Annotated in this window: 47 protein-coding genes and 1 tRNA gene (1 of these 48 cut by a window edge); 24 read left to right on the plus strand and 24 right to left on the minus strand. The window is 61.2% G+C overall.

Annotated elements, in window-relative coordinates:
* A protein-coding gene (ybeY, locus tag U5K31_14910) for an rRNA maturation RNase YbeY (protein MDZ7774012.1) crosses the window boundary here: on the plus strand, nt 1-161 show its final stretch. It extends 304 nt beyond the left edge of the window; 161 of the gene's 465 nt are visible here — the last part of the coding sequence; its start codon lies off the left edge, out of view; it ends in the stop codon at nt 159-161.
* Nucleotides 162-193: 32 nt separating this feature from the next.
* Entirely contained in the window at nt 194-1,369 is a 1,176-nt protein-coding gene (locus tag U5K31_14915) for a DUF445 family protein (protein ID MDZ7774013.1), read from the plus strand.
* Between the two features lie 10 nt (nt 1,370-1,379).
* Here the strand turns inward: U5K31_14915 and U5K31_14920 are convergent, their stop codons facing one another.
* The 5 genes from U5K31_14920 to U5K31_14940 form a co-directional block, all read right to left on the minus strand.
* Complete coding sequence (locus tag U5K31_14920) at nt 1,380-2,195, minus strand: carbon-nitrogen hydrolase family protein (GenBank protein MDZ7774014.1); 816 nt, start codon at nt 2,193-2,195, stop codon at nt 1,380-1,382.
* A gap of 160 nt (nt 2,196-2,355) precedes the next feature.
* Nucleotides 2,356-3,690: an amidohydrolase family protein gene (locus tag U5K31_14925; protein ID MDZ7774015.1), complete on the minus strand. Its 1,335-nt coding sequence runs from the start codon at nt 3,688-3,690 to the stop codon at nt 2,356-2,358.
* A 26-nt stretch (nt 3,691-3,716) separates the two neighbouring features.
* On the minus strand, nt 3,717-5,120 hold the full coding sequence (locus U5K31_14930; GenBank protein ID MDZ7774016.1) for an amidohydrolase: 1,404 nt from the start codon (nt 5,118-5,120) through the stop codon (nt 3,717-3,719).
* 25 nt (nt 5,121-5,145) lie between these two features.
* Nucleotides 5,146-6,495, minus strand: coding sequence for a hypothetical protein (locus U5K31_14935; GenBank protein MDZ7774017.1), 1,350 nt, complete (start codon nt 6,493-6,495; stop codon nt 5,146-5,148).
* A 164-nt stretch (nt 6,496-6,659) separates the two neighbouring features.
* A complete protein-coding gene (locus U5K31_14940; GenBank protein ID MDZ7774018.1) occupies nt 6,660-8,285 on the minus strand; it encodes an acyl-CoA carboxylase subunit beta in 1,626 nt (541 codons plus the stop codon).
* Between the two features lie 166 nt (nt 8,286-8,451).
* Here U5K31_14940 and U5K31_14945 point away from each other — a divergent pair, with 166 nt between their 5' ends.
* From U5K31_14945 to queG, 5 genes are all read left to right on the plus strand, one after another.
* The gene (locus U5K31_14945; GenBank protein MDZ7774019.1) at nt 8,452-9,849 is read left to right on the plus strand and encodes a GWxTD domain-containing protein; all 1,398 of its coding nucleotides are present in this window, start codon (nt 8,452-8,454) and stop codon (nt 9,847-9,849) included.
* A 68-nt stretch (nt 9,850-9,917) separates the two neighbouring features.
* Entirely contained in the window at nt 9,918-10,925 is a 1,008-nt protein-coding gene (pdxA, locus tag U5K31_14950) for a 4-hydroxythreonine-4-phosphate dehydrogenase PdxA (GenBank protein MDZ7774020.1), read from the plus strand.
* A gap of 4 nt (nt 10,926-10,929) precedes the next feature.
* A complete protein-coding gene (locus U5K31_14955; protein MDZ7774021.1) occupies nt 10,930-11,718 on the plus strand; it encodes a class I SAM-dependent methyltransferase in 789 nt (262 codons plus the stop codon).
* Complete coding sequence (gene ftsE / locus U5K31_14960; protein ID MDZ7774022.1) at nt 11,697-12,380, plus strand: cell division ATP-binding protein FtsE; 684 nt, start codon at nt 11,697-11,699, stop codon at nt 12,378-12,380. Before U5K31_14955 ends, ftsE begins: the two co-directional genes overlap by 22 nt.
* 10 nt (nt 12,381-12,390) lie before the next feature.
* Nucleotides 12,391-13,326, plus strand: coding sequence for a tRNA epoxyqueuosine(34) reductase QueG (gene queG / locus U5K31_14965; protein ID MDZ7774023.1), 936 nt, complete (start codon nt 12,391-12,393; stop codon nt 13,324-13,326).
* 9 nt (nt 13,327-13,335) lie between these two features.
* On the opposite strand, the gene U5K31_14970 is transcribed toward queG, so the two are convergent.
* The 7 genes from U5K31_14970 to U5K31_15000 all read right to left on the minus strand — a co-directional run bounded on the left by U5K31_14970 (nt 13,336) and on the right by U5K31_15000 (nt 19,406).
* Nucleotides 13,336-13,974 carry a sigma-70 family RNA polymerase sigma factor gene (locus tag U5K31_14970; protein MDZ7774024.1) on the minus strand — a complete coding sequence of 213 codons (639 nt, stop codon included), beginning with the start codon at nt 13,972-13,974 and terminating at the stop codon, nt 13,336-13,338.
* A gap of 78 nt (nt 13,975-14,052) precedes the next feature.
* Nucleotides 14,053-14,979 (minus strand): Ppx/GppA phosphatase family protein, encoded by a 927-nt coding sequence (locus U5K31_14975; GenBank protein MDZ7774025.1) that lies wholly within the window; start codon nt 14,977-14,979, stop codon nt 14,053-14,055.
* Nucleotides 14,980-14,982: 3 nt separating this feature from the next.
* Nucleotides 14,983-15,825, minus strand: coding sequence for a 50S ribosomal protein L11 methyltransferase (gene prmA / locus U5K31_14980; GenBank protein MDZ7774026.1), 843 nt, complete (start codon nt 15,823-15,825; stop codon nt 14,983-14,985).
* 21 nt (nt 15,826-15,846) lie between these two features.
* Nucleotides 15,847-16,827: a M28 family peptidase gene (locus tag U5K31_14985; protein ID MDZ7774027.1), complete on the minus strand. Its 981-nt coding sequence runs from the start codon at nt 16,825-16,827 to the stop codon at nt 15,847-15,849.
* On the minus strand, nt 16,820-17,602 hold the full coding sequence (locus U5K31_14990; GenBank protein ID MDZ7774028.1) for an SDR family NAD(P)-dependent oxidoreductase: 783 nt from the start codon (nt 17,600-17,602) through the stop codon (nt 16,820-16,822). The genes U5K31_14985 and U5K31_14990 overlap by 8 nt, the downstream gene beginning before the upstream one ends.
* A gap of 18 nt (nt 17,603-17,620) precedes the next feature.
* The gene (locus U5K31_14995; protein ID MDZ7774029.1) at nt 17,621-19,156 is read right to left on the minus strand and encodes an amidase family protein; all 1,536 of its coding nucleotides are present in this window, start codon (nt 19,154-19,156) and stop codon (nt 17,621-17,623) included.
* A gap of 28 nt (nt 19,157-19,184) precedes the next feature.
* Nucleotides 19,185-19,406, minus strand: a complete 222-nt coding sequence (locus U5K31_15000; protein ID MDZ7774030.1) for a twin-arginine translocase TatA/TatE family subunit — start codon at nt 19,404-19,406, stop codon at nt 19,185-19,187.
* 239 nt (nt 19,407-19,645) lie between these two features.
* On the opposite strand from U5K31_15000, the gene U5K31_15005 reads away from it, so the two are divergent.
* The 6 genes from U5K31_15005 (at nt 19,646) to U5K31_15030 (ending at nt 26,098) form a co-directional block, all read left to right on the plus strand.
* Nucleotides 19,646-19,900, plus strand: coding sequence for a DUF2795 domain-containing protein (locus tag U5K31_15005; protein MDZ7774031.1), 255 nt, complete (start codon nt 19,646-19,648; stop codon nt 19,898-19,900).
* A gap of 96 nt (nt 19,901-19,996) precedes the next feature.
* Nucleotides 19,997-22,426 carry a BamA/TamA family outer membrane protein gene (locus tag U5K31_15010; protein ID MDZ7774032.1) on the plus strand — a complete coding sequence of 810 codons (2,430 nt, stop codon included), beginning with the start codon at nt 19,997-19,999 and terminating at the stop codon, nt 22,424-22,426.
* Between the two features lie 167 nt (nt 22,427-22,593).
* Complete coding sequence (locus tag U5K31_15015; GenBank protein ID MDZ7774033.1) at nt 22,594-23,133, plus strand: cyclic nucleotide-binding domain-containing protein; 540 nt, start codon at nt 22,594-22,596, stop codon at nt 23,131-23,133.
* 31 nt (nt 23,134-23,164) lie between these two features.
* The gene (gene rlmD / locus U5K31_15020) at nt 23,165-24,625 is read left to right on the plus strand and encodes a 23S rRNA (uracil(1939)-C(5))-methyltransferase RlmD (GenBank protein ID MDZ7774034.1); all 1,461 of its coding nucleotides are present in this window, start codon (nt 23,165-23,167) and stop codon (nt 24,623-24,625) included.
* Nucleotides 24,622-25,623: an FAD-dependent oxidoreductase gene (locus U5K31_15025; protein MDZ7774035.1), complete on the plus strand. Its 1,002-nt coding sequence runs from the start codon at nt 24,622-24,624 to the stop codon at nt 25,621-25,623. Before rlmD ends, U5K31_15025 begins: the two co-directional genes overlap by 4 nt.
* On the plus strand, nt 25,544-26,098 hold the full coding sequence (locus U5K31_15030) for a hypothetical protein (protein MDZ7774036.1): 555 nt from the start codon (nt 25,544-25,546) through the stop codon (nt 26,096-26,098). The genes U5K31_15025 and U5K31_15030 overlap by 80 nt, the downstream gene beginning before the upstream one ends.
* Nucleotides 26,099-26,142: 44 nt before the next feature.
* Here the strand turns inward: U5K31_15030 and U5K31_15035 are convergent, their stop codons facing one another.
* Nucleotides 26,143-26,643: a metallophosphoesterase family protein gene (locus tag U5K31_15035; GenBank protein MDZ7774037.1), complete on the minus strand. Its 501-nt coding sequence runs from the start codon at nt 26,641-26,643 to the stop codon at nt 26,143-26,145.
* 111 nt (nt 26,644-26,754) lie between these two features.
* On the opposite strand from U5K31_15035, the gene U5K31_15040 reads away from it, so the two are divergent.
* Both U5K31_15040 and U5K31_15045 read left to right on the plus strand, forming a co-directional pair.
* Nucleotides 26,755-27,792 carry a glycosyltransferase family 2 protein gene (locus U5K31_15040; protein MDZ7774038.1) on the plus strand — a complete coding sequence of 346 codons (1,038 nt, stop codon included), beginning with the start codon at nt 26,755-26,757 and terminating at the stop codon, nt 27,790-27,792.
* A 109-nt stretch (nt 27,793-27,901) separates the two neighbouring features.
* Nucleotides 27,902-28,756 carry a universal stress protein gene (locus U5K31_15045; GenBank protein MDZ7774039.1) on the plus strand — a complete coding sequence of 285 codons (855 nt, stop codon included), beginning with the start codon at nt 27,902-27,904 and terminating at the stop codon, nt 28,754-28,756.
* On the opposite strand, the gene nfo is transcribed toward U5K31_15045, so the two are convergent.
* Nucleotides 28,738-29,580 (minus strand): deoxyribonuclease IV, encoded by an 843-nt coding sequence (gene nfo, locus U5K31_15050; protein MDZ7774040.1) that lies wholly within the window; start codon nt 29,578-29,580, stop codon nt 28,738-28,740. The two genes, U5K31_15045 and nfo, sit on opposite strands and share 19 nt — an antisense overlap.
* 175 nt (nt 29,581-29,755) lie before the next feature.
* Between nfo and U5K31_15055 the strand changes: the two genes are divergently transcribed.
* From U5K31_15055 to U5K31_15065, 3 genes are read left to right on the plus strand one after another with little or no spacing between them, the layout of a single operon-like run.
* Entirely contained in the window at nt 29,756-30,430 is a 675-nt protein-coding gene (locus tag U5K31_15055; protein MDZ7774041.1) for a hypothetical protein, read from the plus strand.
* A complete protein-coding gene (locus tag U5K31_15060; GenBank protein ID MDZ7774042.1) occupies nt 30,427-31,506 on the plus strand; it encodes a histidine kinase in 1,080 nt (359 codons plus the stop codon). The genes U5K31_15055 and U5K31_15060 overlap by 4 nt, the downstream gene beginning before the upstream one ends.
* On the plus strand, nt 31,503-32,189 hold the full coding sequence (locus U5K31_15065; protein ID MDZ7774043.1) for a LytTR family DNA-binding domain-containing protein: 687 nt from the start codon (nt 31,503-31,505) through the stop codon (nt 32,187-32,189). Before U5K31_15060 ends, U5K31_15065 begins: the two co-directional genes overlap by 4 nt.
* Nucleotides 32,190-32,240: 51 nt before the next feature.
* Here the strand turns inward: U5K31_15065 and U5K31_15070 are convergent, their stop codons facing one another.
* On the minus strand, nt 32,241-32,627 hold the full coding sequence (locus U5K31_15070) for a DUF302 domain-containing protein (protein ID MDZ7774044.1): 387 nt from the start codon (nt 32,625-32,627) through the stop codon (nt 32,241-32,243).
* Nucleotides 32,628-32,701: 74 nt separating this feature from the next.
* Complete coding sequence (locus U5K31_15075; GenBank protein MDZ7774045.1) at nt 32,702-33,103, minus strand: hypothetical protein; 402 nt, start codon at nt 33,101-33,103, stop codon at nt 32,702-32,704.
* On the opposite strand from U5K31_15075, the gene U5K31_15080 reads away from it, so the two are divergent.
* Nucleotides 33,102-33,458, plus strand: coding sequence for a hypothetical protein (locus U5K31_15080; protein MDZ7774046.1), 357 nt, complete (start codon nt 33,102-33,104; stop codon nt 33,456-33,458). The two genes, U5K31_15075 and U5K31_15080, sit on opposite strands and share 2 nt — an antisense overlap.
* A 41-nt stretch (nt 33,459-33,499) precedes the next feature.
* On the opposite strand, the gene U5K31_15085 is transcribed toward U5K31_15080, so the two are convergent.
* From U5K31_15085 to U5K31_15105, 5 genes are all read right to left on the minus strand, one after another.
* Complete coding sequence (locus tag U5K31_15085) at nt 33,500-34,459, minus strand: ABC transporter ATP-binding protein (protein MDZ7774047.1); 960 nt, start codon at nt 34,457-34,459, stop codon at nt 33,500-33,502.
* Nucleotide 34,460: 1 nt separating this feature from the next.
* Nucleotides 34,461-34,988 carry a TlpA disulfide reductase family protein gene (locus tag U5K31_15090; protein ID MDZ7774048.1) on the minus strand — a complete coding sequence of 176 codons (528 nt, stop codon included), beginning with the start codon at nt 34,986-34,988 and terminating at the stop codon, nt 34,461-34,463.
* Between the two features lie 139 nt (nt 34,989-35,127).
* Nucleotides 35,128-36,381 (minus strand): 6-bladed beta-propeller, encoded by a 1,254-nt coding sequence (locus U5K31_15095; GenBank protein ID MDZ7774049.1) that lies wholly within the window; start codon nt 36,379-36,381, stop codon nt 35,128-35,130.
* Between the two features lie 350 nt (nt 36,382-36,731).
* On the minus strand, nt 36,732-37,673 hold the full coding sequence (locus U5K31_15100; protein ID MDZ7774050.1) for a hypothetical protein: 942 nt from the start codon (nt 37,671-37,673) through the stop codon (nt 36,732-36,734).
* Between the two features lie 543 nt (nt 37,674-38,216).
* Nucleotides 38,217-38,639, minus strand: coding sequence for a DUF1761 domain-containing protein (locus U5K31_15105; GenBank protein MDZ7774051.1), 423 nt, complete (start codon nt 38,637-38,639; stop codon nt 38,217-38,219).
* A gap of 166 nt (nt 38,640-38,805) precedes the next feature.
* Between U5K31_15105 and deoC the strand changes: the two genes are divergently transcribed.
* Genes deoC through U5K31_15125 form a run of 4 tightly spaced genes read left to right on the plus strand, consistent with a single transcriptional unit; the run spans nt 38,806 to nt 42,792 of the window.
* Nucleotides 38,806-39,723, plus strand: coding sequence for a deoxyribose-phosphate aldolase (gene deoC / locus U5K31_15110; GenBank protein ID MDZ7774052.1), 918 nt, complete (start codon nt 38,806-38,808; stop codon nt 39,721-39,723).
* Between the two features lie 11 nt (nt 39,724-39,734).
* Nucleotides 39,735-41,267: an aldehyde dehydrogenase family protein gene (locus tag U5K31_15115; protein MDZ7774053.1), complete on the plus strand. Its 1,533-nt coding sequence runs from the start codon at nt 39,735-39,737 to the stop codon at nt 41,265-41,267.
* 34 nt (nt 41,268-41,301) lie between these two features.
* A complete protein-coding gene (locus U5K31_15120) occupies nt 41,302-42,171 on the plus strand; it encodes an aldehyde dehydrogenase family protein (protein ID MDZ7774054.1) in 870 nt (289 codons plus the stop codon).
* Between the two features lie 18 nt (nt 42,172-42,189).
* The gene (locus tag U5K31_15125; protein ID MDZ7774055.1) at nt 42,190-42,792 is read left to right on the plus strand and encodes a hypothetical protein; all 603 of its coding nucleotides are present in this window, start codon (nt 42,190-42,192) and stop codon (nt 42,790-42,792) included.
* A 31-nt stretch (nt 42,793-42,823) separates the two neighbouring features.
* Here the strand turns inward: U5K31_15125 and ychF are convergent, their stop codons facing one another.
* From ychF to nusB, 3 genes are read right to left on the minus strand one after another with little or no spacing between them, the layout of a single operon-like run.
* Nucleotides 42,824-43,918 (minus strand): redox-regulated ATPase YchF, encoded by a 1,095-nt coding sequence (gene ychF / locus U5K31_15130; protein MDZ7774056.1) that lies wholly within the window; start codon nt 43,916-43,918, stop codon nt 42,824-42,826.
* Between the two features lie 49 nt (nt 43,919-43,967).
* On the minus strand, nt 43,968-44,642 hold the full coding sequence (locus U5K31_15135; GenBank protein MDZ7774057.1) for a metallophosphoesterase family protein: 675 nt from the start codon (nt 44,640-44,642) through the stop codon (nt 43,968-43,970).
* Between the two features lie 9 nt (nt 44,643-44,651).
* Complete coding sequence (nusB, locus tag U5K31_15140; protein ID MDZ7774058.1) at nt 44,652-45,116, minus strand: transcription antitermination factor NusB; 465 nt, start codon at nt 45,114-45,116, stop codon at nt 44,652-44,654.
* A 130-nt stretch (nt 45,117-45,246) separates the two neighbouring features.
* Between nusB and U5K31_15145 the strand changes: the two genes are divergently transcribed.
* A tRNA-Val gene (locus U5K31_15145) sits at nt 45,247-45,321 on the plus strand.
* Nucleotides 45,322-45,427: the final 106 nt, after the last annotated feature.

A 45,427-nucleotide genomic window follows, 5' to 3' on the forward strand; every position in this document is an offset into this window, starting at 1 on the left:
AGCAGGCCGCCGATTACGGGGAGGGCGAGGGACGGGAATTCCGCCGCATACTGCTTCACGGACTGCTGCACCTGGCGGGCTACGGCGACGACACTCCCGCCCGCAAAAAGGAGATGACCCGCCGGGAGGAGCACTACCTGAGCATGCTGGACGACCGCTAAACCCAGGCGGCCCGATTTCGTAGTACAAGCCTATGGACAGCGACAATAACATGATACACGAGGAGGATTCCGGCGAGACAGCCCTGGCCTCGGCCCGGGAGAAAACCCGGTTCTACGCAGGCCGGCTCTGGGAGATCATCCGCCGGCACAGCCGCATCGAAGAGCTGGGCGAACAGGCGACTCCCGGCGCAAGTCCCCTGGAGCGCTACCGTCACCACCGTCCCGGCCTGCTGACCGTGCTTTCGGCCGTACCCTGGCTCCTGGCCGGGTTCTTTGCATGTTCCTTCTTCTGGGATTTTCCCGGGATGAGCTGGACGGTATGGGGCTATACCCTCACCTTCTCCGGCCTGCTCAAAATCGTCAGCGTCAGCGGACTCATCGGCTACCTCACCAACTGGCTGGCCATCACCATGCTCTTCAAGCCCGCTGAAAAGCGTCCCCTGCTTGGACACGGGCTGGTCCCCGCCCAGAAGGACCGCATCGCCTACCGGCTGGCGCAGGCGGTATCGGAAGACCTGATCAACCCCGAGATTATCAAACGGCGCATTCACGAGTCGGGGGTCATCACCCGCTACCGCGAGCAGTCCACCGAATACATCCGCGGGGTCATCGACAAGCCCGCCTTCCGCGCGGAGCTCAAGGAGTGGGTGGTGGCCTACGTAGACGAAATGATTGCCGACCCGGAGATCCGTACCGCCATGGCCCGTAAAATCATTCGCGAGATGGAGGATGCACTGGAGGGGAAGGCCATCGAGAAGGTAGCTCTCAGGGCCTACTCCTTTATTAAGGGACAGGAGATGCAGGAAATTGTCGAGGAGGCGCTGGTACGGCTTCCGGACTCCATCGAGGGCGCCCTCAACAAGACCGACGAGCTGCTCGACCGCCTCCCGGAAAAAATCGACGAGCACAGTGAGGCCATTGAAAACGTGGTTACTTCCCTGCTCTACAAGCTCATCAACCAACTGGACGTACATGCCCTGGTGGAGGATAACCTGAGAAGGTACGACGACCGGGAGATCTCCCGTATCATCCGCGGGGCTACCAACGAGCAGCTTCGCTACATCCAGTACCTGGGCGCCGTACTGGGCATGGTGGGCGGATTCGTGATCTGGGAGCCGCTGCTGAGTGTGGCGGCCCTGTTGGCGCTGGGCGGACTGGTCCTGGGCGCCGACGCCCTGCTCTACCGATACGGAAAACGTAACCCGTAGCCGGTCCTTCCTACAGCCTGCGGTGTTTCAGCGAGGGAAGGGCGCGGCGCACCTCTTCCAGGCGGACCGGGTCCAGCTCCGCGACGGCCATGCCTGTCCCCTCGGGTTTTTCGGCCGATATCTCCCCCCAGGGGTCCGCTATCAGGGCGTGTCCGAAAGTATGCCGGTTATCCCCGTGCCGCCCGTGCTGGGCGGCGGCCACCACCCAGCAGGTGTTCTCGATGGCGCGGGCGCGCAGCAGCGGGTGCCAGTGCGCCTGACCGGTGGTGCGGGTAAAGGCCGAGGGCACCAGCAGCATCTGGGCCCCGCGGTCCGAGAGCGCGCGGTAGAGCTCGGGAAAACGCAGGTCGTAGCAGACCGAAAGGCCCACAGCGCCCGTTTCGGGATCTTCCGACACCGTCGGTCCCCCCTGCCCCGGCGCGATGAAGTCCGATTCCCGGTAGGACTCTCCACCGGGCAGATCCACGTCAAACAGGTGCATCTTGTCGTAGGAGGCGCGCAGCTCCCCGTCGGGTCCCACCAGCTCCGAGCGTGCGAAGATCAGTCCCCCGGGCGCCCCATCCGGCTCGGGATAGGTGCCTCCGGCAATCCAGATATCAAATTCCGCGGATGTTTCCCGCAGGAAGGCGCGGCTGCGCGAGGCAATCTCCGCCGCCCGCCCGGCGCGTTCCTCCGGGCGCGCCATCCAGGAGAAGTTTTCGGGGAGGCAGGCCATGCGGCAGCCCTCGAAGGCGGCCTGGCGCACCAGCCGGTAGGCCTGGTCCAGGTTGTAGTCCAGGTCGGGCTGGCTGTTCATCTGCAGGGCGGCAACCTTCAAAGTCTTCAAAGTCGGAAAGTCTTAAAGTCAGAAAGTCTTGAAGTCGGAAAGTCGGGGAGTCGGTAAGTCCAGAAGTCCTAGAAGTCCTAAAGTAAGAAAGGCCGTCCCGAGAGTCACGGGACGGCCTTATATCTTTTATTCCTGTTGCGCCATGGCGCAGGCGGACGCGTCAGTTGCGCTCGCCGGCCACTCCGCGGTCCAGAAACTGCTCGTAAAGTTTCATATGGCGGTCGGTCATCGGAATCTTGAATCCCTCGATCCAGACCTGCTCCACCTGAGAAAGCGGCTCGAAGGGATCGCCGTTCACGATGAAGAGGTTCGCCTGTTTGCCCTCCTCGATGCTTCCGAGGCGGTCGCCCACGCCGAAGATCTCGGCGGGGTTAATGGTTACGGCTTTCAGCGCCTCCTCAATGCCCATGCCGTAGGTGGCGGCGTAGCCGGCGTTGAAAGGCAGGTTGCGCGTGTTCTCCACGTCACCGGCTGTGATGGCTACTTTCACGCCCGCTTCGGCCAGCTTGCCGGCGTTCTGGTAGGCGGTCTGGTAGTTGAACCAGCCGTGGCTGGGGGTACTCAGTACCGGTCCCACAACGGCGGGCAGGCCTGATTCGGCAATCTCGTCGGCCACCAGCCAGCCCTCGTCCACACCCGCCAGTATGAAGCGAATGCCGCGCTCCTCCATGGCGGTGGTCCATTCGATCACCTCCAGGATGTCGCGGGAGTCGTTCACCGCGATGGCTACAGGGATCTCCCCGTTAATAACAGGGCGCATGGCCTCCAGATCGGGCACCTTGTCGGGCTGCTCCTTGCCGGCGGGACTCTGCTCCCAGGCGTTCATCATCTCATTGTAGGCGAAGGCACGGTCCCAGTAGTCCTGTATATCCTGCACATTCTCCTCGTACTGCTCCCGTATCTGCTGCTCGGAGCGGTTGTCCCACCAGCCACCCCCCGTGGATGAGGGCCAGTCGTGCACCAGCGCCGCGCGCTGCAGCACAGCCATGGAGTCGGGTGAGTTGCCGTAAAGGTCGATGAGGGTGGCCATGCCTGGAATGGTGCCGCCGCCCGGGGGCGAAATCACCGTAGTGATGCCGTTGGTGCGCGTCACCGGGATGGCGGCGCTGTGGGGATTGATGGCGGTAAAGGCCATCACATGGGGCTTGAACTCGCCGATTTCGTTGGCGTCCACCGTTACCGGCACGGCGCTGACCTCAATCAGGCCCAGTCCCCCGGTGCCTGCGTCGATGAATCCGGGATAGATCCTTTTGCCGGCCGCATCGATGCGCTGGTAGCCGGCAGGCACGGTGACGTTCTGTCCCACCGCGGTTATGGTCTTGCCGTCGATAAGCACGGTACCGCCCTCGATCACGCCGTCGGTGACGGTGTAGATATCGGCGCCCGTGATGGCGAACTGCCCGAACTCGGGCTTCTCGGGAATCTGGGCGATGGCGGCGCCCGCCGTGAGGCAGATGGCCATCAGTGTAAGCGTTAGCTGTTTGAATGCCTTCATAGTAATGCGTCCTTTAAATTTAATTCTTACTTGGAGGAGGATTCCCCGAAGAGGTAGAACACTTCGGTGTCCCTCATGCAGGAGTCGAAGTGGCGTCCGCCGGAAATCAGCGCATTCCTGCCGGGCTCGAAGCCGGTGTGCTCATTTTCGGTGGTCGGGCTGATCTCGATGCGCATATCGTCGGGATCCTCTTCCCGGTCGAAGTATTTGACTCCGTCCACAAAGGTCTTCTCATTGATGCTGTAGATGCTCAGCGGGTGGCCGCTCCAGATGGAAACGTCGCCGTGCTTGCCCTCCTCCAGACTGCCCACCTTGTCGTCCACGCCCAACTGGTGTGCCGGGTTGATGGTGATCATGCGCAGAGCGTCGTTTTCGGAGGTGCTTCCGTAGCGTACGGTCTTGGCCGCCTCATGGTTGAGGTGGCGGATAAGCTCACCGCTGTCGGAGTTGATGCTCACATTCACATCGTTGGCATTCAGGATGGAAGCGTTGTAGGCGGTCGAGTAGTAGACCTCGAATTTGTAGGCCCACCAGTCGGCGAAGACCGAGGCGTGAGCACCATTTTTGCGCAGTTCAGTGGCCACCTTGAAGGCCTCGTTGCCATGAGTAAAGGTGTAGTTCTCCACGCCGTAGTCGTTGAAGACGCGCATGATCATGAGGATTTCATCGGCCCGATAGGAGTGAATGTGCACCAGGATTTCCCCGTTAAGGATATCTGCAACCGTCTCAAGCTGCACGTTGCGGGGCACCGGTTTGGGAGCGGGTCCGTTGCCGTTTTCGTAGGCCTCGCGTGCCGCCAGGTACTCCTCGCGGTTGCGCTCATGATCCAGGGCTTCGTCGAACTTCATGCGGATGATCTGCTCAACGCCCATCCGCGTGCGGGGCATGATGCCGCGTCCCTGTCCGTGTACACGGGTGGGATTTTCCCCCAGGGCGAACTTGATGGTGCGCGGTGCGTCCTGGAACTTGAGTCCCTCCTGGTCCTGCCCATAGCGAAGCTTGAGGGTCTCCGACTCGCCGCCGATTACGTTGGCCGAGCCGTGCAGCAGGTGGATGGAAGTCACGCCCCCGGCCAGTGCCCGGTAGATGCTGACATCGTTGGGGTCGATGGAGTCGCCCATTTTCACCTGTGCGGTGACAGGGCTGGAGGCGTCGTTGATGTCCACGCCGGCAATGTGCGAGTGCGCATCGAGGATGCCGGGCATGACGTATTTGCCGGTGGCGTCCACTACGGCCACGCCGCTGGGCGTGCTCAGGTTCTGCCCGATTTGGGTGATGATGCCGTCCTCGATCAGAACGTCGGTGTTCTCCATCACACCGTCAGTAATGGTAAGTACAGTTCCTCCCTTGATGTGGACCGAGCCGGTGGGCTGGCCGAATCCGACCGCCGTGAGGCAGGCCAGGAGGAGAGTAAGCATTAGTTTCTTCATGGCTCTGTTCATCCTTGAATGGTCATTAATCGTTGTGCTCGATGAGCGATCCGTCGGAGACGGTGTAGAGGGCCTCGGCGTCCTCGGACGTAAAGGCGTCGCTCATAACGCTGAAGCTTGCCACGCGTCCGGTGGTAAGATCACCCAGGGCCCCGGAGGCGTTCAGAATCTCCGCGGTATGTACGGTGAGCAGCTGAAGCAGCTCATCTTCGCCCATCTGCCCGTGCTCCAGCAGGGTGGCCATATGGCCCTTGAGGTCGCCCAGTCCGGTGCCCGCCGTGGCGAATCCGACCTCAACGCCGGCGTCCATCAGCGTGCGGATATTTCGCACCGCCTCGAGGTAGGCATTCCACTGTTTGTCGCGGAACTCCTGGTCGGCGTCGGTGAGCTCTTCGCCGGAGTCGCCTTCCTCCTCGTCAGAGTGCCATTCGGGCTCGTCGGGGAAGTCGACAGAGGCCAGCACGGGAATGCCGCGCCGGTTCAGCTCGTCAGCCACTTTCCAGGCGCCCAGGCCGGAGACGATGACCGCCTCGAAGCCCAGCTCATCCTGCAGCTTAAAGACGCGCTCGATATTCTCCTTGGAGTCCACCTTGAAAAAGACGCGTTGTTCGCCGTCCATGACCGGGACCATGGCCTCCAGCTGAGGCTCGTGATCGGGCGGGGAGAGCTGCGAGGCGTTGGAAGCGTAGTAGGTCTGCCAGTCGCGGTGCGCCTCGGCATCGTACCAGAGCTGATGCATCCGGGAGACCACCCCCATGGTCGTGCCGGGGAAGACGCCGTCGGAGTCCTCGAACTGCATCTGCATGCCCGTGCCCCCCATAAAGAGATCTCCGGTTTCCAGCTGCGTTTTAAGTAAGAACAGGTCGGTCTGTCCGGGGACCATATAACCTCGGGCGGCCATATTGCCAGAGGTGATTCCGTGCTGCAAGGCCGAAGCGAGGTTGTCGGAATCCATCGTAAGAACCTCGCGGGCCCGGCGGTCCGGCCGGATGCCTGCGCGCACCATGGTGGGAGAGCCGCGATAGCGCGGGGTCTCGTCGAAGTCGATGGCTTCGGGGCTGCTCCATTCGGCGTAGCCGTCCAGGAAGCCCGGATAGACGTGCAGGGAGTCACCCCCGTCGGTCACCAGGGCGTCGAAGGGAATGGTTACGTTGCTGCCCATGGCTTCGACCACCCCGCCCCGCCAGACGATGGTTCCACTCTCGACGGTGCTGCCGTCGGCGAGATGGATAGTTACGTTGTCGAAGGCCCGGGCTGGCAGACCGGAGTTGTCGTTGTCAGGTGCCTGTGACTGGGGCGGAAACTGGGCCTGGGCGGCGGCAGCCAGTCCGACCATCACAAGCAGTACAGGTAGCATGCTGAGTACTCGCTTCATGTGCACCGGTGTGGTTGGTTCAGGTTTAAAAACCAAGTACGTACTTTTCACGGACTAATGAAAAGAGCTAAACAATAAAATATGTAAACGGACCCCATCCATGGCACAGAATCGTTGATTTATCGGCCCCTTGAGAAGCAAGAGCGGGGCCTGGCGCCCACCGCTCATACCTGCATCACGCCGGTCTTGAATTCGGGGATGTCGGGGTTGTGGTTGGCGCAGGCGATAGCCTCGGAGACGCGTTCCCGGGTTTCCACGGGATTAATAATCTCATCCACCCACATGCGGGCGGCGGCGTAGCGCACGTCGGTCTGCTCTTCGTATCGCTCGCGTATCTCCCGCATGATCTGCTGCTCTTCCTCCTCCGTAATCTCTTCGCCTTTTTTCTTGAGGGAGGAGACGCGGATCTGCGTCAATACCTTGGCCGCCTGGGTGCCCCCCATGACGGCGATCTGCGCCGACGGCCAGGCGTAGATAAAACGCGGATCGTAGGCGCGTCCGCACATGGCATAGTTGCCCGCCCCGTAGCTGTTGCCGACAATGACGGTGATTTTGGGCACGGTGCTGTTGGCCACGGCGTTGACCATTTTGGCCCCGTCCTTGATGATGCCGCCGTGCTCGCTGCGCTTGCCGATCATAAAACCGGAGACATCCTGCAGGAAAAGAATGGGGATTTTCTTCTGGTTGCAATTCATGACAAAACGGGCCGCCTTGTCGGCCGAGTCGGAGTAGATCACCCCGCCGATCTGCATCTCGCCCTGCTTGTTGCGTACCACTTTGCGCTGGTTGGCCACCACGCCCACGCTCCAGCCGTCGATGCGGGCGAAGCCGGTCACAAGAGTCTGCCCGTAACCCTTTTTGAATTCGGTAAAGCTGCCGGCGTCGATAATCCCTTTGAGTAAGTCGTGCACATCATACGGTTTGGTACGGTCGTCGGGCAGGATGTCGAGCAGTTCGACGGGGTCGGTCTCGGGCTCACTGGGCTCGGCCCGGTTGAAGCCCGCCGTGTCGAAGGGCCCCAGCTTGCCGACCAGGTCGCGCACGGTGGACAGGCACTCCTCGTCGTCTTCCATCTTGTAGTCGGTCACCCCGCTGATCTCTGTATGGGTGGTGGCCCCGCCGAGGGTTTCGTTGTCCACCTCCTCGCCTATGGCGGCTTTCACCAGGTAGCTGCCTGCCAGAAAGACGCTGCCCGTGCCATCCACGATCAGCGCCTCGTCGCTCATGATGGGCAGGTAGGCCCCGCCCGCCACGCAGCTGCCCATGATGGCGGCGATCTGTGGGATGCCGCGGGCGCTGAGCACGGCGTTGTTGCGGAAAATGCGGCCAAAGTGCTCCTTGTCCGGAAAAATCTCGTCCTGCATGGGCAGGTAAACCCCGGCCGAGTCGACCAGGTAGAGGATGGGCAGGTGGTTTTCAAGGGCGATCTCCTGGGCACGCAGGTTCTTCTTGGCGGTGATGGGGAACCATGCGCCCGCCTTGACTGTGGCGTCGTTGGCCACGACGATGCAGCGACGTCCGCTCACCTTGCCAACGCCCATGATCACCCCGCCGGCCGGGCAACCTCCCTCCTCCTCGTACATTCCGTGGCCGGCCCAAATTCCCAGCTCGTAGAACCTGGCGTCCTCATCCACCAGCCGTTCCACGCGCTCCCTGGCGGTCATCTTGCCTTTGTTATGTTGTTTGGCCACACGTTTATCGCCCCCTCCCCTGCGTATTTCCTGCTGGGTCTCGTTAATCTGCTTTATCATCTCCTGGAGGGAAGGCATCTGGGAGGCGTTGGAGCTCATGGCGGGGTGAATTTTGAAGGGTAATAGTTTTGTTTTAAAAGCGTTTCCAAAATAACGAATTTTGACACAGCTCAAAGAACAGGCGACCGCCTGTGCCGGAAGACCTCCGGCGGACCGGGGCCCGTCCCCGCTCTCGTACAGCCATCACCCTGACAAAATGCTACCCATGCCCAGCTTTCCCGCCCGTCTCATCGCCGCTCCCCGTCGCCTCGCCCTCCTCACGCTCGTCCTGCTGCTGGCCGCCGGATGGCAGCCGGCGGAGGCGCAGCGCCCCATGCAGTACCGGAGCCTGCTCATGCAGAGCCAGATGCAGCCTCTGTACTTCGACTATTTCACGCTGCCTGCCGATTCCGGCGCACCCCTGACGTTTCATGCCATCTTCAAGCTGCCCTACAGCACCCTCCCCTTCCGCAAAGCGGCCGAGGGCGACAGCACCGCATCCTTCTTCAGTACGGCGCAGCTAAGCATCGAAATCTTCCACGGCACCGCAGAGGACCTGCACGAGCCGCGAGAGGTGGAGGTAGACGGGCGTGAGGCTGTCGGCCGGGCCGCATGGACCGATACCGCCCGTGTCACAACCTATGAGCGCACGCAGTCACGCGACCATTTCCTTGAGGGCAGCCTCACCGTAGGTCTCGAGCCCGGCGTCTACGTCTACGTGGTACAGCTGAGCCGGGGGGGTGATACCGAGGGGATCACCTCGCGTGCGCGCGCCGTGCAGGTACGGCCCTACGACGATCAGCGGCACGGCGATATACTCTTCGGAAAGCGTGTAAACGGAGAGTCCCTCAGGCTGTTGAACATAGGTAACAGTGTGCCCTACGCGGAGGATTTTGACGCCCTGGTGCACCTGCCCGGACACGGAGAGGGCGACCGTTACGCCGTGCACGTGCAGAGACTGCGGGTGCAGGACGAAGACACCACCGCTGAGGCCACCGTATGGGAATCCAATCTGGACGCCTCGCAGCTGGCGGACGACCGGAATCCGGTCTTCGATTCCGAAGCGATTTCCGTCCGGCTGGCGCCGGGCGGGGGTACCTACGCCCTGCTGGGCGTGCCCAACAGCCGCTTTCCGAACGACTGGTACCGCATGACGGTAACCCGCGGTGAGGACGGTCCGGTGGTGGCCCGCCGCACCTACCGCTCCCTCTGGCGCAACATGCCCGCAGCCCTCTACAACCTGGAGATAGCGGTGGACATGCTGCGCTTCATCGCCGACGAGAGCACCGTCCGGGATATCCGACGCGGCTCGCAAGCCGAAATTGAACGCAAGTTCCGCAACTTCTGGGAAGAGCGCGATCCCACTCCCGACACCGAATTCAATGAGCTGATGGCCGAATACTACCGGCGTGTGGACCATGCCTTCCGAGAGTTTACCACTGAGGAGACGCCCGGCTATGAGACCGACCAGGGCCGCATCTACATACAGTACGGGGAACCCCGGAAGGTGGAGCGAACCTACCCCGCCGGCGAGCCCACCACGGAGATCTGGATTTACGAGCAGCGCCGCTTTGTCTTCCAGGCTACCAGCGGTTACGGCGATTTTCAGCTGGTGAACGGCTGACCCTGCTTCTTGGCCCGAATATTGCTATTTTTTACGGGCACGAAGCCAGCAACCGGAACCCCGTACCCATGTCCATGCGCCTCGCCATCAGCCTGGGAGATTATAACGGCATAGGACCCGAGGTGGTCCTCAAGGCTCTCTCGGAGCGGAGCGCCGGCGGACCCACCCCGGTGCTGCTGGGCAGCGAGGCCGTGCTGCGCTTTTACGCCTCCCGCATGCAGCGCCCCCCCTCCTGGCGTATGGCTTCCGGACCCGGCGACCTGGCCGAAGGCGAACTGAATCTGCTGCCGGCCTACGGCACGGAGGACGAGCCCAATCCCGGCGTCCTCTCCGAAGCTGCGGGTCTGGCCGCCATGAAGGCCGTCGAGACGGGCGTGGACCTCTGTCTGCAGGGCCATGTGCACGGACTGGTGACGGCCCCCATCTCGAAGGAGGCGGTGAACCGAGCCGGCTACCGCATCCCCGGCCACACCGAATTCCTGGCCGAACGCACCGGAGCGTCGTCGGTGCTGATGGTGATGGTACGCGATAACCTGCGCGTAGCCCTGCTCACCGGACACCTGCCCCTGGCGGAAGTGGCCGGACAGCTGGACGGAGAGGCGCTGGACCGCAGCCTCAAGATGCTGAACCGCTCCCTGCAGGATGATTTCGGGGTGGAGGAGCCCCGCATTGCGGTTCTGGGACTCAACCCGCATGCCGGCGATGGGGGCGTGATCGGCGAGGAGGAGCTGCGCATCATAGGCCCGCGGCTGGACCGGGCGCGGCAGACGGGCCTGCGTGTGAGCGGTCCCCACCCGGCCGACGCTTTCTTCGGCAACCGAAGCTACGAGTCGCACGACGCCGTGCTGGCCATGTACCATGACCAGGGCCTCATCCCTTTCAAGACCCTCTCCTTCGGGCGGGGGGTGAACGTTACCGCGGGCCTGCCCATCGTACGCACCTCGCCCGACCACGGCACGGCCTTCGATATTGCCGGTACGAACAGCGCCCGTCCCACCTCTTTCGCGGCGGCCTGGGAGCTGGCCGGGCGACTGGCCCGCAACCGGTCAGACGGGGAAAAAATGCAGGAGACGTAATCCCGTGAACGACGACACCCGCCCCGAATACAGCAAGCTGGCGGAGGTCTACGACGCCCTTATGGAGGACGTGGACTACGCCTACTGGGCCGATTTCATCGACGCCCTCATGCAACAGCACCATCCGGATCCCCGCCACGTGCTGGAGGTTGCCTGCGGCACGGGCTCCCTGGCTATCTCTCTGGACGAACTGGACTGCTACGAGATCACCGCCACCGACAAATCGCCCGACATGATCCGCCAGGCCCGCCGCAAGGGTCGCGAGGCGGGCTCGGAGGTGGATTTCCGCGTGATGGACTTTCTGGATATCGACCTGGATCAGCGCTACGATGTGGTCTTTTCGGTCTTCGACAGCGTCAACTACCTCCACAGCACCCGTCAGGTGGATGCCATGCTGCAGGAGACACGCAGGGTGCTGCGTCCCGGGGGACTGCTTATCTTCGATTTTACCACGCCCCGCAACTCCATCCAGGCCATCCGGTACCTGAACAACGAGGAGGGCTACGCGGAGGGCGGCTACCGCTATTTCCGTAAAAGCCGATACGACCCTGAGGAAAAAATTCACTATAATGACTTCCGCATAGAAAAGCTCGCCGACGACCGGGAAACGGTGCTCCGCGAGTTCCGCGAGCTGCACCGGCAGCGCATCTACACGCTGACCGAGATGCGGGAGGTCGTCGCGGCCACCGACTACCGCCTGGCCGCCGCCTACAAAGGTTTTGAAATGGAGGAGGCCGACAACAGGAGCCTCCGCATAACCATGGTACTGCGATGTCCGATCGATCGGTCATAGAATTTGAACAGGTATGCGTAAGCTACGACCACCGCATGGTGCTCGACCACGTGGACTTCAGCCTGGGCAACGGCGAATTCGCCTACCTGATCGGCCAGACCGGGGCCGGAAAGAGCTCCTTCCTGAAACTCATATACCGCGACATCCTGCCCGACGCCGGCAGGGTGCGGGTGGCCGACATGGATATATGCAGTATGTCCCACAGCCAGGTGCCCCACCTGCGCCGCCGCCTCGGCATCGTCTTCCAGGATTTCCAGCTTCTTCCCGACCGCACGGTCTACGATAACGTGGCATTCGCCCTGCAGGTGACCGGCGAGAAGAAGAGCCGCATCAAACAGCGGGTGGTCGAGGTGCTGGGTATGGTGGGACTCAGCCACAAGCGCAAGAGTATGCCGGGCGACCTTTCGGGAGGCGAGCAGCAGCGGGTGGTCATTGCCCGCGCCCTGGCCAACGAGCCGCGCATCCTGCTGGCCGACGAGCCCACGGGCAATCTGGATCCGGAGGCCTCCCAAGCCATCATGGAACTCCTGCAGCAGATCAACAACCGGGGCATGGCCGTGCTGATGGTTACCCACGACTACGATACGGTCAAGGAGTATCCCTTCCGCACGGTCAGGCTCCGGAACGGCACGCTCCGAGAAATCAGCGCCGAACAGCTCTGAACCTCACGTCATGGACCTTCGTGAACGTACGCAGCGCGTCCGGGAAGAGGCCCACAGGCTGGGTTTCGACGCCTGCGGCTTCGCCCGGGCCAGGCGCCTGGAGGCCGAGGAGCGGCGACTGGAGGAGTGGCTCGGCCAGGGGCGCCACGGTGAGATGAGCTGGATGGAAAACCACTTCGACAAGCGCGTGGACCCCACCCGTCTGGTGCCCGGTTCCCGCTCGGTGGTCTCGGTCATCGGCAGCTACTGGCACCCCGACCACGAGCGCATGCGCCGTGAGGGCGAGGCCCCCAAAATCGCCAAATACGCCCAGGGGCGCGACTACCACCGGGTCTACAAAAAGAAGCTCAAGAAGCTCTTCGCCTTCACCGAGGAGTTGGTGGGGGAACTTCGGGGGCGGGTTTTCGTCGATTCTGCGCCGGTGCTTGACAAGGCCTGGGCCGCGCGCAGCGGACTGGGCTGGATCGGCAAGAACTCGAACCTGCTCAACCGCGACATCGGCTCCTTCTTCTTCATCGGGGAGATGATCGTGGACGCCGATTTCGTCTACAGCGCGGCGGTGACCGACCACTGCGGCAGCTGCACCCGCTGCATCGACGCCTGTCCCACCGACGCCATCTACGAGCCCTACCGCGTGGACGCCACGCGCTGCATATCCTACCTCACCATCGAGCTCAAGGAGCAGGTGCCCGAAGAACACCGCAAAAGCCTGGGCGACTGGGTCTTCGGCTGCGACATCTGCCAGGACGTCTGTCCCTGGAACAACGACCCGGAGTTCGGCCGCATGGAGGATCTGCACCCGCGCGAGAAGGTCACCCGCCGCGACCTGGAATTCTGGGAACACCTGCAGCTGGAGGAGTACGACGAGATTTTCGAGGGTAGCGCGGTGAGAAGGGCAAAATTCGACAAATTCAAAAACAACCTGGAGCTGGTGCTGGAAGGCTGAGCGAAAAACTCAGAACTTGTCCTTCTTGTCCTTCAGCTCCTTGTAGAGCAGTTCGCGCGCCCGGAAGATGTGCGCCTTCACCGTGCCCAGCGGCAGGTCGAGCACGTCGGCGATCTCCTGGTAGCTTTTCTCCTCCATGTGGCGCATCTCGATCACCTTCCTGTATTTTTCGGGGAGATCCTGGATGGCCTCCTGCACCATGCGCTGGCGCTGTTTGCGCAGGATACGCCGGTCGGCCCCGGCGTCTTCGTCGGGCAACTGCATCTGCATCTCTCCGTCCCGCGTCTTCATGGGCTCGTCGATCGACAGGGTCTGCAGCTTCTTCTTTCGCAGGTAGTCGATGGTGTGGTTGGTGGCGATGCGGTAGAGCCAGGTGGAGAAAGCGTAGCTGTTGCTGTAGGTATTCAGGTTGTTGAAGGCCTTGACGAAGGCCTCCTGGACCAGGTCCTCCACCTGCTCGCGGTCCTTGATCATCTTGAGGACGTGGAAGTAGAGCGCCCGCTCGTACTTGTCCACCAGCTTGCCGTAAGCCTGCTCGTCGCCTCCGATGGCGGCCTCGACCAGCACGTCGTCCTCCCGGCTGCTCGAGGAGGCGTTCTCCCGGGGGGCGTCGTCTTCGCTATGTCCCGATCCGTTATTCTCTGACATCTTCAGGTGGCGCTGGGCTTGCTTCCTTGAAAGCCCTTAACATACAGAATGATTCGCTTTATTCCCATTGCAGGACCCTCAAATACCGGCCATCTCCCGCACCGCACCGTGGCGCAGTCCGCCGCAGGAAACGGTCACCGCGTCGAAGCCCAGCACCTCCATACAGGCCTCCAGAATGAGCAGTCCCGCCGGCAGGATGTCGGCCCGGCCAGCCAGAAATCCCGGCCAGCGCTGTGCGCGCTCATCGGCGCTCATTTCAAGCAGCAGTCGGCTCCAGGCCGCCGTCTCCTCCAGGCTCACGCGCCGCCCGTTCAACCGGTAGGGATCGTAGACTTCCAGTCCCGCATCCAGCATGCCCAGGGAGGTGACGGTGCCTGCCACGCCCACCAGTCTGCCGCCGAAAGGCCCTTCCGGGAGCTCCCTCCGCAGGTAGTCGCGCGCGGCCTCCCGGCAGGCTTCGGCCTGCCCGGGCGAGGGCGGGTCGCCCGACAGGAAGCGCTCGGTGTAGCGCACGCAGCCCATGTCGAGGGACCAGCGATCGCGCAGCCGTCGCGTGCCCCGCGCAATCTCCGTGCTGCCACCCCCGATGTCCACCACCGTCGTGCGAGTTCCCTCCTCCCCGACCAGCACGGCGGTGGCCCCGGCATAGGTGAGAGCCGCCTCCCCGGGGCCCGACAGCAGGCGCACCTCAAAGCCGGTCTCCCGCCGAACGCGCGACAGGAATTCCTCCCGGTTGCCCGCGTCGCGCACGGCCGAGGTAGCCGTCACGGCCACCTCCCGCAGGTCCGGATACTCCTCCTTCAGCAGATACCGGTAGTCGGCCAGCGCCTCCAGGGTGCGCGCCACCGGCTCCCCGCCCAGATTGCCGCTGCGGTCCACCCCGCGACCCAGCCGCGGCATGCGCTGCTCTTCATGCAGGGTCTCCAGCAGGGGGGCGCCGGTGGAGGAGGGACGGGCCACCAGCAGCAGAACGGTATTGCTCCCTATGTCGATGGCGGCGTACACGGATCAGGAGCCCGTACGCCGGGCAGTCAGCGCGATCCAGTCGTTCTCGCGGCTTTCGCCGGTGAGCTGCAGTCCGGCGGGCAGGGCCTCCTCCACCGCCCCGCGGTCGCTGCTCAGCAGCCCCGACAGCAGAAGGCGTCCACCGGGAGCCAGGCGCGCGGCCATGGGCTCCAGCAGCTCCACGATGGTGTTGCGCTCGATGTTGGCCATCGCCAGCTCAAAACGCTCCTCCTCGTCCACCGCCTCGAGGGAACCGAGGCGCACCTCCACGCACGCCTTCACCCCGTTCAGCAGCACGTTCTCCCTCGCATTGGTTACGCTCCAACGGTCGATGTCCACCGACAGCGCCCGGGAGGCCCCCAGCTTGCAGGCGGCGATAGCCAGGATGCCGGTGCCCGTTCCCGCGTCCAGCACCCGGTCGCCCTCGTCCAGCAGACCCGGGAGCGCGCGCAGCATGAGGCGGGTGGTTTCGTGGTAGCCGGTGCCGAAGGACATCTTGGGGTCGATCTCAAGCACCACGGCCTCGCCTGTGGCTGCTTCACGGGACCAGGTGGGACGCACCAGAAAGGGGCCGATGCGCTGGGGACGGATGGTCCGCTCCCACTGCTCGTTCCAGTTCCTGTCGGCGATGACCTTCTCCGATTCGACGCGCCCCTCGCCGGGACAGTCCGCCAGGATACCCTCAATGCGTTCGCGGTCGCCCGCCGACAGGCGCCCCCGTGGCACGTAGGTGATGATACGCTCCTCCTGCTGCTCGAAGCCGTTGAACTCCATCTCCATCAGCTCGGCGATGAGGGATTCCTGGTAGCGGCCGGCGACCGAGATGACCAGTTTGAGGTAGTTCATGGGCAAGGGTGGTGCGGGCGGTCAGCGCACCCGGTTATAGACCAGTTCTGCCACCACGCCGCCCACGGCGTCCATCACCGAGCGGTCGATGATATCCAGGTCGTCCCGCTGGGTGTGCCAGTAGGGCGGGAACTGCACGCCCCCGCCTTCGGCGTTGCGGTAGTGGATGATGTCGATGGTGGGAATTCCCAGCACGCGGTTGATCACCACATGGTCGTCCGAGACCGGCGCCCCCTCGGTCTGCACGAAAAGGTCGCCGTGCCCCTGCTCGCCGGCGATGGACCAGATCTCGTTGACAAGCGCCGGGGCGTACTGCAGGGAGTTGCCCTCGCGCGGAAAGTGGGCGTTCTGCCCGCCCACCATGTCGAGCAGGATGCCGAAGCGCGGGCTGTATTCGGGCACCGGCGGGTTGGCGGACCAGTAGCGGGATCCCAGGAAATAGTTCTCCAGGCTGCCCTCCCGCCCGTAGTCCTCCCCGTCGAAAAGCACGATGTCCACCCCGATGGGCGGCGGATGGTCGCGGAACATGCGCGCCAGCTCCAGCAGCACGGCCGTGCCGCTGCCCCCGTCGTCCGCCCCGGGAATGGGCTGATCGGGATGCAGGGAGTCGCGCTCGGCGCGCGGGCGGGTATCCCAGTGCGCGCAGAGCAGGATGCGGTCGGGACTGGAGGTGTTGAAGGCGGCGATGATGTTCGAAAGCTCCAGGGTGTCGCTGTCAATCACGCGCGTAAAGTCCTGCGCGTAGACCGCATGCTCGCCGGCGTAGGCGCCCAGCTTGTCGATAAGCCAGCTGCGGGTGCGCCGGTGACCCTCGCTGCCGGGGTTGCGGGGACCGAAGGAGAGCTGGGTCTCCACGTGGGCGTAGGCGCTGTCGGCCGAAAAGGCGGGCACCTCCCTGCCCTGCTGCTGAAAATTGAGCCGCGAACGGTCGCTGCCCGTGCAGCCGGCCAGCAGCAGGATTCCCACGACCAGGCTCGCTATGACGGAAGCGCCTCTATGCACGGGCGTCCTCCCCTTCTCGCCACACCATGGAGGAGGAAGACTGGGCCACCGGAAAGACCACCGTGTCCATGATGTTCACATGCGGCGGGCGCCCCGCCACGAATACGACGATCTCGGCGATGTCCTCCGCCACCAGGGGTTGCATATTCTCATAGACCGATTCGGCCCTCTCGCGGTCGCCGCGGTAGCGCACCATGCTGAACTCGGTCTCCACCAGGCCCGGCGACACCATGCTTACGCGTACCGGGGTGCCGTGAAGGTCTTTCTTGGTGGCCTCGGTGATGGCCTTGACGGCGTGCTTCGTGGCGCAGTAGACCGCCCCGCCGGCGTAGCTTTCGTGTCCGGCGATGGAGCCGATGTTGATAATGTGTCCCTCTTCGCGCTCGCGCATGGAGGGACTCACCAGCCGCGTCATGGTCAGCAGGGCCTTCACGTTGGTGTCGATCATGGCATCCCAGTCGTCGAAGTCCGCCTCATACACCGCATCGGTGCCGTAGGCCAGCCCGGCGTTGTTCACCAGGATGTCCACCGGTCCCGGCAGGCCCTCCAGGAAATCGCGGCAGTCGCCGCGGTCGCGCAGGTCGAATGCGCCGGTGTGCACGGGCACATCGCATACCTCCTCGATCTCCTCGCGCAACTCCTGCAGGCGCTCCTCCCGCCGTCCGGTGACAGCCACCTCGCAGCCGGCCTCCGCCAGCAGCCGCGCCGTCGCGCGTCCGATGCCGGCCGTGGCTCCCGTTACCAGTGCGCGTTTACCCTCGATGCGTCGGTTCATGGCCTGTGGATTCTGGATTCAGCCCTGCCGTTCGACCAGCCGGGCGGCGTTGAAAAGCTCGGGTTCACGGAAGGCGCCAGCCATCAGCTGCAGCCCGTAGGGCAGGCCGTCGGAGTGGGTGCCGGCCGGGACGCTCACAGCGCAGATGCCCGCCAGGTTGGCGGAGATGGTATAAATGTCGTTCAGGTACATCTGCAGGGGGTCGTCGGTCTTCTCGCCCAGCGGGAAGGCGGTGGTGGGGGCTGTCGGGGAGGCGATCACATCCACCTCCTCGAAGGCCTTTTCGAAATCCTCCTTGATCAGCCGCCGCACTTTCTGTCCCCTGGCGTAGTAGGCGTCGTAGTATCCGGCGCTCAGCACGTAGGTGCCCAGCAGGATGCGGCGCTTCACCTCTTCCCCGAAACCTTCGGTGCGGCTCTTCTTGTAGAGGCGCACCAGGGAGCTGTCGGCCTCCTCCAGCCGGGCCGCCGCCTTCTCCTTCGCGGCGGCGCCTTCGGCCCGGCGCAGCTCCTCTTCCAGGGCCGCGCGCTCCTCCTTCAGCTCCTCCTGCACCTCTTTGATATCGGCGCGGTGCCCGTAGCGTATACCGTCGTAGCGCGCCAGGTTGCTGGAAGCCTCCGCAGTGGCCAGGATATAGTAGGCGGCCACAGCGTACTTCATGTGGGGGAGGCTGACGGGCACCAGCTCGGCGCCCCCGGCCTCCAGGTCGGCCAGGCGCTGCCGCACGCCCTCCCGAATCTCTTCGTCCAGCCCCTCTCCGAAATACTCCTCGGGCACGCCGATGCGGATGCCGGGATTTGGGCGCTCCAGCGGACCGAGATAGTCGGGCACCGCGCGGCTGGAAGAAGTGTTGTCGTGTTCGTCAAAGCCGGCGATCACCTCCAGCAAGCGCGCGGCGTCCTCCACGCTGCGGGTCAGCGGACCGATGCAGTCGAAGGAGGAGGCGAAGGCCACCAGTCCGTGTCGCGAGATGCGCCCGTAGGTGGGCTTGAGCCCCACCACCCCGCAGAAAGAGGCCGGCTGCCGCACGGAGCCCCCGGTGTCGGAGCCCAGGGCCGCCGTACAGAAATCGGCCGCCACCGCCGCGGCGCTCCCCCCCGAGGAGCCTCCCGGCACGCGTGTGGGGTCATGGGGATTGCAGGCGGGTCCAAAGGCCGAATTCTCGTTGGAGGAGCCCATGGCGAACTCGTCCATGTTGGTCCGACCCAGCAGAATGGCGTCCTCCTCGCGCAACCGCCGCACTGCCGTGGCGTCGTAGACGCTTTCAAAATCTTCCAGGATGCGCGAGCCGCAGGTGGCGGGCTTGCCTTTTTCGCAGATAAGGTCCTTTACGGCGATCACCGCGCCCGCCAGCGCGCCCGCCTCCCCATTTTCAACCTTCCGCTGCACCTCGCGGGCTCTGCGGAGGGCCTCCTCCCCGTCGTAGTGAAGAAGGGCGTTCAGATGGTCGTTGGTGTCCTGTATGGAGGAGAGGTAGCCGTGGACAATTTCCGGGAGCGAAGTCTCCCGGTTGTTCAGGGCCTCCCGGATGTCGGAGATGGTACGATGCTGCAACGCGGGCGGTGCTTGTGGTTTCCGGGTTCTATTCGGTAGGTTCGGTGGTCTTCTTCTTCTTGGATCCGGAGGTATATCCCTCCTTCTCGCCCTCCTCAATCTCCTTCTTGATCTGGTCGGAGGCCTTGCGGAACTCGTTGATGCCCTGGCCTATGCCGCGGGCGAGTTCGGGAATACGCTTGGCCCCGAAGAAGAGCAGAAATACGAGGGCGACGATAAGAAACTCGGGCACGCCAATACCGTTAAACATAAAATAAACCTCGCTTTATTGAGTTTGAGAATGAAGGATGAACAAGATACAAATTATTTGGGCAATCTTTCAGTTGTATGATTGGGACAGAAGAGGGACCTTCCGGTCGGAAGCTCCCCCGGGCGCCCCAGCAGAGGACGATTTCCTGTTTTTGCAAAAAGACTTGAATTTTAGGAAACAATACCTTTTATAACGGGCTAAGAATTTAAAAAAGAACAGCAAAGAACCGCTACGCATTTATGATTTGGACTGTCGAACTGGCTGCCGCACTTGACGACGCGCCGTTCCCGGCCACACGGGAGGAACTGATCGAATGGGCCGAACGCAACGGGCTCAAACAACAGATCATTGACAACCTGTACGAACTGGACGAGATTGAGGAGGGAGAGGACATGGTCTACGAAGGCATCGAGGACATCTGGCCCGACTACATCCGCAAGGAGGATTTTTTTCACAACGAGGAGGACGAAGGCTTCGACTACGACGACGTTTAGGTCCTGCACCTTTCACAGCGTCTCCCTACCTTCCAAGCGGTTGCAACGGGACCCCCTTGCAACCGTTTTGTATGAACGGCACCGAACGCCCCCGATTTGAACAAGGCACTCTCCATCCTGCTCCTTCTTGCGGCCCTGGCGGCGAGTCTGCCTTCCGACGCCCGCGCCCAGGACGGGGAGGCCGTGCAGGCCGACAGCACCCGCGAGGTGGTGCGTATCATCCGCTTTGCCGGCAACAACCATGTGGCCGACCGCACGCTGGAGGACCTGATCCGCACGCATACCAACCGGGAGTTTCTGGGCATCCCCCGCTTCACCCCCTGGTATTTCCTCCACCGGCTGACCGGCCGCTTCGGGGAGCCCCCCGCCCTTCTCGACCGCGCCACCGTGGCCACCGACATGGAGCGCATCGCCCGATACTACCAGACCCTGGGCTTCCTGGACGCTGCGGTGGATACCAACATCGTCGAGTTCAAGTCCAACCGCGTGGAGGTTTCCTTCCTGATTCGGGAAGGCCCCCGCTCCACCATAAGCACCCTCGCCTACACGGGCATGCCCGCCCTTCCAGATGAGGTGGAGGGCAACCTGCAGGCGTTCTACCGCAACTCTCCCCTGACCCGCGAGCAGGTGGACGATACCACCTTCCGGGTCGATCGCCCCTACTCGCAGAACGACCTGCGCAACGAGCAGACGCGCATCATCAATTTCCTGAAAAACAGGGGCTTCGCCTCCATCCGCAACGACTCGGTGAACGTGCTCGTGCGGCGCGATTCGGCGGACGCCTCCACCCTCGACCTGCTCTTTACCGTGCGGCCCGGCAGCCTTTATACGTTCGGCGACCTCCACATCAGCCTGCAGGGACCCGACAGACAGGTCGAATACGACCAGCACGACACCCTCTCCGGTCCCCCGCAAACCACCGGCGGGACACGCATTCTCATGGAGAAGGAGTCCGAAGCCCAGACCCGTTTCAGCCTGCTGACCGACCAGATACTGTTCCAGCCCGGGGAGGTCTTCAACAACGAGCGCTACATACGCTCCATCAACGAATTCCAGAACCTGGGCATGCTCAACATCCGCCAGTTCGGGCTGAGCGAGGACGGCTCGCTGCCCGATTTCAGCCGGCCTGAGATCCCCGTGATGTTCTCCCTGCAGACCCTGCCCAGGCACGCCCTCAACTTCAACCTCTTCGGCATGCGGCGCTACGGTTTCGGCTCGGGGGCCGGGGTGACCTACACCAACAACAACCTCTTCGGAAAGGCCGAAAATCTTCGGCTGAGCATGAACGGAAGCTTTGAGTATGTCCGCAGCGAAACCATTCGTGAGATCGCTGCTGATTCCGCCGGACAGGGCTTTAGCGGCAGCCTCTTCCGCAGCTTTGAGGTGCGCTCCGAGTACACCCTGCCCCGGCTCATCTTTCCCTTCGCCTCCCTCGACGACCGGCTTTTCTTCTCCAACGCGCGCACCCGCTATTCGCTGGCCTTCACGCGCTCCAACCAGCTGCTCTTCGACATCAACTCCGACGTGCGCTTCAACCTGCGCTACGAGATCCAGCACAACCCGCGGCACTCCAGCTTTCTGGACCTGGTGGAACTGGATGTGCTTGACACCGATCCCTCCCCCGAGTTCCGCCAGTCGCTGCAGCAGGAGTACGGGGAGGACTCCTTCGAGTACCAGCGTATTCTGGAGGACTTCCGCCCGCAGGTCTCCTCCATCCTGCGCTACACCTTCCGCAGCCAGCGTACCGACCTAATCAAGCGGAACTACGGCTATTTCAGCGAGTATTCCATCTCCATGGGCGGGAACGTACCCTGGCTGGTGGACCGCCTGATTGTCACACCTGACACCCTGGAGGGCAACCTCCCTTCGCCCATCCGCACCAGCGACAACAGCCTCACCTACAGCCGCTTTCTGAAGGCCACGGCCGATTACCGCCGCTACATTCCCCTTACCAACGACGCGGTCTTCGCCTACCGCGGTTTCATCGGTCTGGCCTATCCCTACGGAAAAAGCACCACCATTCCGCTGAACCAGCGATTCTACGCCGGCGGCAGCAACGACATCCGGGGCTGGGACTTCTACAGCCTGGGACCGGGCTCCATTCCCCTGGACGAGGTGGCCATCAACGGGGGTGACATCAAGCTGCTGGCCCAGACCGAACTGCGGCAGCAGCTCATCCCGAACCTGATCGGGGCCAACTGGATCGGCGCCTGGTTCGCCGACGCCGGCAACATCTGGTACGGTCCCCGCACGGAATTTCCCGGTCCCGGAGCCTCCCGGCCGGCCCCGGACGATTCGGGCGTCTTCAGTGTCGACGGCGGCAGCCGGCCCGCACCCGAGGAGGGCAAATTCCGCTTCGACCGCTTCTACAAGCAGATCGCCGTGGGTTCGGGACTGGGCATTCGCATCGACTGGGACTATGTGGTGGCGCGCTTCGACTTTGCCTTCCGGGTGCACGATCTGCAGGATGGCTGGCTGCAGAACCGCAAGCTCTACTTCAGTTTCGGCATCGGGCACTCTTTTTAAAGTCAGAAAGTCTGACAAGTCAAAAAGTCTTAAAGTCGGAAAGTCTTGAAGTCGGGGAGTCGGGAAGTCGAAAAGTCTGGAAGTCTTGAAGTCGGGGGTGGGCTTCGGACTTCGCGCATAAACTTCTATATTGATGCATTGAAACCCGAAGCCCCAGCTATTTCGCCATGTTTGGCTCCGACAAGCTCAAGACCTTTAAAAAGCAGACGGGAATAATCGCCCGCTCGCGCTTCCTGAAAAGCCTGACCGCCATGGAGCGGTACGAATTTCTGCAGCTCTGCCACAGCCGGAGCTACAAGGAGGACGAGTACATCTACTACCAGGGCGACCCGGGCACGGGCATGTATTTCATCGAGGAGGGGCGCGTGCAGCTCGTCGTGGAGTCCTCCGAAGCCTCCGATGACGACCTGACCTACGACCTGGAGGCGCCCGAGGATTTCGGCTCCCTCTCCATTGGCTACGAGCTGCGGCGCATGTCCTCCGTGCGCTGCCTCACCGACTGCACCCTCCTGGGCTTTTTCAAGCCTGATTTCGAGACGCTCAAGAAGCGGCACCCTCTCATAGCCGTAAAGTTTATGGAGACCCTGGCCAAGATCGCCATGCGCCAGCTCGAAATGTTCACCGACGAGGTGAACCACTCCAGCGGCGTCTCTAAAGCGTTCGCCCTCCGTTTCGAATCGTATTACCACAACCAGCTCGAGGCCTGACGCCTCGCAACCCCACACCGCATCACGCAGCATGATCCCCAAGAAAGGAGACGAAGTTGAGCTCTCTATAGAAACGGCGGCCTACAAGGGCAAGGGCCTGGGCAAAATCGACGGCATGGCCGTCTTCGTGCCCAACACCGCCCCCGGCGACACTGTCAAGACGCGCATTGTCAGGCGCAAGAAGAGCTACCTGGAGGGCAAGCTGCTGGAGGTGATCGAGGGCGGACCCGACCGCATCGAGCCGCGCTGCCGCCATGCGCAGACCTGCGGAGGCTGCAACTGGCAGCACGTGAACTACGAAAAGCAGCTCGACTTCAAGCGCGACCAGGTGGAGGACCACATGCACCGCATCGGAAAGCTGACCCACCTGGAGGTCAAGCCCACCATCGGCTGCGAGCAGACCTTTCACTACCGCAACAAGATGGAGTATTCCGTCGGCCACCGGCGCTGGCTGAGCCGCGAGGAGATCGACGCCGAGGAGTTTGTCAGCGACCGCGGCTTTGCCGCCGGGCTGCACGCCCCGGGACGCTTCGACAAGATTCTCGACCTGCAGGAGTGTCATCTGCAGGACCCGGTCTCCTACGAGATCCTCGATTTCGTGCGCAGCTGGTGCGTGGAGCACGAGGTGCCGCCCTACAATACCATCGACAACGAGGGCTTCATGCGCAACGTGGTGATCCGCACCTCCCACCACACCGACGATCTCATGGTGAACCTGGTGACCTACCGGGACGCCCCGGAGCTTATGCAGGATATGTGCGAGGCCCTGCTGGAGGCTTTTCCCCGGATTACCACCGTGGTCAACAACGTGAACGACCAAAACAACCCCACAGCCATCGGACGCTACGAGCACGTGCTGCACGGGCCGGGCACCATCGTGGACAAGATCGGCCCTTACGCTTTCACCATCGACGCCAACGCCTTCTTCCAGACCAACACCCGCCAGGCCGAACGGCTTTACGAGGTGGCCCGCGACTACGCCGCCATCCAGCCCGGCGACACGGTCTACGACCTCTACTGCGGCGTGGGCACCCTCACCCTCTTCATGAGCAAACAGGCCGAAAAGGTGGTGGGCATCGAGGTGGTGAATGTGGCCGTTGAAAACGCCCGCAAGAACGCCCGCGAAAACGGCGTGGACAACGTGCACTTCGTGAAAGGCGACATGCGCGAGGAGTTCAACGACAAGATCGTCGAAAAGCACGGGCGGCCCGACTGCATCATCACCGATCCCCCGCGCGCCGGCATGCACGACGACGTGGTGGAGCAGCTCTGCCGGCTGAAGGCCCCGCGGCTGGTCTACGTGAGCTGCAACAGCTCCACCATGGCCCGCGACCTGAAGAAACTCAACGAGGTGTACGAGATCCACGACGTGCAGCCAGTGGATATGTTTCCGCAGACCTACCACATCGAGACGGTGGCCCGCCTGGAGCTGCGGGAGGGTGAGCAGCCCGATAAACAGGAGCAAGCCAACGCCGACGACGACGCCTCATGAAAACCGGTATCATCGGCGCGGGGCTCGGGGGACTCGCCTCAGCTTGCCTGCTGGCCCGCCGCGGCCACGAGGTCACCGTCTACGAGCGCAACCGCCGCCCCGGCGGCAAAGTCGGCCAGGTGGAGACCGGCAGCTACCGTTTCGATACCGGACCCTCCCTGCTTACCATCCCCTGGGTGGTCGACCGCCTCTTCGAGGAATGCGGGGAGCGGCTGCAGGACCACCTGGAGATCGTGCCGGTAGACCCGATCTGCCGCTACTGGTTCGCCGACGGCACCCGCTTCGACTGCATGCGCGACCACAACCGAAACCGGGCGGTCATACGCGAATGGAGCGAGGCTGACGCCGAGGCCTACATGGAATTTATGGACTACTCGCGGGAGCTCTACCGGCGCACGCGCGACGCCTACCTCTTCAATCCCCTCTACAGCCTGGGCGACCTGGGCGAGATGAATCCGCTGGATCTGCTGCGCATCGACGCCTTCCGGACCATGTCCCAGCGCATCGACCGCCGCTTCGAGACGCCCTACATGCGGCAGTTCTTCAAGCGCTTCGCCACCTACAACGGCTCCTCGCCCTACCAGGCCCCCGCCACCCTCAACGTCATCCCCCATGTGGAGCTCACCATGGGAGGCTTCTACCTCCGGGGCGGCATGTACGCCCTGGTGCGCGCCCTCTACAAGCTGGCCGACCAGCTGGGCGTGCGTTTTCACTTCGACTGGGAGGTGGCCCGCATCGAGGTGAAGGAGGGCCGCGCCTGCGGACTTCGTAGCGCCGGCGGACTGGAGGCGAAGTGCGAGCTGGTGCTGGCCAACAGCGACTCCTATGAGACCTACCTGGAGCTGCTGCCCGAGGAGCAGCTCTCCGGGCTGAAACGGCGCTCGATGAAACGCCTGGAACCCTCCTGCTCCGGCTTTCGTGCTGCTGCTGGGGGCCGATCGCAGGTGGGACGCCCTCTCCCACCACACCCTTTTCTTTTCAGGCGACTACCGCCGTGAATTCCAGGACATTTTCCAGCGGAAGGTGATGCCTGACGACCCCACCATCTACGTGGCCAACACCTCCCACACCAACCCCACGCACGCCCCGGTGGGCGGATCCAACCTCTTCGTGCTGGTCAACGCGCCCTACCTGAGTGCGGAATGGGACTGGGAGGAGCACGCAGGGTCCTACGAGGAGCACATTATCCGGCAGCTGGAAGAGCGGGGATTGGAAAGGCTGGGTGAATCTATCGAATACCGCGAGCGGATCACCCCGCTGGACTTCTACCGCCGTTTCCGTTCGCGCCGCGGCAGCATCTACGGCACCTCCTCCAACTCGCGCCGCGCCGCCTTCATGCGTCCCCGCAACAAGTCCCGTCATGTGGAGGGCCTCTACCTGGCGGGCGGCAGCACCCATCCCGGCGGGGGCATACCCCTGGTGCTGCAGTCAGCCTTCAACGCCACAGAGCTGATCCGCCGCTACGAAGAATAAGACATCCGACTTTAAGACTTTCCGACTTTATGACTTATGAGACTTTAAGACTTTATACCGAGATTGATCACCTCAACGTCATGCAAGGTACCCTCCGCCACCGTAAACCGCACCACCGTGCGGTAGACCTGAAAGCCCTGGCGGCCGGCCGCGCCCGGATTTACAAATAGCATGCCGCCCTTCTCCTGGTCGCGGCCGATCTTGAGAATGTGCGAGTGACCGCAGATGAACAGGTCGGGCGGATTGGCCTCCATCTCCTCGCGGATGGGAATGCAGTAGCGTCCCATCGTACCGCCGATGTGCGTCATCCAGATATTCATACCCTCCCTGCTTATGCGCTGGTGCAGGGGATAGACCTGGCGGATCTCCTGTCCGTCGATGTTGCCGTAGACGCCCGTTACCGGGGCTACCTTCCCCAGCCGGTCGGCTACCTCCAGCGTGCCGAAGTCGCCCGCGTGCCAGATCTCGTCGCGGTCGCTGAAGTAGTCCAGCACCTGGGGGTCCAGCCAGTTATGGGTGTCCGATATCAACCCTACTTTGATCATACGCTATTCTTTGCCATCTTTTGCAAAACAAAAAAGGACGGCGACGCCCTCCCTGACTATATATAAAATCGGTTCATTCCTAACAATCCGATTCGGGATTAAAATCCTTTCATGCCCCGCTTCAGCATCGTCATCGTTACCTGGAACGCCCTCTCCCACCTGAAGACCTACCTTCCTTCGGTGGCCGCCACGGAGCACGATTCCTACGAGATCGTCATCGCCGACAACCATTCCACGGACGGGACGGCCAGCTGGGTGCGCAACCACTACCCGGAGGCTCGCCTGGCCCGCTTTGACGACAACTACGGCTATTGCGGGGGCAACAACCGCGCCGTGCCCTACACAAAGGGAGAGATCCTGATCTTCCTCAACAACGACGTGGCCGTCGAGCCCGACTGGCTGGATGCCCTCGACCGCGCCTTCCGCGAACGTCCGGAGACGGCGGCCCTGCAGCCCAAGATCCGCTCCTACCGCGAGCCCCGCCAATTCGAGTACGCCGGGGCGGCAGGGGGACACCTTGACCGTTACGGCTATCCCTTTTGCCGCGGGCGCATTTTCGACATGGTGGAGGAAGACCGCGGGCAGTACGACCAGCCTGCCCCGGTCTTCTGGGCCAGCGGCGCCGCCCTGGCCGTGCGCCGGGATTGTTTCGGGGAGGCGGGCGGATTTGACGAGGATTTCGAGTTTCACATGGACGAGATCGACCTCTGCTGGCGGCTCTGGCGCCGAGGCTGGGAGGTGCGCTGCGAGCCGGGAAGCGTGGTCTACCACCTGGGCGGAGGCTCCCTGCCCATGGACTCCCCCCGGAAGGTCTACTACAACTACCGCAACTCCCTGTTCATGCTCTGGAAGAACTACTCCACCGCCGCCCTGTGCACGAGACTGCCGGTTCGGGTGGGACTGGACAAGATCGCCGCCCTGCGGGCCCTGCTGCAGGGCAATACGCGGGAGTTCGGGGCCATTGTGCGCGCCTACCGCGATTTCCTGGGACAGCTGGCACACGTCCACCGCAAGCGCCGCGACCTGCGCGCCGCAGGTCTTCCCACGGCCGATCCTCCGGTCCTGCAGCCCTTTTCGGTGGTCTGGTCCTATTTCGTGTCCGGCCGGCGCACCTACGCTGATCTGCCGACATCCCGCCCCGGAAGCTAATCCGCAAAAAAACGCCCGCGGCCCAGACGGACCCCAGGACGCAGAATTTTCACCGTTTCTGCCACAGATACCGCTACACTTCCAGCCGAACAATTCCTATTTTACCGACGTGAACCGCATAGACACCATACTGTTTCCGACCGACCTGACGGACGACGCCCACATGGCCTTCGAATACGCCCTGGAAATGGCGCGCCGTACCGGGGCCCGGCTGCACATCCTGCACGCCATCGAGGAGCCCTACGATTTCGCCACCCGCCTGGAAGAGACCATGGAGGCCCTGGAAGAGAAGGCGTGGGAAACGATGGACCGGCTCAAGGCCCATATTCGCGAACGCGAGAATTACAGCGACCTGCAGGTCGAATTCCACGTGGAGCGCGGCAGTCCCAAACCCGTAATTACGGCGCAGCTGGACAATATCAAACCCGACCTGATGGTCATGGGCACCAAGAGCGAATCCAACCTCAAGCGGCTGCTCTTCGGGGACGTCACTTCCGATGTGATCCTGGAGGCGGACGTGCCCATCCTTACGGTACCGGTGAACAGCAAGAAGCCCTACCTCGACCGTTTTCTCTTCGCCACCGATTTCCGGTCCGGCGACCTGGAGTCCCTTCGCAACACGGTGCACCTGGCCCGCCTCTGCGAGGCCGAAATCCATATCCTGCACGTCTCCCCCCAGAAAGACCTGGAGACCGAGATCAAATTCCGCGGCTTTGCCGACTACGTGACCGAAAAAGTGGACTTCGACAGCTTTACCTTCGTGCACGTGGAGGCGCCTCGCTTTACCGATGGCGTGGCCGAATACACCGACAAGAACCCGGTCTCCATGCTGGTCATCACCCGCTACAAAAAGAAGTTCCTCTCCTCCCTTTTCCGCACCAGCGACACGCAGGGCCTGCCCCAGCAGATTCACATGCCCATGCTGGTGCTACTGAGCAGCGGGAATCAGCCCGACATCTCGTAGAGCAGGGCGATCTCCTGGTCCCAGCGGTCGGTCTCGGGCGTTTCCAGGATAAGAGGTATGCCGTCAAATCGCTCGTCTTCCATGATAAACCGGAAGCCGTCACGTCCTATGTGACCCTCGCCTATGGGGGCGTGGCGGTCCACCCTGCTGCCCAGCTCCTTCTTGGAGTCATTCAGGTGCATGCCTTTCAGGTAGTCGAAACCCACCAGCGACTCAAACGCCCCGAAGGTCTCCCGGAAACCCTCATCGGTGGACAGCTCGTAGCCCGCCGCAAAGGCATGGCAGGTGTCAATGCAGACCCCCACACGCTCCTTGTCTTCCACCTGGTCGATAATTTCGGCCAGATGCTCAAATCGGTAACCCAGCGCCGTGCCCTGCCCCGCGGTGTTCTCAATCACGGCCGTCACTCCCTCGGTACGCTCCAGGGCCCAGTTCACCGAATCGGCGATGCGCGACAGGCACGCCTCCGGGGAGATCTGGTCGAGGTGGTTGCCCGGATGAAAATTCAGCAGGCGTATGCCCAGCTGTTCGCAGCGCTGCAGCTCGTCCAGAAAGGCGTTGCGCGACTTCCGGAGGCTGTCGTCCTCCGGGTGACCCAGGTTGATCAGGTAGGAGTCGTGCGGCATGACGTGGTCTATGTCATAGCCGTACTTTTCGCATTCGGCGGCAAAGCCGCTGATGTTCTCTTCGGTCAGCGGGGGACCCTCCCACTGTCGCTGGTTCTTGGTGAAAAGCGCGAAGGCCCTGGCTCCGATCTCATGGGCGCGTCCGGGCACGTTTTCCACGCCGCCTGCGGCGCTGACATGGGCTCCGATATATTTCATGGATGAATGGGGACTTGAGGTTGAACGGGATGTAATTTATACGGAAAATAGGGGCTGGAGACCTTATTTCCAGATGTTCATCGAGCAAAACGGGGTGTTCATCGAAAAAAGTTCGCGGGGACCTGCCTGATGCTTTACTTGGCAGCGTGTTCAACCGCAACCAACCTTTACGGTAATGAAATTTTCATCTTCTTCTCTTCTTACCCTGGCCCTCATGACCGCCGCCCTGCTGCTGACCGGCTGCGGCATCCCCTCCGTGCACCCGCTCTACGAGCCGAAGGACCTGATCATGGACGAATCGCTTACCGGCTTGTGGGAGAGCGGCGACACCCGTTATATGGTGCAGTCCATTTCCCAGCTTCAGGACTCGGTGGACAAATACACCTCCGACCCTGACTACGATCGCACCACCGTAGACGTGGCCGGGCTGAGCGTGGACCATGACGCCCTGGAGGAATTCAGGGGCTTCGGCCTGGCCAACGCCTACCTGGTCTGGAATCCCGAGGAGGAAGAGCCGGAAAACGTCTTCCTGGCCGGCCTGCTGCGCGTGGGAAGTCACGACTACATGGACTTCTACCAGTTTGAGACGGGCGAGACGACCCTGGCCTTTCCCGTGCACGTCTTCCGGCAGGCCGAAATCAGGGGCGACACGCTGGTCTTGCGTGACTTTGACGAGGACTTCCTGAAGGAGCTCATCAGCAACCGTCAGCTCCGCATCAAGCACGAGGTCTCCATGGACAACTTCCTGCTGACGGCGTCCCCCGCAGAGCTTCAGAAGTTCGTGCTTAAATACGCCGGGGATGAACGGGCCCTCTCCAACCGTACCAACACCTACACGCGGGTGCAATGAGCCGACACCTCGCCGACATAGCGTCCTCCCTTCGTACTGCGCTCACCCACCGGTGGGCGCAGTACCTCTATTTCTGGGCCTTCTCCTTCCTGGTCCTCTCCCGCTACTTTGCCTACGACGGCACGGTCGGGGAAATCGACCTCATCTACACCGCCCTCTTCCACCTCAGCCTGGCCTTCTGCGTCTGCGTGAACAGCTATCTGCTCATACCGGTATATTTTGCCCGACGTAACTACCTGCTGTACATGGTATTGGCGGCAACACTTATGGTGGTTTCCACCTGGGTGAACATCGCCACTTTCCGCTGGCTGGCCGACTGGATCTTCCCGGGCTACTACTTCATCTCCTACTACGAGTGGTACGACATCATCCAGTTCATGGTGGCCTACACCGCCATCACCACCCTGCTGCAGCTATCCCGCGGCTGGTTCCGGGAGGCCGAGGTGCGCCAGGAGCTGGCCGAAGTGGAGCGCCGGCGCGTGCAGACCGAGCTGAAGGCGCTCAAGTCGCAGATCAACCCCCATTTCCTGTTCAACAGCCTCAACCACATCTACGCCATGGCGGTGCAGCGTTCTCCGGAGACCGCCCCCGCCGTGCTGCAGCTATCGGACCTGCTGCGCTACACCATCCGCAACATGAACCGTGAGACGGTGCCCCTGGAGGGGGAAATCGCCTACCTGGAGCAGTACGTGGAGCTCTACCGCAGCCGCATCCACCACCCCGACAGAGTCTCTTTCACGGTTGAGGGCGATCCGGGCGAGCACGACGTCGCCCCCCTGCTGCTCATCGTCTTTGTGGAAAACTGCTTCAAGCACGGCAGCGTGAGCCGGGAGGGCGACCGTATTGAGATCACCCTGGACATCCGCGACGGCCGTCTTCGGCTGGAGACCCGCAACAGCGTGGAGGGGGAACGGGAGCTGCCGGAGGAGGAAGGCGGGCTGGGACTGGAGAACGCCCGGCGCAGGCTGCAACTGCTCTACCCGCAGCGCCACAGGCTGGAGATGAATCCCTCCCCTGAACACTTCAAGCTGGTCCTGGAACTGGATCTGAAATCGAAAGCCATTCCCGACTCATGAACCGCATTTTGACCTGCATGGTGGTGGACGACGAACCCTCGGCGCAGAAGGTACTGCTGCAGTACATCGCAGACGCACCCCAATTGCAAGCCGGCCCGGTCTGCAGCGACGCCCTGGAGGCCCTGGAAAAGCTGCGGCAGGAGAAGGTGGACCTGCTCCTGCTGGACGTCAACATGCCGCGCCTTTCGGGCATCAGCCTGCTGCGCTCCCTGGACGACCCTCCGCCGGTGATCCTGACCACGGCCTACGACGACTACGCCCTGGAGGGCTACGAGCTGGACCTGGTGGACTACCTGCTGAAGCCCTTCTCCTTCGAGCGCTTCCTGAAGGCGGTGCGCAAGGCCGAGGAGCGCACCGGCCGCGAGGGCTCCGCCGAGAAATTTCTGATGGTAAAAGCCGATAAGAAAAGCTGGAAGGTGGACCTGGAGGAGATCCTCTACATCGAGTCCCTCGGCGACTACGTGACCGTGCACACCCCCCATCGCAAGCTCACCACCTACGACTCCCTCAAGAACCTGCAGGAGACCTTGCCCGGGGAGCTGTTCATGCGGGCGCACAAATCCTACCTGGTCGCCCTGGCGCATATCGACTACATGGAAGGGAACCGCCTGTTTGTGGAGGAAACCGAGATTCCCATCGGCGCGACCTACCGAGATGAGGTCAAACGGCGCCTGCAGGCCTAAAAAAAGGCCGGCCGAGCCGGCCATAAACCTGAGCTGAAGTCGCCGCCTTTTTCACAGGCTCTCGATGATTTTCCGGAGACGCTCCCGCACCTCGGTGGCCACCTCCCCCAGCTCGTCGTTGTCGATGGCCTGCATGGAGGCGACCGGGTCCACCGCCGACACCTCCACCCTGCCCGGTTCGCGCTCCTGCACGATCACATTGCAGGGCAGCATGGTGCCGATCTTGTCCTCGGACTGTATGGCCTCCCAGGCCAGGGGCGGGTTGCAGGCGCCCAGGATGCGGTAGTTGTACATCTCCCGGTCCAGCTTCTTTTTCATGGTCTCCTTGACGTCGATCTCGGTCAGGATGCCGAAACCGTCCTCTTTCAGCTTACCGGTGACCTTCTCGATGGCCTCCTCGAAACCGGTGTCCAGCGTGGCGGTAAAATAGTAGCTCATGGCGATGGGACTCTTGGGTTGGGAATGGGTTCTGTCAGGTGATAAAAACCCAAGCGGGAGGCAAATCGTTTGTGTTAGCCCATGACGATGTCACGGCGACGATAGAGCAGCAGCCCGAGGGCGAGCACAATGGCCGTAAAGAAGAAATTCTCCCCGATCACACTCCAGTAAAGTCCCATATCGGGGTCGATCACGTTGTTTTGGATGCCCCACTGGATGAGCGGTTCACTGAGGGTGGCCGGGTTAAGGTAATAAAGCAGGTAGCCCAGCCACTGCACGGCCAGGTAATCGGCCGAAATCATGGAACCGAATACGCCGCCGAAGGTCCACAAGATGAAGGCGATGCCGCCTCCCAGCATGGGTACCAGGTAGAGCGAGAGCACGAAGGAGATGGCGGTGTAGACCGTAAGCTGCGCCAGGTTGAAAGCCACCCCGCTGCCGAAAAGCGCGGTGAAGGGGATATCCCATATCAGCATGAATACGCCCATCAGCGCCACCCCTACAAGCAGGAAAGCCGTAATGAGGCAGCCATACCCCGGCCATCTTGCCCAGCAGGAACTGCGTGCGGCTCACCGGCTTGGCCAGGACGCCCACAACGGTCTTGTTTTTCTTTTCCCAGTGCACCGCGGCCGCCCCGAAGATGATGCCGAAGAGGATGGAGAAGATGGACCAGGGACCGAAGAGGTTGTCCAACAGGCTGGCCTGCCGCGAGCGGACATCGGCCGGATTGAGTTCCGGCATCTGGTTCATCAGGGTGTAGAAACCGTAGCCGTTGCCCAGCAGAATAAACACAAAAATAAAGAGCAACAGGTAGAGGATCTTCCTGGATAGAAGCTCCCGGACGGTATTGAACGTAATCAGCTTGATGTTGGTCATGACTGGGCGGCCTCCTCTTCCTCTTCAGCTTTGGATTCCGACGACTCCAGCTCCATGTAGCGCTCCTCCAGGGAGCGGGTGCTGGGATTCAGGCGCAGAATATTGACCTGCAGGTCCAGCAGCGTGCGGATCACCTCCTCCTTGCGCCCACCGTCGCACTCGATCACATGCAGATCCAGCTCCTGGCGGACCGACACCCCCTCCCCGCCCAGCCGGCCGGCGTAACTCTCCTGCCAGCCCTCCACCTCGATCTTCCAGCGGTCCTCCGAAGCGGTAAGCTCGTGAATATCACCCGACATGACCACCTGGCCCTCCCGGATCATGATTACGTGGTCGCAGAGCCTTTCAATATCCGTAAGGTTGTGGCTGCTGAAGAAGACCGTCTTGCCCGCCTGCTTCTCCTGCAGTACGCGGTCGCCGATCACCTTGCGCCCCTGCGGGTCCAGTCCCGTGAACGGCTCATCCAGGATCAGCAGATCGGGATCGTGCATCAGGGCCTGGGCCACGCCTAGCCGCTGGCGCATACCCTTGGAAAAATGTTTGACCTTTTTTTCGCGGGCATTGGACAGTCCCATACGCTCCAACTCCTCCTCGATGCGCCCCTCCAGGCCGTTTTCGGGCAGGCCGGCCAGGCGGCCATAGAAACGGAGGGCGGCCTGCGGCTTCAGGAAATCATAGGTATGAAAAATCTCGGACTGGTAGCCCAGCCGGCGGCGCACCTCCGGGTTGCAGGGATCCTCCCCGAACAGGGACACGCTGCCCTCGTCCGGCATCAGCATGCCCAGCAGGCAGTGGATGGTGGTGGTCTTGCCCGCCCCGTTGGGACCGATCAGACCCATCACCATTCCCTGCGGCACCTCGCAGGAGAGGCCGTCCACCGCCTTGAACTTATGGATGCTGAACCCAATACGGTAGCTCTTGCTCAGGTTCTGTATGGATACGGCCGGTATGCTCATGTCAGTTGTCCCCCATACGCTGGTTCACCACATACTCCCAGCTCTGCTGAAAACCCACCCCGGTCTGCAGCACCTGTCCGGTGCTGTCCACCAGGAAAGAAGTCGGCAGGGCCTGCACGCGATAGCGCTGCGACACCGAACCGTCCTCGTCCAGCAGGATGGTAAAAGGAACCGGATTCTGGTTGAGATAGGTCTTGACGGTCTGCGGCTCCTCGCTGACGCTGATGGCCACAATGCCAAAGCCATCGGCGGAATGCTCCTCGTAGAGCTTGGCCATAAGCGGCATCTCCTGGCGGCAAGGACCGCACCAGGTGGCCCAGAAATTTACCCAGGTAAGCTCGTGCGCCTCAATGTAGGCCTGCAGCTCCACCGGCGTACCCGTCGTGTCGGGGAGGGTAAACGATTCAAGGGTCTCCCCCTGCCCGAAAGCCAGGCCCGGGTTGTTGCGCACGTTGTTCTTGACCGTAAAGGAGACGGCGGCGAATACCACCAGCGCCACCAGAAATCCCAACCAACGTTTGTCCGGCATGGTGCTATTGCTTGCTTACGATTTTCCTCATGGTACAAAAATATTGAACAGTTGGAAAATGAAAGAAAACACAATCCTGGCAGGTCACCTATTTGTGCGTGCGTTGATCGGTATACTTCCCATCAGACCATTCCACGATTCAATTTATTGGCTCCATCTGAATTTTATGGCGCTGAACCGTCAGCACGCCCTTCTCCCAATCCCTGTCACGTACATACATGGAGCCGTTCCTCACCGTCTCGATTTCCAGTGAGCGGGGCCAGTCAAATTTCGCGAGAAGCTCCCCGGAATCTTTCAGTACCCACCAGGTATAGGTATCCGGGTCTTCGGTGATGGTCGATACCCACAGCCTATTATCATCATCCGCCAAGATGGAATGCAAGGCTGGCCAGTGATCCCCAAATTCGACATCCGCCATACTTGTCCGGAAATCATCACTGTGGTCTTCAAAAACTTGTTCACGATCCACGGAGGCATGTTCATATGGATAATAGAAAGAGCGTTGGGTCGAGTCTTTAACATCCATGGCATGAATCAGGAATTGCGAAGTATTTGCACGATAAATAATGCCATCGGGGGAAACGGTAACAATACCCTCATCGGATGGGCTATTCTCATTCAAGGCCATATGAGATAATTTCTCCAAGACCGATTGGAATAATTCATCCGAGGTGAGATTTCCATTCTCATCCAATGAATAATACCTTAAATAGGTTCTTTCTGACTCAGAAAGCTTTCGAACGTCAGCCGGAGAAAGCCCTCCAATCAGAATACTGCCATTTCTCAAGGGCAGCACAGAGTTAATCGTTCCCAATACTATTTTCCCCTGGTCATTTGTTAGTTCTGTCAGATTTAAATTTACCACATGTACATCATAGGAGTCGAGATTGAACCATTGAATACGTTTCAGTGAATAACCATATGTCATCAATCGATCTCCATCCATGCGAATGGTGCTCATATCTATAAATTCACCGGGCCCTCTGCCCTCTCCTCCGATTTTGGTAAGTAACGCGCCATCGGGATTGTATACATGAATATTTTCTTCCAGGCGGTCCATTATATACACCCGACCCTTTCTATCTACACTGACGGTGTTATAATGATGTCCGCTTGCCGACATGATGGGGTTTAGGTATATCTCCCCGTATATTTCCCGGGGGGTGAAACTGATTTCATACGGAGGGGGTTGGGAGGGGTCCAGGGCCGTCAAATTTTCCTTCTCCTGGAGGTGAGCGGGGATTTTCAGGGTATCCGAAGAGAGGGCTTCTGATATATGTTCACTGCCGGGATTATCAACAGTACATCCAATGAAGGTTGTTATTACCAGTAGGCAATAAATTCTATTCATACAGATGATTTCAGGTTCAATAAAATCGGGGCTACCCGCCATGCCTTTACAAAGGAGTAGCCCCGTGTAACTTGAATAGCTAGAAATAACGGCTTCATACGGACAGAACTCTCAATTTTAATCCAGTAGTATCTTAATACTTTGCCCTGCTAAGTGCAAGAAAATCTGATTCTTATGTAGTTATCTACTAGCCATTATTCGCATTCAAGCCTTCCGGAATGTCCCCTTAACCACCAAATGCCCCTCAGGGGGCAACACCTCGGGGGCAGAATTGCTTTGCCCCCCCCAATCAGCATGCCTATCAAATAAGCGTGCCACCGCCTGGCCGAGGCTTCGTGCAGTGCCCGTTCTTGGCGGGGAGGATTTGCAAGGCGAAAATATTATGATGCTTATTATATATCATTATTGAGTTGAATCTTATATCTGCTAAGATCAAGGGTACCCAGTGTGTTTGCCCCTGATGCAACATACAGGTATCCATCCCGGACCTTTAATATTACCTCGGATCTGGGCCATTGAAATCGAGCCAGCAGGCTCCCTTGATTGTCCAGCACCCACCAGTCATAGGTATCCTGGTTTTCCGTGATCGTGGAAACCCAGATGCGCTCCTCATCATCCACTATAAACCCGTTGAGCGCCGGCCAGGTGGCTGGAAAGTCGGCATTTCGCAACCTGCTGCGGAGAAAATCATCGTATCCCTGCAGAAAGCGGTCCCGGTCCAACGAGGCGTTCTCGTAGGGAACGTAAATCGATCGTGCAATGCCAGTTGCCGAGTCGTCCAAAACTTGGATCAGAAAATCCGATGTGTTGGCCTTGTAAACGGTCCCCTCCGGTGAAACATCAATCATACCTTCATCAGTAAATGGCAAAGAATAGGATCCTCCTGAAAAACTGTGGCTGGCCCGCATTACCGTTTCAAATAACTTGGGGGAGATTATCTTACCCTCCCGATTCATGCGATAATATCCTCTATAATTACGGTCATCACCGGACAAGTTTTGAATATTCAGACTTACGATATATTCATCGTCGTTAAAGCTGAAAAAACGATGAGGACGTGGAGAAGTAACTTCATCAGAATCACTTGCAGCTCGAGTGTCGAACACAATTGACTCTGTTGATTCAAACGTCTCGGTAGAGAAGAGTATAATCCTCAAATTCAAACCATATGCACCAAGTCGATCCCCGTGCATAAACAGATAGGCGATACGCTGAAACTCGCCTGGCCCTCTCCCCCCTCGCCCCAGACTTCCGCGCATAGTGCCATCGGCAGAATAGGACAGAATACTTTGGTGGTCATAATCCGGGATATAGATATTCTGACGGTCATCCACAGCTATCCCCTCTCCTATGCCTACTGGCCCACGCCCTCTCGGGAGTTCGCTGTAGGTCTTTTCGTGTATAAAATGTATTTCGTATTGCGGTGATCTCTTCGGATTAATAACCCGAAGATTCTCCATCTCCCTGATGTGAGCAGGAATATCCAGCGAGTCAGGTAAAGATGTCTGCATATTGGACTCGGCAGGAGTCTCTACAGAACAGCCAATTAGACCAAATACGAAAGAGAGTACCAGGTATCGATATAAACAATTCATTTTCGCTGGGTGTCTGTCGGACTTGACGGTCTGATTGTGTTGCCATGCACGCGGTGATAATTCAGGAAATAGCCATCAAAAGTCCGGTACATAATTAGAACCGGCTGGACAATTGAGACGGTGTCACTCCAATCATGGGTTTTGCCACACCACCCACACAAAAGCGTTTCGGGCACGTATGGATCGGGTGAACTTCTTTCAGGGGGGGGTATGGAGCTTATACTTTTTATAGCTGCCATATCCACCTGAGGTGAAATGAAGCACAATTAATTGAAGTCCCAGCTACTTCCAGGCACCCAGGATCAGTCCCATAATCGTGAAGGCCACCGTCCAGAAACCCCCGTTGATGAAGATGTAGCCCCAGGATTTCTGCTCATAGAGGGCATTGGTGGCGATGACAAAGAAAATCCATCCGAAGCCGGTCAGAAAGCCGTAGAAGGCACCGCTGCCCGCGGTGATGGCCTCGGCCGCTTCGGGCGAGCCGTAGAAGAACATGGCCAGGTTGAAGGCCATGATCAGGCCGAAAATAAAGGTCAGGGATATGGTCTTGGCAACCCCGCCGGAGGCTATCTGCTCTTCCGTCAGTCCCACGGCCTCCATCCAGGCCTTGCCGAAAAGGGCCTTGGAATACCATAATGAACCCAGAATCCATGCAGAAAGACCCGCCGCAACTACCGCCAGAAAATTAATATTGGAGACATCCATAGTATTCACCATTCGTTGTTTGTATTGAACGTATATCGTGATCGTGTTTTCCAACTACGCTGATAGCATGGTATTAAAAAACAGGGCATCGCGCCATTAAATTTTTTACCGCCATATTCGTACCTTTTACAGGCAACGGCCGCGATCCAAATTCCATAAGACATTCATGAGTACCGAGACCCCGAAGACGCATCCCGATTTCAGCCGCCCGGTCCCCATCGACCAGGTAGCCGTGGAGGAGCGTGTGGCCCGGCTGAACCGGCGCAGCATCAAGAAACAGTCAAAGGTGGAGGGCCTGAAAATGGCTCTCTCGATGGTGGATCTTACCACCCTTGAGGGCATGGACACCGAGGGCAAGGTGGTCCAGCTCTGCCAGAAGGCCAAAAGACCCTACGCCTCCCTGCCCGACCTGCCTACGGTGGCGGCCGTCTGCGTCTATCCCAACATGGTGCCGGTGGCGAGCCGCGAGCTGCGCGACACGGGCATCAAGGTTGCCAGCGTGGCCACGGCCTTTCCCAGCGGCATGAGCAGCATCGAGCTGAAGCTGGAGGAGACGCGACAGGCTGTGGAGGCGGGCGCCGACGAGATCGACATGGTGATTTCAAGGGGACGTTTCCTGCGGGGTGAGTATGACTACGTCTACGACGAGATCGCCGCCGTGAAGGAGGCCTGCGGGGAGGCGCATCTGAAGGTGATCCTGGAGACCGGCGAGCTGCAGACCCTGGAGAAGGTGCGGCGGGCCAGCGACCTGGCCATGCACGCGGGGGCCGACTTCATAAAAACCTCAACAGGTAAGGTTCAACCCGCTGCCACACAACCGGTTACTCTGGTCATGCTGGAGGCCATACGGGACTTTTACTACGAAACAGACCGGCTCGTGGGCATGAAACCGGCCGGTGGAATCCGCACCGCCAAGCAGGCCCTGCAGTATTTGGTGCTGGTGCGGGAGACCCTGGGAGCGGATTGGCTGACGCCCGACCGTTTCCGCTTCGGCGCCAGCTCCCTGGCCAACGACCTGCTCATGCAGATCGTAAAACAGAAGACCGGTGTATATCAGGACCCCAACTACTTTTCCAACGACTGAGTATAGACGACATGGCTGAAAAGGATCAAGACACCCAATCCCCCGAGCCGGAGGCCGGCTACACGCCCTCCTCCCCCGCCTCCAAACTGGACTTCGCCTCCGGCTGGCAGTACGACGAGGCACCGCAAAGCGCCGAACACGTGGAACTGCGCGACCGATACGGGCTCTACATCGACGGGGAGTTCTCCGAGCCGGAAAAAGGAAGGTATTTTTCCTCAATCAATCCTGCCACCGAGGAGGAGCTGGCCGAGGTGGCCGAAGCCACCCAGCAGGACGTGGACCGCGCCGTTTTCGCCGCCCGCAAGGCCTACGAGAAGGTTTGGAAGGGCCTGGAACCTGCCGAGCGAGGCAAGTACGTCTTCCGCCTGGCGCGTCTCATCCAAGAGCGCGCCCGCGAGCTGGCCGTGCTGGAGAGCATGGACGGGGGCAAGCCCATTCGCGAGTCCCGGGACGTGGATATCCCCCTGGCGGCCGCCCACTTTTTCTACTACGCGGGCTGGGCCGACAAGCTGGACTACGCCTTCCCGGGGCGCAGCGCCTCCCCCCTGGGTGTGGCCGCGCAGGTCATCCCCTGGAATTTCCCCCTGTTGATGCTGGCCTGGAAGATCGCCCCCGCCCTGGCCACCGGCAACACCGTGGTGCTCAAACCGGCCGAAACCACCTCGCTGACGGCCCTGAAGTTCGCCGAGATCTGCTCGGACGCCGGCCTGCCGCCGGGCGTGGTGAACATCGTGACGGGCGCCGGTCAGACGGGCTCGCTGCTGGTGAACCACGGGGAGGTGGACAAGGTGGCCTTTACCGGCTCCACCGAGGTGGGCAAGCAGATCATGAAGGATCTGGCCGGCACCGGCAAGAAGTACACTTTGGAGCTGGGCGGCAAGGGTCCGAATATGATTTTCGAAGACGCTCCGCTGGATCAGGCCGTGGAGGGCATCGTCAACGCCATTTTCTTCAACCAGGGACATGTCTGCTGCGCCGGCTCCCGCCTGCTGGTGCAGGAGAGCGTGGCTGACCGCGTGGTGCAGAAGCTGCGCGACCGCATGGAGACCCTCATCGTGGGCGACCCGCTGGACAAGAATACCGACATCGGCGCGGTCAACTCCCAGCAGCAGCACGAGAAGATCCAGCGATACCTGGAGTTGGGCGTGGAGGAAGGCGCGCAGATCTACCAGAGCTCCTGCGAGCTGCCCGAAAAGGGGTACTTCTGCAAGCCCACGCTCTTTACGGGCGTGGGACAGTCCAACCGCATCGTACAGGAAGAGATTTTCGGCCCGGTGCTCACCATTCAGACCTTCCGCACCGCCGAGGAGGGCATCGACAAAGCCAACAACACGCCCTACGGACTGGCCGGTGGCGTATGGACCGACAAGGGCTCCCGCATCTTCAAGGTGGGCAGCCGCATCCGTAATGGGGTGGTCTGGGCCAACACCTACAACCAGTTCGACCCCACCTCCCCCTTCGGCGGCTATAAGGAGAGCGGGGTGGGACGCGAGGGCGGCCTGCACGGGCTTTACCCCTACGTGAAGCTCAGTGAGACCCTTTGACCGTAAAGAACCGCACTAAATACAACCGCGAGCCATGAGTGACCGACTGGACGTACAGAAAACCTACAAGACCTACGTGGGGGGCGCCTTTCCCCGCAGTGAATCGGGCCGAACCTACAAGGTAATGGACGGCGAGGGCGAGCCCCTGGCCAACGCATGCCGCTGCTCACGCAAGGACGTGCGCGACGCCGTAACGGCCGCCCGCAAGGCCTTCGAAGGCTGGAGCGGGCGCTCGGCCTACAACCGGGGACAGATTCTCTACCGCATCGGCGAGATGCTGGAGGGGCGCGCCGGACAGTTCGCCGCCGAGCTGCAGAAGACCGGCCTCAAGAAGAAATCCGCCGAGCGCCGGGTAGAGCTGGCCATCGACCGGCTCATCTACTACGCCGGCTGGACCGACAAGATTGCCCAGGTCTTCGGAACGGTAAACCCGGTGGCAAGCAGCCATTTCAATTTTTCGATGCCCGAACCCACGGGCGTGGTGGGCATCTGGGCGCCCGAGGAGAGTCCCCTGCTGGGACTGGTCTCGGTCGTGGCCCCGGTGATCGCGGGAGGCAACACCTGCGTGGTGCTCGCCTCCGAAAGCAAACCGCTGGGCGCGGTCAGCTTCGCCGAGGTGCTTCACTCCTCCGATGTGCCCGGCGGGGTGGTCAACATTCTGACCGGCCGGCGGGAGGAACTTACCTCCCACCTCTCCTCCCACATGAATATTAACGGGCTGCTCTACACCGACGCCGGCTTTATCGAACAGTACGGGAAACAAATTGAGGAGAACGCCGCTTTAAACGTCAAGCGGGTGGCCGGCGAGGCGGTGGAGGACTGGACCGACGAGGCGCAGAGCAATCCCTACCGCGTCACCGATTTCCAGGAGACCAAGACCACCTGGCATCCCGTGGGATATTAACCGATGTTTCCGCACTCTATGCAACGATCATTACCTGATTTCCTGCGATATGCCGCGCCGGGACTGTTCCTGGCGGTGGCCCTGCTTGCAGCCTCCTGCAGTGGCCCGGCACGCATGCCTTCCGAACCGGGGGGCGGCGGAGAGGCGCCCGGCGACACTGCGGCCGCAGCGACAGATGAGACTCGCACCGCCTCGGAGCAGGAACTGCTCAACGCCAACCGCTCCAGCCTGGCCGATCTGCACGCCACCCAGCATAGCGATATCCCGGAAACGCTCATGCAGCAGCGGGAGGTGCGGGAGGAGCCCATAGACTCCACCGCGGGCTTTCGCATCCAGATCCATTCCAGCCGCAGCCTGCAACTGGCCGACTCGGTAGCCTCGCAGTTCCGGGTCTGGGCCGACACCACACTTACCTTCCAGGCCGATACCTACACCTTCTTCCAGCCGCCCTTTTACAAGGTACACGTGGGGAATTTCCGCGACCACCGACGGGCTGATGCCTATTCCCGGCTGGTGCAGCGGCGCATCCCCGACGCATGGGTAGTACCCGACCGCATCGAGCCCGACCGGGTGCCGGCCGATACCACGCATTTCGGGCTGCGGGAGGCGGAACAAAGGTAGGCAGACCGTACGGCGGGCTGAAGAGAGGCGGTCAGACGTTGAAGCGGAAGAGAATGACGTCGCCGTCCTGCACCACGTAGTCCTTGCCCTCCTGGCGCATGCGCCCGGCGTCGCGCACGGCCTTCTCCGAGCGGAGCTCCTTAAAAGTTTCGAAGCTGGCCGTCTCGGCGCGGATGAAGCCGCGCTGGAAGTCGGTGTGGATCTTGCCGGCCGCCTCCGGGGCGGTCTTGCCCTTCTCCAGGGTCCACGCGCGGGTCTCCTTCGGTCCCGTGGTAAAGAAGGTGATCAGCCCCAGCTCCTTGTAGGCGGCCTGGATCAGGCGGTCGAGTCCTCCGCTCTCCACGCCCAGCTCCTCCAGAAAGGCCTCCTTCTCGTCCTCCTCCAGCTCGGCGATCTCCGCCTCGATCTTGGCACAGAAGGTCACCACCTCGTCGCCGTGCTCGGAGGCGATCTCTCGAACCGTGTCCACCCACCGGTTGCCCGAGTCGAGATCCTCCTCGGAGACGTTGCAGGCGTAAAGCACCGGCTTCTCCGACAGCAGGAAGAGCTCGCGGTAGTAGCGGCGTTTTTCCTCGTCGGCCGGGAAGGTGCGCGCGGAGTTGCCCACCTCAAGGTGCTCCTTCAGTTCGGTGACCACCTCCAGCCTCCTGATGTCCTCCCTCTCGCCACTCTTGGCGGCCTTCTTGAGGTTTTCCCAGCGCTTCTCCACCGAATCGAGGTCCTTAAGGATAAGCTCGTCCTCGATGATGCGGATGTCACGCGCCGGGTCCACGCTCCCCTCCACGTGCACCACGTTCTCGTCGTCGAAGCAGCGCACCACGTGCACGATGAGGTCCACCTCCCGGATGTGCGACAGGAAGGCGTTGCCCTTGCCCTTCCCTTCGGAGGCCCCTTTGACCAGGCCCGCTATGTCCACGAACTCCACGCTGGTAGGCACCTTCTCCTTGGACTCGGAGAGGCCGAAGAGAGTGTCCAGGCGCTTGTCGGGCACCGGCACCACCCCCACGTTGGGATCGATGGTGCAGAAGGGAAAGTTGGCGGCGTCGGCCCCCGCGTCGCTGAGGGCGTTGAACAGGGTGGACTTGCCCACGTTGGGCAGGCCCACGATTCCACATTTGAGGCTCATAGGTCGGTTTGCAAACAGGGTATGCGTTGAAAATTCGGTTCGGTGCCGCTCAGTCGATGCTAGGCTGCTGGATAAACTCCTCTTCGGGCAGCAGCACGGCTGTCAGCGTGCCCATGCCGCGGGAGGCGAAAACACAGCCCGTGTCGATGCCAATCATGTTGGCCCGGCGCAGCGGCCGGGTCCGTGGCGTGTGGCCGAAGACCACCGTCTTCTCCCAGGCGGTTTCGGGGGCGGCCAGGTGGGAGCGCTCCCAGAGCAAGTCGCTGTGATGCTCCTCGTCCTCCACCGCCTCCCGGATGGTAAGGCCGGGCGGCAGACCCGCGTGCACGAAAAAGTAGTCCGGGGTATCGTAAAAGAGGCGGGTAGCCTCGAAGAAATCCATATGCGCGTCGGGGATGTCCTCCACGCCGGGCGCGTCCCCGTAGGAGTCGAGGGTCTCCCCTCCCCCGTTCAACATCCAGTTGGCGAAGTTGCCCATCCGTATGCCCTCCAGCAACATCTGCTCATGATTGCCCCGCAGGAAGACGCAGTCGTGGTCCTCCCGGAAGCTAAGCAGGAAATCGACCACGCCCTTCGAATCGGGTCCACGGTCGATGTAGTCGCCCACGAAGACGATCTGCCGTCGGGCCAGCTCTGCGGGGTCCATTTTGTCGACCAGGGCCTCCAGGGAGGCGGCGCAACCGTGCACGTCGCCTACAGCGATATACTTGTCAGCTTCAGCCAAAGGTGAGGGTCAGGAATTGGTATTAGTTTCGATAAGTCCGCGTCCGCTCTTCTCGATGCGGCCCTCTTCACGCAGGGCACCCAGCGCGGAGTCGAGGATGCCGTTTACAAAACGTCCCGACTTGTTGGTGGAGAAACGCTTGGCCAGTTCAATGGCCTCGTTCATGGTCACCTTAGTGGGAATCTCCTCGAAGAAGAGGAACTCGCAGATGGCCATGCGCAGGATCACCTTGTCGATGATCGCCAGGCGCTCCATTTTCCAGTTTTCGATGTGCCCGCGGATGACCTCGTCCACCTCCTCCTGGTTCTTGAGGACCCTCAGGAAGAGGCTCTCTGCGAATTTCAGGGCGCCGTCTCCTTTCTGGAAGGCGGGCTTAACGATGTTGGCAAGGATCTGCTCGACGTCGGTCTTGCTGACCTCCTCCGCGTACAGGGCCTTCAGTGCCGCTTCTCGGGCTTCTCTGCGTTGGGCCATCGGCTGGGTTTCGTAGGGAATTTCAATGAGCCGCCCAAAATACAAAACCTCGCCCTGAGGGGAAAGCGCGGAACACATAAAAAGGTTGCGCCTTTGCGGAGGCGCTCCGTATATTTGCCACTCTCTTCGAGGGTGCTTAGCTCAGCTGGTTCAGAGCGCTACCCCGACACGGTAGAGGTCACTGGTTCGAATCCAGTAGCACCCACTTGGCCGGCGGCCGCGAGGCGGGCCGGCTCTCCCGGCGACACGGGTGATTAGCTCAGCTGGTTTAGAGCGCTGCATTCACATTGCAGAGGTCGGCGGTTCGAATC

Source organism: Balneolaceae bacterium, assembly GCA_034521445.1.
Lineage (GTDB): Bacteria > Bacteroidota > Rhodothermia > Balneolales > Balneolaceae > JAXHMM01.

Bases quoted from the DNA above. Each gene is read 5' to 3' on its own strand.
- U5K31_15055 (MDZ7774041.1), top strand. From the start codon at position 29,756: ATGAAATTTTCATCTTCTTCTCTTCTTACCCTGGCCCTCATGACCGCC.
- U5K31_14915 (MDZ7774013.1), top strand. From the start codon at position 194: ATGGACAGCGACAATAACATGATACACGAGGAGGATTCCGGCGAGACA.
- U5K31_14925 (MDZ7774015.1), bottom strand. From the start codon at position 3,690: ATGAAGGCATTCAAACAGCTAACGCTTACACTGATGGCCATCTGCCTC.
- U5K31_15035 (MDZ7774037.1), bottom strand. From the start codon at position 26,643: ATGATCAAAGTAGGGTTGATATCGGACACCCATAACTGGCTGGACCCC.
- pdxA (MDZ7774020.1), top strand. From the start codon at position 9,918: ATGTCCATGCGCCTCGCCATCAGCCTGGGAGATTATAACGGCATAGGA.
- ftsE (MDZ7774022.1), top strand. From the start codon at position 11,697: ATGTCCGATCGATCGGTCATAGAATTTGAACAGGTATGCGTAAGCTAC.
- U5K31_14970 (MDZ7774024.1), bottom strand. From the start codon at position 13,974: ATGTCAGAGAATAACGGATCGGGACATAGCGAAGACGACGCCCCCCGG.
- U5K31_15005 (MDZ7774031.1), top strand. From the start codon at position 19,646: ATGATTTGGACTGTCGAACTGGCTGCCGCACTTGACGACGCGCCGTTC.
- U5K31_15090 (MDZ7774048.1), bottom strand. From the start codon at position 34,988: ATGCCGGACAAACGTTGGTTGGGATTTCTGGTGGCGCTGGTGGTATTC.
- deoC (MDZ7774052.1), top strand. From the start codon at position 38,806: ATGAGTACCGAGACCCCGAAGACGCATCCCGATTTCAGCCGCCCGGTC.
- U5K31_14990 (MDZ7774028.1), bottom strand. From the start codon at position 17,602: ATGAACCGACGCATCGAGGGTAAACGCGCACTGGTAACGGGAGCCACG.
- U5K31_14940 (MDZ7774018.1), bottom strand. From the start codon at position 8,285: ATGAGCTCCAACGCCTCCCAGATGCCTTCCCTCCAGGAGATGATAAAG.
- U5K31_14935 (MDZ7774017.1), bottom strand. From the start codon at position 6,495: ATGAAGCGAGTACTCAGCATGCTACCTGTACTGCTTGTGATGGTCGGA.
- U5K31_15080 (MDZ7774046.1), top strand. From the start codon at position 33,102: ATGAATACGCCCATCAGCGCCACCCCTACAAGCAGGAAAGCCGTAATG.
- nusB (MDZ7774058.1), bottom strand. From the start codon at position 45,116: ATGGCCCAACGCAGAGAAGCCCGAGAAGCGGCACTGAAGGCCCTGTAC.
- prmA (MDZ7774026.1), bottom strand. From the start codon at position 15,825: ATGAACTACCTCAAACTGGTCATCTCGGTCGCCGGCCGCTACCAGGAA.
- U5K31_15085 (MDZ7774047.1), bottom strand. From the start codon at position 34,459: ATGAGCATACCGGCCGTATCCATACAGAACCTGAGCAAGAGCTACCGT.
- U5K31_15120 (MDZ7774054.1), top strand. From the start codon at position 41,302: ATGAGTGACCGACTGGACGTACAGAAAACCTACAAGACCTACGTGGGG.
- U5K31_15075 (MDZ7774045.1), bottom strand. From the start codon at position 33,103: ATGCTGATATGGGATATCCCCTTCACCGCGCTTTTCGGCAGCGGGGTG.
- U5K31_15060 (MDZ7774042.1), top strand. From the start codon at position 30,427: ATGAGCCGACACCTCGCCGACATAGCGTCCTCCCTTCGTACTGCGCTC.
- U5K31_15015 (MDZ7774033.1), top strand. From the start codon at position 22,594: ATGTTTGGCTCCGACAAGCTCAAGACCTTTAAAAAGCAGACGGGAATA.
- U5K31_15125 (MDZ7774055.1), top strand. From the start codon at position 42,190: ATGCAACGATCATTACCTGATTTCCTGCGATATGCCGCGCCGGGACTG.
- U5K31_14930 (MDZ7774016.1), bottom strand. From the start codon at position 5,120: ATGAAGAAACTAATGCTTACTCTCCTCCTGGCCTGCCTCACGGCGGTC.
- ychF (MDZ7774056.1), bottom strand. From the start codon at position 43,918: ATGAGCCTCAAATGTGGAATCGTGGGCCTGCCCAACGTGGGCAAGTCC.
- U5K31_15025 (MDZ7774035.1), top strand. From the start codon at position 24,622: ATGAAAACCGGTATCATCGGCGCGGGGCTCGGGGGACTCGCCTCAGCT.
- U5K31_15115 (MDZ7774053.1), top strand. From the start codon at position 39,735: ATGGCTGAAAAGGATCAAGACACCCAATCCCCCGAGCCGGAGGCCGGC.
- U5K31_15070 (MDZ7774044.1), bottom strand. From the start codon at position 32,627: ATGAGCTACTATTTTACCGCCACGCTGGACACCGGTTTCGAGGAGGCC.
- nfo (MDZ7774040.1), bottom strand. From the start codon at position 29,580: ATGAAATATATCGGAGCCCATGTCAGCGCCGCAGGCGGCGTGGAAAAC.
- U5K31_15040 (MDZ7774038.1), top strand. From the start codon at position 26,755: ATGCCCCGCTTCAGCATCGTCATCGTTACCTGGAACGCCCTCTCCCAC.
- rlmD (MDZ7774034.1), top strand. From the start codon at position 23,165: ATGATCCCCAAGAAAGGAGACGAAGTTGAGCTCTCTATAGAAACGGCG.
- U5K31_15065 (MDZ7774043.1), top strand. From the start codon at position 31,503: ATGAACCGCATTTTGACCTGCATGGTGGTGGACGACGAACCCTCGGCG.
- U5K31_15105 (MDZ7774051.1), bottom strand. From the start codon at position 38,639: ATGGATGTCTCCAATATTAATTTTCTGGCGGTAGTTGCGGCGGGTCTT.
- queG (MDZ7774023.1), top strand. From the start codon at position 12,391: ATGGACCTTCGTGAACGTACGCAGCGCGTCCGGGAAGAGGCCCACAGG.
- U5K31_15095 (MDZ7774049.1), bottom strand. From the start codon at position 36,381: ATGGCGGGTAGCCCCGATTTTATTGAACCTGAAATCATCTGTATGAAT.
- U5K31_14945 (MDZ7774019.1), top strand. From the start codon at position 8,452: ATGCCCAGCTTTCCCGCCCGTCTCATCGCCGCTCCCCGTCGCCTCGCC.
- U5K31_15000 (MDZ7774030.1), bottom strand. From the start codon at position 19,406: ATGTTTAACGGTATTGGCGTGCCCGAGTTTCTTATCGTCGCCCTCGTA.